Raw genomic sequence first — 57,671 nt, 5'->3', positions numbered from 1 at the left:
TCTCGGCGGCGAGGGCGACGGTCAGCTCGTCGAGGGCGGTGGACTCCTGGCCGAGGTAGGCGAGGAGCCGGGCCGCCCGCTCGGGGTGGCGGACCAGGTCGTGGCCGAGGAGCTCGACGGTGCCGGAGTCGGGGCGCATGAGTCCGGTGAGCTGGCGGACGAGGCTGGACTTGCCGGCTCCGTTGGGCCCGAGCAGGCCGAAGATCTCGCCGCCGCGCACGTCGAGGCTGACCCCGTCGGTGGCCCGCACCTCGGGTGTCGCCGGCGCACCGCGCCTACCGCGCGTGGCGGGGTACGTCTTGACCAGGTCCCGCACCACGCACACCGTACTCACGGGGGAAGAGCCTACGGGGTCGCCGGGCCCGGTCCGGGCGCGGGGGCGTGTTCGGCGGCGGCGCGGACGTCGATCTCGCGCCAGAACCCGGCTCGGATGGCGTACCGGTCGTGCTCGTCGATCTGGTCGTCCTTGTGGGCGAGCAGACCGAAGCGGGCGGCGTAGCGGAGGAGTTCGCCGTCGATACGGTGCGGGATGCGGGGGTAGAGGGTGGACAGCTTCTGGACGTGGCTCTGCTCGGGGAGCCGTTCCATCCAGCGACGGGCGAACACCTGGCCGACCTCGAACGGGTCGCCGCCGACGGTGGTGATGTCCTCCTCGCGGTCGGCCCAGCGCTGCTCGGCGCTGGTCAGCGCGGCGAGGGTGGGCAGGGAGGCGGTCTCGGCGGGCTCGCCGAGGGAGGGCGCGGGGCGCTCGACCCAGCCCCGGTCGGAGGACCAGCGGAGCGCGCTGGTGCCCTGCGGCACGGTGGCGACGGACGCGCCGGGCGGCGCCGGGGTGCCGGGGCCGCGCAGGCCGGCCAGGTCCTTGGGGGTGGGGACGCCCTTGCCCGTGGCGGGGGCGGGGAGCGCCGTTCCGTTCAGGTGACCGCCGCCCAGGTGGCCGTCGTCCCGCAGGTGACCGTCCTCGCGGAGGTGGGCGTCGTCCCGCAGGTGGCCGTTGTCGGGGAGGTGGCCGTTGGCGTGGACGCGGTCGCCGTCGCGGACGTGGCCGTTGCGGTGGACGAGGCCGTCGGTGCCGTGGCCGCGGTCGGCGGGGACGGCGGCGTCCCCCGCCGGGGCGGGGCCGCCGGTGCGCGCGGCCGCGGCCTCCGCCGCCCGTTCGGCCGAGGCGGCGAGGGCGGCCTCGGGCAGCGGCGCGGAGAGGATCGCCGCGATCTCGGGGCGCGGGGCGGGCGGGGGCGCGCAGAGGCCGCTGAGGTCCTTGGCGCGGACGGCGCGGGTGATCCAGGTCCGGTCGAGGACGCGCCGTTCGTCGGCCTCGGCCACGAGGTCCTCGGACTGGTTGTAGTCGCCGTCGGCGGCCTGGACGGCCCAGAGGTGGACGGCGACGCCGTGCTCCTTGGCCGACATGAGGCCCGGCAGCAGGTCGCCGTCGCCGGTGACGAGCACGATGTCGGAGCAGGCCCGGTTCCTGGCGAGCTCGGTCAGCTCGGTGTGCATGGCCGCGTCGACGCCCTTCTGCGCCCAGCGCCCCTCGCTCCTGGTCAGGGCGCCGAGCCGGACGGTGACGCGGGGCATCACGCGCAGTCTGCGGTGCTCGGGCTGGGGCACCCGGTCGGGTGCGCCGTCGAACCAGTAGATCCGCAGCAGGGGCAGGGCGGTCTCGGCCTCGGCCCGCTCGCGCAGCTGCCGGATGAGGCCGGCGTGGTCGACGGTGATCCGGGAGCGGGCCGGTTCCCCGGCGAGAAGACTGGCGGCGGCGCCCAGGAGGTAGCCGGCGTCCACCAGGACGACGCAGCGGTCCACGTGTTCCACCCTCTTTCGGGAGCCTCGGATTCGAAAGGGTGCTTCGGGTTTCCTTCGAGTCTGCCCGACCGCCGGGGGCTTGACGGCCGGAACTGGATCATCGGCGTGGCGAGTATCACGTCAGCCCACCCCTCACGCTCCGTAATGATCCAACATGCGGCGGTTCATACCGTATGTGAGTCTGACAGCGGCCCTGGCCCCTAGGTCCCTTTGAGGAGGCATTCCCATGGCCAAGAACCGCAACCAGAACCGCGGTCAGAAGCAGCAGTCCCCGGCCGAGCGCGGCGCGCAGCAGGCGCAGCAGTCCGCCCTCGAATCCCAGGCCGAACAGCGCGCCGCCCAGGTGACACCGGGCGACATGGCGCGGAAGGGTCGTCAGAAGCGCTTCGGCCACAACTGACGCCTCCACGGCAAAGGGGCGCGCCCGTGACAACGGGCGCGCCCCTTGCGCGTGCGCGGAGGCCGAAGCGGCGGCCGAGACGGTCTGTACGGAGACCGAAGCGGCGGCCGCAGCCGGTGTGTGCGCGGCGGCCGAAGCGGCGGCCGCAGCCGGTGCGTGCGGGGGTCAGCCCGCCAGGCAGGACGGGCCGAGCAGCACCTTCAGGTCGCCGAAGAGGGCCGGGTCGGCCTGCACCCGGTGCCGGTCGAGCCGGAGCACGGTCGTGGTCCGGGGGCCCTGGAGCTTGATCCGCACCTCGGTGTTGCCCTTGTGGTGCTTGAGGATCTCGCCGAGCCGGGTGACCATCGGCGGGGTCACCTTCACCGTCGGGATGGTGAGGATCACCGGCGCGTTGGTCCCGGCGTTCGACAGGTCGGGGACCATCAGCTCCATGGCGACGAGGCGGGGGATGTCCTCGCGCTTGTCGAGCCGCCCCTTGACGAAGACGACCGTGTCCTCGACGAGCTGGGTGGAGACCAGCTGGTAGGTGGCCGGGAAGAACATGCACTCGATGGAGCCGGCGAGGTCCTCGACGGTGGCGATGGCCCAGGCGTTGCCCTGCTTGGTCATCTTGCGCTGGAGGCCGGAGATGATGCCGCCGATGGTGACGACCGCGCCGTCGCCGTGCTCGCCGCCGGTGAGCTGGGAGATCGCCGCGTCCGTCTTGTCGGACAGGACGTGCTCGATGCCGAACAGCGGGTGGTCGGAGACGTAGAGGCCGAGCATCTCGCGCTCCTGGGCGAGCAGGTACGACTTCTCCCACTCGACGTCGGAGAACTCGACGTCCAGGCCGAAGCCGGGCTCGTCGCTCGCCTCGTCACCCATCCCGCCGAAGAGGTCGAACTGTCCCTCGGCCTCCTTGCGCTTGACCGCCACCACGTTGTCGATCATGGGTTCGTGGTGGGCGACCAGGCCCTTGCGGGTGTGGCCCATCTCGTCGAACGCGCCGGCCTTGATCAGCGACTCGACCGTCCGCTTGTTGCAGACGACGGCCTCGACCTTGTCGAGGAAGTCCGGGAAGGAGGAGTACTTCCCCTTCGCCTTGCGCGACTTGATGATCGACTCGACGACGTTGGTACCGACGTTGCGGACGGCGGAGAGGCCGAAGAGGATCACGTCGTCGCCCTGGGCGGCGAAGTTCGACTCGGACTCGTTCACGTTCGGCGGGAGCACCTTGATGCCCATGCGGCGGCACTCGTTCAGGTAGACCGCGGACTTGTCCTTGTCGTCCTTGACCGAGGTCAGCAGACCGGCCATGTACTCGGCCGGGTGGTTGGCCTTGAGGTAGGCGGTCCAGTAGGAGACCAGGCCGTACGCGGCCGAGTGCGCCTTGTTGAAGGCGTAGCCGGCGAAGGGGACCAGGACGTCCCAGAGGGCCTGGATGGCCTCGTCGCTGTAGCCGTTCTTCTTGGCGCCGGCCTGGAAGATGGTGAAGTTCTTCGCCAGCTCCTCGGGCTTCTTCTTGCCCATCACGCGGCGGAGGATGTCGGCCTCGCCGAGCGAGTACCCGGCGATGATCTGGGCGGCCTTCTGCACCTGCTCCTGGTACACGATCAGGCCGTAGGTGACCGCGAGCACCTCTTCGAGCGGCTTCTCCAGCTCGGGGTGGATCGGGGTGATCTCCTGCTGGCCGTTCTTGCGCAGCGCGTAGTTCGTGTGCGAGTTCATGCCCATCGGGCCCGGCCGGTACAGGGCGGACACGGCGGAGATGTCTTCGAAGTTGTCGGGCTTCATCAGCCGCAGCAGGGACCGCATGGGGCCGCCGTCGAACTGGAAGACGCCGAGGGTGTCACCGCGCTGGAGCAGTTCGAAGGTCTTGGGGTCGTCCAGCGGCAGGGCCAGGAGATCGATGTCGATCCCCTTGTTGGACTTCACCATCTTGACGGCGTCGTCCATGATCGTGAGGTTGCGCAGGCCGAGGAAGTCCATCTTCAGCAGGCCGAGCGACTCGCACTGCGGGTAGTCCCACTGCGTGATGGTGACGCCGTCGGTGTGCCGCACCCAGATCGGGGCGTGGTCGACGATCGGCTCGCTGGACATGATGACGCCGGCGGCGTGGACGCCCATCTGGCGGACCAGGCCCTCGACGCCGCGGGCGGTGTCGATGACCTTCTTCACGTCCGGCTCGTTCTCGTACATCGACCGGATCTCGCCCGCCTCGCTGTAGCGCGGGTGCGAGGGGTCGGTGATGCCGTTGAGGTCGATGCCCTTGCCGAGGACGTCGGCGGGCATGGCCTTGGTGAGCCGGTCACCCATGGCGTACGGGTAGCCGAGGACGCGCGCGGAGTCCTTGATGGCGTTCTTGGCCTTGATCTTGCCGTAGGTGCCGATCATGGCGACCTTGTCCGAGCCGTACTTCTCGGTGACGTACCGGATGACCTCGACGCGCCTGCGCTCGTCGAAGTCGATGTCGACGTCGGGCATCGAGATGCGCTCGGGGTTGAGGAAGCGCTCGAAGATCAGACCGTGCGGGATGGGGTCGAGGTCGGTGATGCCCATGGCGTACGCGACGATCGAGCCGGCCGCGGAGCCCCGGCCGGGGCCGACGGCGATGCCCTGCTTCTTCGCCCACATGATGAAGTCGGCGACGACGAGGAAGTAGCCCGGGAAGCCCATCGAGATGATGGTGTCCATCTCGTACTCGACCTGCTTCATGCGGTCGTCCGGGATGCCTCCGGGGAAGCGGCGGTGCATGCCGCGCATGGTCTCCTCGCGGAACCAGCTGACCTCGGTGTAGCCCTCCGGGATGTCGAACCTGGGCATCAGGTTCTTCTCGACGAACATGCCCTCGGTGCTGACCTGCTCCGCGACCAGGAGGGTGTTGCGGCAGCCCTCCTGCCAGGCGTCCGAGGAGTCCACGGCGTACATCTCGTCCGTGGACTTCAGGTAGTAGCCGGTGCCGTCGAACTTGAAGCGGTCCGGGTCGGAGAGGTTCTTGCCGGTCTGGATGCACAGCAGGGCGTCGTGGGCGCCGGCCTCGTGCGCGTACGTGTAGTGCGAGTCGTTGGTGACCAGCGGCGGGATGCCGAGCTTCTTGCCGATCTCCAGGAGCCCGTCGCGGACCCGGCGCTCGATCTCGATGCCGTGGTCCATCAGCTCCAGGAAGTACCGCTCCTTGCCGAAGATGTCCTGGTACTCGGAGGCCGACTTCAGGGCCTCGTCGAACTGGCCGAGGCGGAGCCGGGTCTGGAGCTCGCCGGAGGGGCAGCCGGTGGAGGCGATGAGCCCCTCCGACCACTGGGAGATCGTCTCCTTGTCCATCCGGGGCCACTTCTGCAGCCAGCCCTCGGCGTACGCGTCGGAGGAGAGCTTGAAGAGGTTGTGGAGTCCGGTGGCGTTCGCCGCCCAGATCGTCTTGTGGGTGTAACCGCCGGAACCGGAGACGTCGTCGCGCTTCTGGTGCGGCTGTCCCCACTGGATCTTCCGCTTGTTGCGCCGGGACTCGGGGGCCACGTACGCCTCGATGCCGATGATCGGCGTGACCCCCGCCTTCTTCGCCGAGTGGAAGAAGTCGTACGCCCCGTGCAGGTTGCCGTGGTCGGACATGGCGATGTGCGTCATGCCCATCTCGTTGCACGCGTTGAACATGTCCTTCAGCCGCGCGGCACCGTCCAGCAGCGAGTACTGGGTGTGGACGTGGAGGTGCGTGAAGGGCGGCTTGGTCACGGGGGGAGGCCTCCGACTGAATTTCTGGGGGGACAGCGTGGAAGTCTACGTCGGCCGACTGACAGAACGCGGGCACTCGCCGGTACCGTCGGGCGTTGGGAGAGCGGGAACACCTGTCCCATTTGTCATGAACAGCCTTGCAGCACGTCCGGTACCAGGAGGCACCTCGATGTCGGTCCCCCAGCCCACCGCGGCGGAGCGCGGTGAGCACATCCTCGCCGTCTTCGACACCGCCTTCGGCGAGCTCCTCGCCGCCGACCCCGCGGCCTTCCGCGTCAAGTTCCGGAAGATGGCCGGTTCCGCCTTCGCCTTCTACCGGGGCACGGCCTGCCTCTTCTACGCGGACCTGGAGCGGGAGGCCCACGGCGGCCCGTACCTGGACGAGCGCACCGGCCGGGTGTGGATCCACGGCGACCTGCACGCCGAGAACTTCGGCACGTACATGGACGCCAACGGCCGGCTGATCTTCAACGTCAACGACTTCGACGAGGCGTACGTCGGCCCCTTCACCTGGGACCTGAAGCGGCTCGCCGGCTCGCTCGCCCTGATCGGCTACGCCAAGGCGCTCAGCGACGGGCAGATCACCGAGCTGGTCCGGATCTACGCGGCCGGGTACCGGGAGCGCATCCACGCCCTCGCGACCGGTGCCAAGGGCGACGAGGTCCCCTCCTTCACCCTGGAGACCGCCGAGGGGGCGCTGCTCGGCTCGCTGCGCGAGGCGCGGGCGCTGACCCGCTTCGGGCTGCTCGACTCGATGACCGAGATCCGCGAGTACGAGCGCCGCTTCACGGCGGGCAGCGGCACGATCGAGCTGGACGCGGCCACCCGCTACAAGGTCCTCGCGGCCTTCGACGGCTATCTGGAGACCCTGCCGGAGTCCAGCCTGGCCCGTCCCGACTCGTACCGGGTCAAGGACGTCGTCGGGCGGCGCGGGATCGGCATCGGCTCGGCCGGCCTCCCCTCGTACAACGTCCTGCTGGAGGGCAACAGCGACGCCCTGGAGAACGACGTCGTGATCTACCTCAAGCAGGCGCAGACCCCGGCGGTCTCGCGGCACGTCACGGACGCGGCCGTGCGGGAGTACTTCCGGCACGAGGGCCACCGCACGGTGATCTCGCAGCGGGCGCTGCAGGCACACGCCGACCCGTGGCTGGGCTGGACGGAGCTGGACGGTGCCGGGCAGCTCGTCGCCGAGGTCTCGCCGTACGCGGTGGACCTGGACTGGTCGGACATCGACGACTGGGAGGAGATCGCGGCGACCGTCGCGGACCTGGGCCGGGCGACGGCGACCATGCACGCGGCGGCGGACGACTCCAGCGGCCACTCGCTGGTGCCGTTCTCGACGGAGCGGGCCATCGACGCGGCCATCGCGGCCGACGAGGAGGGCTTCGCCGAGCTCCTGGTGGACTTCGCGCACTCCTACGGCGCGCGGGCGCGGGCCGACCACCAGATCTTCGTGGACCTCTTCCGCAACGGCCGGATCCCCGGCCTGTAGGGATCCCGGCGGGCCGTCCACAGGAAGTCCTTAGGGACCTCTTACGGGCCCCCGTGACAGACTCGTCGACGATGGACATGGCAGGGACGCAGCTGAGGACGCTGCGGGCGGCGTTCTTCACGGCCCTGGTCGTGACGCTGTCCGTGGCGTCCCACGTGTTGCTCTCGGGCGTTCCGCTGCCGCTGGGGACCGTGGTCCCCGTGGCCGTCGCCGTCTTCGCCGTGGCGTACGCGCTGGCCGGCCGCGAGCGCGGCCTCGGCCCGATCGCCGGGCTCCTCGTCCCGCTGGAACTGGCGGCCGACACCCTCTTCACCAGCGGTCAGGCGGTCTGTTACGGCCCCGCCGGCGGCCCGGTCGCCGGTTCGCTGCGCGCGGTGGGGGTGGAGGTGTTCTGCGGCGGCGCCGTGGGGGCCCCGCTGCCCGGCGTGGTGACCCCCGGAGGTGGAAGCGCGGCGGCCCTGGTCGCCTCCCCGGATCCGGCGCTGCCCTGGCTGCTGCTCCTGGCGCACGTGGGCGTCGGGTTCGCGGCGGCGTGCTGGCTGCGCGGCGGGGAGCGTGCGCTGGCCCGGCTGGTCGGCGCGGTGGCGGCCTGCGCGTTCCGTCCGCTGCTGCTGGTGGCGGCCTTCTTCCGTGCGGGCGGTCCGGCGCCCCGGCGTGCCGGGCGGCCCGCGGGGCGGCAGGTGTCCTCCCGTACCCGGTTCCTCGTGCACTCCGTGGGGCGGCGGGGGCCGCCGAACCCGGGTCTCGCCCTCGTCTGAGCGCGTCCCGCGGTTCCCCCTGCCTTCCCCCTTTCACGGAGATCATCATGAGTGCACGCAACAGCCAGTCCAACAAGGCCGCCGCCCGCGAGCGGCTGCGCGTCGAGCGCGAGCGCCAGGCGAAGAAGGACCGGGCCCGCCGGCAGCTCGTCGTCGGCGTCTCGGCCCTGGCCGTCCTGGCCGCGGCCGGCGGCATCGGCTACGCGGTGGTGCAGTCCGGCAAGCCGTCCCACTGGGAGGCCGCGGCGGACGCGAAGAACGTCACGGCCCCGAAGAACACCTCGGGCACGAACGGCACGACGGTCGTCATCGGCAAGTCGTCCGCGAAGAAGACGCTGGAGCTGTACGAGGACTCGCGCTGCCCGGTCTGCGCGACCTTCGAGCAGTCGGTGGGCTCCACGGTCGAGAAGGACGTCGCGGCCGGCAAGTACAAGATCAAGTACGTCGGTGCCACCTTCATCGACGACGGCATCCCGGGCGAGGGCTCCAAGAACGCCCTCTCCGCGCTCGGCGCGGCCCTGGACGTCAGCCCCGAGGCCTTCCTGAAGTACAAGTCCGCGCTCTACTCGACGGACTTCCACCCGGAGGAGAAGGACGACAAGTTCGCCAAGGACTCCTACCTCCTGGAGGTGGCGGACTCCGTGCCGGCGCTCAAGGGCAACGCCGCCTTCAAGAAGAACGTGGAGGAGGGCACCTTCGACGCCTGGGCGATGAAGATGTCCGCGGCCTTCGACGCGAGCGGGGTGTCGGGCACCCCGACCCTGAAGATGGACGGCAAGCCGGTGACGGTGGCGGGCAGCGACAACCCGCCGATGACGCCGGCCGAGTTCGACACGGCGATCGCGGCGGCCCTCAAGGCCTGACGCCCCCTCACACCCCGCCTTCGCCCCCGCCCCTGCCTCCCCGGCCGGGGGCGGGGGCGGGGGCGTCTCCGGGGCGACGAGTCGGCGAACTTCCGGATTTCGCCTGCCCAACGGGCATACTCGTCAGTAATCTGACTGGCCGTGACCAGTCGTTTCATATCTCCTGCCCCCACCCGCCGCACGGTCGTCAAGGCCGCTGCCGTCACCGCCGTCGCGGCACCCGCCCTCCTCGGGGCGGCCTCCCCCGCCCTCGCGGCCCCCGGGGCACCCGCCTTCCTGCACGGCGTCGCCTCCGGCGACCCGCTGCCCGACGGCGTCCTGCTCTGGACGCGCGTCACCCCCTCCCCCGAGGCCGTGCCCGGATCGGGCCTCGGCCCGGACCTCCGGGTCGGCTGGGAACTCGCCGAGGACCGCGGCTTCGCCCGGGTCGTCGCCTCCGGTACGGCCACGGCGAGCGCCTCCTCCGACCACACCGTCAAGGCGGACGTCCGCGGCCTGCGCCCGGCCACCGCCTACTGGTTCCGCTTCACCGCGGGCGACGCCGTCTCGCCCGCCGCCCGCACCCGCACGGCACCGGCCGCCGACGCCGCCGCACCGGGCGTCCGCTTCGGCGTGGTCTCCTGCGCGAACTGGGAGGCCGGCCACTTCTCCGCCTACCGCCACCTCGCCGGCCGCGCCGACCTGGACGCGGTCCTCCATCTCGGCGACTACGTCTACGAGTACGCCAGCGGCGCCTACCCGGAGGCGAAGTACGTCGTCCGGCAGCACGAGCCGCGCCACGAGATCGTCTCGCTCGCCGACTACCGGACCCGGCACGGGAAGTACAAGACGGACCCCGACCTCCAGGCGCTGCACGCGGCCCACCCGGTGGTCGCCATCTGGGACGACCACGAGTTCGCCAACGACGCCTGGGCGGGCGGGGCCGAGAACCACACCCCCGGCGCCGAGGGCGAGTGGGCGGCCCGGGTGGCCGCCGCCAAGCAGGCGTACTTCGAGTGGATGCCGGTCCGCACCTCCACGGAGGGAACGGTCTTCCGGCGGCTGCGCTTCGGCAAGCTGGCCGATCTGCACCTGCTCGACCTGCGCTCGTTCCGCTCCGCGGCGGCGAAGACGGGCAGCGGCACGGTCGACGACCCGGAGCGGAGCATCACCGGCCGCGCCCAGCTGGACTGGCTGAAAGCCGGCCTGGCCGGTTCGGACGCGACCTGGCAGCTGGTCGGCACCTCGGTGATGATCTCGCCGGTCGCCTTCGGCGCCCTGCCCGCGTACCTCCTGGAGCCGCTGGCCGAGCTGATGGGCCTGCCCAAGGAGGGGCTCGCGGTCAACGTCGACCAGTGGGACGGCTACACCGACGACCGGAAGGAGCTGCTCGCGCACCTGACCTCACGAGGGATCCGCAACACGGTCTTCCTCACCGGCGACATCCACATGGCATGGGCCAACGACGTGCCGGTGAAGGCCGCGACGTACCCGGTGTCGGCCTCCGCCGCGACCGAGTTCGTGGTCACCTCGGTCACCTCGGACAACCTGGACGACCTGCTGCACGTGGCCCCGGGGACGCTCTCGGTGGTGGCCGCCGGCGCGGTCAAGGCCGCCAACCGCCATGTGAAGTGGGTGGACATGGACCACCACGGCTACGGGGTGCTGGACGTGACCGCCGAGCGCTCGCAGATGGACTACTACACGGTCTCCGACAAGACGGATCCGGCCGCCACGACGGCCTGGGCGCGGTCGTACCGGACGCTCACCGGAACGCAACGTGTCGAGCGGGTGTACCAGCCGGTTCGCTAGGCGACACCTCAACGGCGATTTTCAGCCATGATCTCTTGTGTTAACGGGAGATCACATCGCTACGGCGGGTGGCGAGTTTCGGAGATCGAATCCGGACACACCACCCGCCTCCGTCACCCCGCTCGTTACGTCGAGGTCTCAAACTCCGGAACGGGCAGAAGAATTTCTTCCCGATGACCCGAATTGCCCCTCGAATGATTGGGCTTGATCGCTCCTCTTCGGTGGCTGACATGGACGCGTAATCTCCCCGGCGTGGCGAGGAAGTACCTCCCCCACCACCCCCCCACGAGGAGTCACCGTGCGTGCTCTTGTCCGCATATCCCCGCGTATGACGCGTCGGATGCTCGGCACCGCCGTCATGGCCGGAACCCTGGCCCTGGCCCCGCTGTCCGCCCCGGTCGCCACCGGCGCCGCCACCACCCTGGCCGGCGCGTCCGCCGAGGAGTGCGAGGACGGCACGGCGACCCTGTCCGGCGCCCGCAAGGAGCGCGGCGCCGACAGCCACGCCGCCGAGCCGAACGAGGTCACGGCGTCCAAGGCCAAGGCCATGGACGACGACCTGAAGAAGAAGCTGGCCGCGGCCCGCTCCGAGGGCCGCCTCGGTGCCGCCGCCGACGCGGCCGCCGTGGTGAACATCCCCGTCTACTTCCACGTGATCCACTCGGGCACGACGGGCAAGCTTTCCGCCACCCAGATCCAGAACCAGCTGAACGTCCTGAACGCCGCCTACGCGGGCCAGGGCACCGGCAACGTGAACACCAACTTCCAGTTCACGCTGGCCGCGACCGACTACACGGACAACGCCACCTGGTACAACCTGACCTCCGGCTCCACCGCCGAGAAGCAGATGAAGCAGACCCTCCGCAAGGGCGGCGCCGGCGCGCTGAACTTCTACACCGCCAAGCTCGGCGGCGGCCTCCTGGGCTGGGCGACCTTCCCGTCCTCGTACAACTCCAACCCGTCCATGGACGGCGTCGTCGTCCTCGACTCCTCGCTCCCGGGCGGTTCGGCCGCGAACTACAACGAGGGCGACACCGCCACCCACGAGGTCGGCCACTGGATGGGGCTCTACCACACCTTCCAGGGCGGCTGCAACGGCAACGGCGACTACGTCGCCGACACCCCGGCCGAGAAGAGCCCGGCGTACGAGTGCCCGACCGGCCGTGACTCCTGCGCCTCCAAGGCGGGTGTGGACCCGATCCACAACTTCATGGACTACACCTACGACGCCTGCATGTACCAGTTCACCGCGGGCCAGGTGACCCGGATGACCGACGCCTGGACCGCGTACCGCGCGAGCTGACGCACCGTCCGGACACAGGTGTGGCCCCCGGGGATCCTCCCCGGGGGCCACACCCCTTTGCCCACGCCCTACAGGCTCTTCAGGAAGTCCAGCGCCACCGACCACGTCCGGTCGGCCGCCTCCTCGTCCCAGTCGGGCAGCTCCGGGTCCGTGTACACGTGCCCCGCGCCCCGGTAGCGGTAGATCTCCACGTCCGCCCCGGCCTTGCGCATCTGCAGGTACCACGAGGACAGCCAGTCGTCCGTCTCGAACGGGTCGGGCTCGGCCACGTGCAGCTGTACGGGCAGCTCGTCCACCGACGCCGACTCCGCGAGGTCCGAGGTGCCGTGGAACAGCAGCAGCCCGCGCGCCTTCTCGTCCCCGAGCGCCAGCGTCTGGGCGATCGAGGCCCCGAGGGAGAGGCCCATGTAGACCAGGCCCCGCTCGGAGTAGGGCGCGGCGGCCAGGACCGCCCGCTTCAACAGCTCGTCCTTGCCGATCTCGTCCCGGAGCGCCACGCCCTCCTCGACGGTCCCCACCGTCCGGCCGTCGTAGAGGTCGGGCGTCCAGACCTGGTGGCCGGCGGCCCGCAGCCGCTCGGCGGCCGCCTCGACGGAGGGGGTCAGCCCGTAGGCCGAGTGGAAGAGCATGATGTCCATGCGCCCCATCCTGCCACCCGGCCCACGGGCCACCGCTCAGCGCATGCTGCGCACGTCGAGCTGCCGCAGCACCCGGTCCACCACCTCGGGATCGGCACCGGGCTCGCTGCGCGCCGAGAGGACCTCGTGCCGGGCGGCCGACATCAGCTCCCGCTGGATCCGCTGCACCGCCTTGAGCCGGTCCACGCGCGCCGCGTAGGCGGCCCGCCGCTCCTCGTCGACCATGTCCGGACTGATCCGGGCCCCGATGTCGTACGCCCCGCGCAGCAACCGCTCCTGGACCTCCTCCGGCAGCTCCTCGACCTCCTCGATCTCCTTCAGCCGGCGCCTGGCCGCCTTCGCGGCCCGGATCGCGAGGTCGCGTTCGAGGGCCCGCTCGGCGTCCGTGTCGGCCCGCACGCCGAGCCACCTGACCAGCGAGGGCAGGGTCAGTCCCTGGAAGACGAGGGTGGCGATGATCACACAGAAGGCGATGAAGACGATCTCGTCCCGGCCGGGGAAGGGCTCGCCGTCGTGGGTGCGCAGCGGGATGGCGAGGGCCAGGGCCACCGACGCCACCCCGCGCATCCCCGCCCACCACATGACGACGGTCTCCCGCCAGCTCATCGGGATCTCCTCGTCGATGTCCCTGCGGGTGTGCAGCTTCTTCGCCAGCCAGGTGGCGGGCAGCAGCCAGAGGAGCCGGACCCCGACGACCACGCCGACCACGGCGGCGCCCCAGCCGAGCATCTCCGAGCCGCGGCCCTCGGCCACCCCGAAGACGTGGATGAGTTCCAGGCCGATGAGGCCGAACGCGATGCCGGTGACCAGCGTGTCGACGATCTGCCAGAAGGTCTGCCCGGCGAGCCGGCCCATGACGTCGTCGGCGTCGGCCGCGTGCTCGGCCAGGAAGAGCGCGGTGAGCAGCACGGCCAGCACACCGGAGCCGTGCAGCTCCTCGGCGAGGACGTAGCTCACGAAGGGGACGAGGAGGGTGAGGCCGGTCTGCAGCGTGACGTCGCCGAGGAGGCCGATCAGCTTGTTGCAGAGCCAGCCGAGGGCCAGGCCGACGACCACGGCGACCACGGCGGACAGCACGAACTCGGCGAGCGCCTCGGGCCAGGAGAAGGAGCCGCTGACGACCGCGGCGATGGCCACGTGGTACAGCACGATCGCGGTGACGTCGTTGAAGAGCCCCTCGCCCTCCAGGATCGACACCAGTCGGCGGGGCAGCCCGAGCGAGCCGGCTACGGCGGTCGCGGCGACCGGGTCGGGTGGGGCGACGAGGGCGCCGAGCGCGATGGCGGCGGCCAGCGGCAGACCGGGCACGAGCACGTGCGCGACCGCGCCGACGGCGGCCGTGGTGACGAAGACGAGGGCGACCGCGAGCAGGAAGATCGGGCGCCTGTTGGCCGCGAACTGCCGCCAGGAGGTCCGCTGCACGGAGGCGTAGAGGAGCGGTGGCAGCACCAGCGGGAGGATGAACTCCGGCGGGACCTCGACGTTCGGCACGAACGGCAGGAGGGCCAGCGCGATCCCGACGAGCGTCATCAGCACCGGCGCCGGCAGACCGAGCCGGTCGCCGAGGGGCACGGTCAGCAGGGCGCCGAGCAGCAGCATGAACAGCAGGGCCAATTGATCCACGGGCCCACCCTGCCACGTACGTCCGTTTTGGCAGCGAATGCCCCCTGTGTGCCGCCCGGCGCCCGGGAGGGGGCAGGCGTCGCACAGGGGGAGAAGCGCCTGGGCCGCCCTGCCCTGCGGGCAGACGGCGCTATTCTCCGGACAGGACCTGGAGGGCCTTGCGCATGGCCCGGTGCGGCATGCCCGCGTCCGGGAACTCGGGGCCGTACGCCGTGTAGCCGAGCCGCTCGTAGAAGCCCAGCGCCTGGGTCTGCGCGTGCAGGTCGACGGCGGTCAGACCCCGCTCGCGGGCCACGTCCTCGACGGCCCGCACGAGCGCCGCGCCGACCCCGAGGCCGCGGGCCGCCTTCGCGACCGCGAGCCGGCCGAGGGAGCCCACCGAGGCGTCCCCGCCGGTCCTGCCGACGGCGTCGGCCCCGTGCAGCAGCCGCCCGGTGCCCAGCGGCATCCCGTCCGCGCGCACGGCCAGGACGTGCACCGCGGTGGCGTCGTACGTGTCGTACTCCAGCTCCTGCGGTACGCCCTGCTCCTCGACGAACACCTCGCGGCGGACCGCGAAGCACGCCTCGCGGTCGCCCGGCTCCGCCGCCTCGCGGACCGCGTACGCAGCCGTCACTGGCTCTCCGCCGCGATCCGGTCCAGCGCCCGCTGCAGGTCCTCGGGGTACGTGCTGGCGAACTCGACCCACGAGCCGTCCCCCGGGTGCTCGAAACCGAGCCGGACCGCGTGCAGCCACTGCCGGGTCAGGCCGAGGCGCTTGGCCAGCGTCGGGTCGGCGCCGTAGGTGAGGTCGCCGACGCAGGGGTGGCGGTGGGCGGACATGTGCACCCGGATCTGGTGGGTGCGGCCCGTCTCCAGCTTGATGTCGAGCAGCGAGGCCGAGCGGTACGCCTCGATGAGGTCGTAGTGCGTGACGGAGGGCTTGCCCTCGGCGGTGACCGCCCACTTGTAGTCGTGGTTCGGGTGCCGGCCGATCGGGGCGTCGATGGTGCCGCTCATCGGGTCGGGGTGGCCCTGGACCAGCGCGTTGTAGCGCTTGTCGACCGTGCGCTCCTTGAACTGGCGCTTGAGCGAGGTGTACGCGTACTCCGACTTCGCGACCACCATCAGGCCGGAGGTGCCGACGTCCAGGCGGTGCACGATGCCCTGGCGCTCGGCGGCGCCGGAGGTGGAGATGCGGTACCCGGCGGCGGCGAGGCCGCCGATGACCGTGGTGCCGGTCCAGCCGGGGCTGGGGTGCGCGGCGACCCCGACCGGCTTCATGATCACGACGATGTCGTCGTCGTCGTGGACGATCTCCATGCCCTCGACGGGCTCCGCCACGATCTGCACGGGCGCGGCCGTGCCGGGCATCTCGACCTCGAGCCACGCGCCACCGCTGACCCGCTCGGACTTGCCGACGACGGAGCCGTCGACCTGGACCTTCCCTGCGGCGGCCAGCTCGGCCGCCTTCGTACGGGAGAACCCGAACATACGGGCGATGGCGGCGTCGACGCGCTCGCCCTCCAGGCCATCGGGAACGGGCAGCGTGCGGATCTCGGGACTCGTACTCACCCGTCGAGTATGCCTTGTGCGGAAGACACTCCGTCTTCCGCACCGGACAGGGCCCCGGCTCTCAGTCCTTGTGGACCGTGCCGTCGGGGTCCAGGCCCCGGAACGACAGCAGGACGATGAGGATGCCGCCGCAGACGATCGCCGAGTCGGCGAGGTTGAAGACGGCGAAGTGCGCCGGGGCGATGAAGTCGACGACCGCGCCCTCGAAGACGCCCGGCGAGCGGAAGATCCGGTCCGTGAGGTTGCCGAGCGCGCCGCCGAGCAGCAGGCCGAGCGCGATCGCCCACGGCAGGCTGTAGAGCTTCCTGGCCAGCCGGATGATCACGACGATCACGGCGACCGCGATGCAGGTGAAGATGATCGTGAAGGCCTCGCCCATGCCGAACGCGGCACCCGGGTTCCGGATGGCGTCGAGCCGCAGCAGGTCCCCGATCAGGTCGATCGGCTCGTGACCCTCCAGCTTGGCGACCACCAGCATCTTGCTGCCGAGGTCCAGGAGGTAGGCCAGCAGGGCCACCACGAACAGCGCGACGATCCGGCGCCTGCCCCGCGGCCGCTCCTCGGGAGCGGCCGTCCCGTCGGAGGCCGCCGTCCCCTCGGAGGCGGCCTTGTCGTCGGAGGCGGCCGTCTCGTCGGCCCCTGCTGAATCCGGCGTACCGATGATGCGCTCCGCCTCTGCCACGTGAGTGAGTCCCTCGACCTCGATGCCTGACCGTGCACCGAGGGTACGGCACAGGCGTGCGAGACCGTCAGCCGAGATCGTCAGCCGCGCCGCTCCTGCCGCTGCTTGTCCTCGACGCAGAGCGTGGCCCGCGGGAAGGCCTGCATCCTCGCCTTGCCGATGGGCTTGCCGCACACCTCGCAGAGGCCGTACGTGCCCGCGTCGAGCCGCTCCAGGGCGTGCTCGGTCTGCTCCAGCATCTCCCGCGCGTTGGCCGCCAGGGCGAGCTCGTGCTCCCGGGTGATGTTCTTGGTGCCCGTGTCGGCCTGGTCGTCCCCGGCGCCGTCGCCCGAGTCCCGCATGAGCCCGGTGAGCTCCTCCTGGGAGTGGACGAGCTCGCTGCGGAGCCGCAGCACCTCGGCCTGGAGCGAGCTGCGGGCCTCGTCGACCTCCTCCGGCGTCCAGGGGTCCTCGCCGGGACGCACCGCGAGTTCCCCGGTGCGGGCCGGGGGCACCGCGGCCTCACTGCCGGCGGTCGTGGCGCCGCCCGCGGTCTTCTTCGCTGCCACCGTCCTGGCTCCTGTCTGCTGCTTCGCGGCGGGCGCCTTCCTGGCCGCCGCCTTCTTCGCCACGGCCTTCCCGGCGGGCGTCTTCCCCGCGGGGGCCTCGCCGTCCGGGGCCGCGGTCTCGCGGGCGGGGGCCGCCGCGTCCGTCCCGTCGACGGCCGTCTTCCCGGTGGCCGCCTTCCTCGTGACCGCCTTCTTCGTGACGGCCTTCCCGGCAGCCGTCCTCGTCGCGACCGTCGACTTCTTGCCGGTCACGTCCTTGGCGACCTCGGCCGAACCGTCGGAACCGGCGGTCGAGGTCCTCTTCGCGGCGGTCTTCTTCGCCACCATGTCGCGGCCCCTTCACATTTTGTGATCTTGCTCGCGAATCGTGCTGGGACGATAAATCGGCCCAAGGCCCGCGGCAACGGGGCACGCCGCCGTTCCCACCCGCCCCCGCTCCCCGCAGGGCGGGCCTGCCTCCGTTGTGCCCAGCTCCCCGCCGGGTTATCCGTCCCGCCCTCCCCCACATGGCCGCACGCCAAGTCCGGGCCGCCCCGTATGGCCATTCGGGTCACGCGGAAACGGGTCTGCCGCCCCGCCGCGGGGCCCGTACACTGGGCCCAGCGAAAGGCTTGGATGGGGACGAGTAGCGTCGCAAGCAGCCATGAGCGACCCGGGGACGGTGAGAGCCCGGGGGCGAGCCCGATGTGAAGCATCACCCCGGAGCCGTCGGAAGAAAGCCGCGGGACAGCGCGGTGACTAGACCCGGCGTCGCGACCCAATGAGAGGGCTCAGGGCGTCCGCCCGGGGCCAAGGAGGGTGGTACCGCGGGAGCCGGGCTCTCGTCCCTCCGACGGAACGACGACTTTCCGCCGGAGGAACTCGATGACACCGCCGCAGTACCGCCAGGTGCCCGCCCAGGTCGACCTGCCCGCCCTCGAGCACGACGTGCTCGACTTCTGGCAGGACAACAAGGTCTTCGCCAAGACCCTGGAGCAGTCCGAGGGACGCCCCGAATGGGTGTTCTACGAAGGCCCGCCGACCGCCAACGGCATGCCCGGCGCCCACCACATCGAGGCCCGCGTCTTCAAGGACGTCTTCCCCCGCTTCCGCACCATGCGCGGCTACCACGTGGCCCGCAAGGCCGGCTGGGACTGCCACGGCCTGCCGGTCGAGCTCGCCGTCGAGAAGGAGCTCGGCTTCTCCGGCAAGAAGGACATCGAGGAATACGGCATCGCGGAGTTCAACGCGAAGTGCCGCGAGTCGGTGACCCGCCACACCGACGCGTTCGCCGACCTCACCACCCGCATGGGCTACTGGGTCGACCTGGACGACGCGTACCGGACCATGGACCCCTCGTACATCGAGTCGGTCTGGTGGTCGCTGAAGCAGATCTTCGACAAGGACCTCCTCGTCCAGGACCACCGGGTCGCCCCCTGGTGCCCGCGCTGCGGCACCGGCCTCTCCGACCACGAGCTGGCCCAGGGCTACGAGACGGTCGTCGACCCCTCCGTCTACGTCCGCTTCCCGCTGACCTCCGGCCCCCTGGCCGGCAAGGCGGCGCTCCTCGTCTGGACGACGACCCCCTGGACCCTGGTGTCCAACACGGCCGTCGCCGCCCACCCCGAGGTCACCTACATCGTCGCCACCGACGGCGACGAGCGGGTCGTCGTCGCCCAGCCGCTGGTCGAGAAGGCCCTCGGCGAGGGCTGGGTCACCACCGGCGAGTCCTTCACCGGCGCCGAGATGGAGCGCTGGACCTACCAGCGCCCCTTCGAGCTGGTCGACTTCCCGGCCGAGGCGCACTACGTCGTCAACGCCGAGTACGTCACCACCGAGGACGGCACCGGCCTCGTCCACCAGTCCCCCGCCTTCGGTGAGGACGACCTCAAGGTCTGCAAGGCGTACGGCCTGCCGGTCGTGAACCCGGTCCGCCCCGACGGCACCTTCGAGGAGGACGTCCCGCTGGTCGGCGGCGTCTTCTTCAAGAAGGCCGACGAGGCCCTCACCGCCGACCTGGACGCGCGCGGCCTGCTCTTCCGCCACATCCCGTACGAGCACAGCTACCCGCACTGCTGGCGCTGCCACACGGCCCTGCTCTACTACGCGCAGCCGTCCTGGTACATCCGTACGACCGCGGTCAAGGACCGCATGCTCCAGGAGAACGAGAAGACCAACTGGTTCCCGGACTCGGTCAAGCACGGCCGCTTCGGCGACTGGCTGACCAACAACGTCGACTGGGCGCTCTCCCGGAACCGCTACTGGGGCACCCCGCTGCCGATCTGGCGCTGCGAGGAGGGCCACCTCACCTGCGTCGGCTCCCGCGCCGAGCTGACCGAGCTGACCGGCACCGACCAGTCCGAGCTCGACCCGCACCGCCCGTACATCGACGCGGTGACCTTCACCTGCCCGGCCGACGGCTGCGCACGGGAGGCCACCCGCGTTCCGGAGGTCATCGACGCCTGGTACGACTCGGGCTCGATGCCGTTCGCGCAGTACGGATACCCGTACCGGAACAAGGAGCTGTTCGAGAGCCGCTACCCGGCGCAGTTCATCTCCGAGGCCATCGACCAGACCCGCGGCTGGTTCTACACGCTGATGGCCGTCGGCACGCTCGTCTTCGACAAGTCCTCGTACGAGAACGTGGTCTGCCTCGGCCACATCCTCGCCGAGGACGGCCGCAAGATGTCCAAGCACCTGGGCAACATCCTGCAGCCGATCCCCCTCATGGACCAGCACGGCGCCGACGCGGTCCGCTGGTTCATGGCGGCCGGCGGCTCGCCCTGGGCGGCCCGCCGCGTCGGCCACGGCACCATCCAGGAAGTCGTCCGCAAAACCCTCCTGACGTACTGGAACACCGTCGCCTTCCAGGCGCTGTACGCCCGCACCTCCGGCTGGGCGCCGTCCGCCGCGGACCCGGCCCCCGCCGACCGCTCCGTCCTCGACAAGTGGCTCCTCTCCGAGCTCCACACCCTGGTCGTCGAGGCCACCGAGGCGATGGAGTCGTACGACACCCAGCGGACCGGCAAGCTCCTCTCCGCCTTCGTCGACGACCTCTCCAACTGGTACGTGCGCCGCTCCCGCCGCCGCTTCTGGCAGGGCGACGCGGCCGCGCTCCGCACCCTCCACGACGTCATCGAGACGGTCACCCGCCTCATGGCCCCGCTGACCCCGTTCATCACGGAGCGGGTCTGGCAGGACCTGGTGGTCCCGGTGACCGCCGACGCGCCCGAGTCCGTCCACCTCGCCACCTGGCCCGAGGCCGACACCGGCCTGATCGACCCGACCCTGTCCGAGCAGATGCTGCTCGTCCGCCGGCTGGTCGAGCTCGGCCGGGCGACGCGCGCCGAATCGGGCGTCAAGACCCGCCAGCCGCTCTCCCGCGCACTGGTGGCGGCAACGGGCTTCGCGGCCCTCTCGCCGGCGCTCCAGGCCCAGATCACGGAGGAGCTGAACGTCTCCTCCCTCGCCTCCCTCTCCGAGGTCGGCGGCTCCCTCGTCGACACCACCGCCAAGGCGAACTTCCGCGCCCTCGGCAAGCGCTTCGGCAAGGGCGTCCAGGACGTGGCCAAGGCCGTGGCGGCCGCGGACGCGGCGGCGCTCTCCCTGGCCCTCCGCTCCGGCGAGGCGACCCTCTCGGTGAACGGCGAGGACATCACCGTCACCCCCGAGGAGATCATCATCACGGAGACCCCCCGCGAAGGCTGGTCGGTCGCCTCCGACGCCGGCGCGACGGTCGCCCTCGACCTGGAGATCACCCCGGAGCTGCGCCAGGCGGGCCTCGCCCGTGACGCGATCCGCCTCATCCAGGAGGCCCGCAAGAACAGCGGCCTCGACGTCGCCGACCGCATCGCCCTCCGGTGGACCTCCGCCTCCCCCGAGACCGTCGAGGCGCTCACCACCCACGCCGGGCTCATCGCGGACGAGGTCCTCGCCACGGACCACGCGCAGGGCGAGGCCGACGACTCCTACGGGGCCCCCTTCGAGGACGACTCCCTCGCCCTCGTCTTCCGCCTCCGCAAGTCCTGACCCACCCCCTCCCCAAAGGGCCCGGCCTCCCCAAGGCCGGGCCCTTCGCACTCCCCCGCCCGAGCAGGCGCCAGAAGGCCGACCCCACCCCCGTTACGGCCAACCCTCCCACCGGAGCGGCCCCCACCCCCGCTCCCGCCACCCTCGTTGCGGGCCCCCGTCCACTGGGGCGGTACCCGCCCGCCCCGGCCCACCCCCGGGGCCGGGGCCTGGCCCACTCCGTTGTGGGCAATGGTTCCGCCGGGGCCGCGCCCACACGAAGGTGGGCCAGGGTGGGCGCGTGCCCACGCGGCGGGTGGACCGGGCTGGCGCGCGGGCCCACACGGGGGTGGGCCGGCACGGAGAGCGGTCCGGCGCGGCGGGCGGGTGGCCCGGCACAGGGCGGCCCCAGCCCCTGCAGGGGGCCTCGGGCTCGGGCACGGGCGGCCCGGCACCCGCGGCGTACGTCAAGGGGCCGAGCACGGCGGAGGAAGGCCTCGGGCGCGGGCTCGGGCTCGGGTGGCCCAGCACCCGGCGTACGTCAAGGGTGCCGACGTACGGCAAGGGCCCGGCGTACGCCAAGGGGCCGGGTACGCCAAGGGCCCGGCGCATGGCGAGGGGACCGGGTACGGCGAAGGGCCGGTTCCTGGGGGGAAACCCGGGAACCGGCCCTTGCAGCCTGCCGACGGCTACGCGCTCGTCGCGCGACCCCGCGCCGTCAGTTGTCGTCCTCGTCGATGAGGAAGCCGCGCATCGGCGCCGGCGCCTGCTGCATCGGCTGCGGTGCCTGCGGACGGACCGGAGCCATCGGCTGGGTCATCGCCGGGGACATCTGCTGCTGACCGCCGTAGGAGGGGGCGCCGCCCATGGACGGAGCACCACCCATCCCGCCGTTGCCGCCGTAGGACGGGGCTCCCGCGCCCGCCGAGGCCATGGACGGGGCCGGCGGCAGGGAGGCCGTCGCCGGGGTGCGCGGCGGGGCCAGCGAGTCGTCGGCCTGGGTCTCCAGCTGACGCAGCTGCGACTCCAGGTACGACTTCAGGCGCGTACGGTACTCACGCTCGAAGCCGCGCAGGTCCTCGACCTTGCGCTCCAGCGTGGCGCGCGCGGACTCCAGGGAGCCCATGGCCACGCGGTGCTTCTCCTGGGCGTCCCGCTCGAGGGCGTCCGCCTTGGCGCGGGCGTCCCGCTCCAGGCCCTCGGCGCGGGAGCGCGCCTCGCCGACGATCTTGTTGGCCTCGGAGCGGGCCTCGGCGATCGCCTGGTCGGCGGTCTGCTGGGCCAGCGAGAGGACGCGCGCGGCGCTGTCGCCACCGGGGCCCTGCTGCGGCTGCTGCTGCATCTGCGGCTGCATCTGCTGCTGCGGGTGACCCATCGGGCCGCCCTGCATCGGGCCGGGGCCCATGGGGCCGCCCTGCATGGGGCCACCCTGCATCGGGCCGCCCTGCATGGGGCCACCCTGCATCGGGCCGCCCTGCATGGGGCCACCCTGCATCGGGCCAGGGGGAAGCGCCGGGGCACCGGAGGGCAGCTGCGGCGGGCCCATCTGGGGCGGCTGCTGCTGGACCGGCGGACCGGATATGGCCGCGGGCACGGGCGCGCCGGGACGATCCTGCGGCTCCGGCGGCTTGCGCATGCCCTGCTGCTGCTGGTTCTGCGCGGCGGCACGCGTCGCGGCGGCCAGCTTGGCGCGCAGGTCCTCGTTCTCGCGGAGCAGGCGGGTCAGTTCGGCTTCGACCTCGTCGAGGAAGGCATCGACCTCGTCCTCGTCATAGCCTTCTCGAAGGCGGACGGTCGTGAACTGCTTGTTCCGCACGTCCTCGGGGGTCAGCGGCATCTCTTCTTCACCTCTACGTAGTCGTCGGCAGTCGGCAAGACCGTATCGTCCACACTCACCTCGCGAAGCTGCTCACGATGGAGATCAGGATGTAGACGATGATCATCAGAACGAAGAAGGACAGGTCGAGTGCCACGCCCCCGAGACGCAGCGGCGGGATGAGTCGCCGCAGAAGCTTGAGCGGTGGATCGGTGACAGTGTAGGTGGCCTCGAGAACGACCACCATCGCCTTACCGGGTTGCCATGAACGGGCGAACTGGAAGACGTAGTCCATGACCAGCCGGACGATCAGGAGGACGAGGAAGCACATCAGCACGATGTAGACCACTTGTAGTGCGACGCCCATCCCGCGTTTCCCTCTCCCCTGGCTTGCGTGCTCTCGCTCGGCCGACCGCGCTTCGCGACCGGTCCGTCCGGTTCTGTTGTTCTCAGCTCTGGTTGAAGAATCCGCCCTCTGCGATCCGGGCCTTGTCCTCCGCCGTGACATCGACGTTAGCAGGCGACAACAGGAACACCTTCTGCGTCACGCGCTCAATGCTGCCATGGAGCCCGAAGACGAGTCCGGCGGCAAAGTCGACAAGTCGCTTCGCGTCCGTGTCGTCCATCTCCGTGAGGTTCATGATCACGGGGGTGCCCTCGCGGAAGTGTTCCCCGATGGTACGGGCCTCGTTGTACGTCCGGGGGTGCAGCGTGGTGATGCGGTAGGGCTCCCGCTCGGACACGACCTTGGGCATGATCACCGGTGCGTTCTTCTCCAGGCTCGGACGTTCGGGTGTGATGGATGCCACGGGGGCAATTCGGGCCGGACGTCCACTTTCGGCGAGTACCGGGACGGAATGGGCGACCGGCTCCCGCTGCGCGGGGGGCGCCACGACACGCACCGGCTCCTCGCGCTCCACCTGACGCGGGGGGGTGTGGCGCCGGTCGCGCTCGGGCTCCGGCTCCAGCTCGGGTTCGAAGTCGTCGTCGGGGTCGAAACCCCGGCCGTCGTACCCATCGTCCTCCACGAGGCCGAGGTAGACCGCCATCTTGCGCATCGCGCCGGCCATTCTCTGAGTCCTCCGCTCTGTGGTGGATCGGCCTTGTCACCAAGTGCCGGCGATCCACGGGGCACCCCGCCATTCTGCGGAATGACCATATTTTCTGCTGTGGTCCGACTTGCTTCGCGACGTTACCCGAGCTTCGGGCGGACGCCGAGCACCGCCGTACCGACGCGTACGTGTGTCGCCCCGGCCGCGACGGCCTCCTCGAGGTCCGCGCTCATCCCTGCCGACACCATGTTCGCAGCCGGACGGGTCGCGCGCAGGGCAGTCGACAAATCCATGAGGCGGTCGAAAGCGGCGCGTCGCCGTCCCGCGTACGGGCCGGCGAGCGGGGCGACGGTCATCAGCCCGCCGAGCCGCAGCCCGGGCGCGGCGTCCACCGCGGCCGCCAACTCCTCGATCCCGTCGGGCGAGACGCCGCCGCGGTCGCCCCGCTCACCGGACTCGGCGTCGAGCGCGACCTGGAGCAGGCAGCCGAGCTCGCGCCCCTCCTTCTCCGCGGCCGCGGAGAGGGCGGAAACGAGCTTCAAGCGGTCGACGGACTGCACCACATCGGCATAACCCACCACGGATCTGACCTTATTGGTCTGCAACTGGCCCACGAAGTGCCAGGTCAGGTCGAGGTCGGCACACGCGGCCGCCTTCGGGGCGGCGTCCTGGTCCCGGTTCTCGGCGACGTTCCGCACGCCGAGGCCGTGGAGGATCCTCACGTCGCTCGCGGGATAGGTCTTGGTGACCACGACGAGGGTCACCTCCTCCCGCGCGCGCCCGGCGGCGGCGCAGGCGGCGGCGATCCGCGCCTCCACCCGGGCCAGGTTCTCGGCGAGTTCCGACGTGCGGTCCGTCATCAGTTCTTTCCTGCCGGGGATCCGGGGGTCGTCCCGGGGGTGGATACGGCGTCCAACCAGACATATCCCGCGAGTCGCCCCGTGGTGCGGTCACGGCGGTACGAGTAGTGGTCACCGGATTCCCGGGTGCAGACCGGGCTGGCCTGCCGGTCGGTGACGCCGAGCCGTTCGAGCTGGGCGTGGACCCCGGCGACGACGTCGACGGCCGGGGTTCCCCAGCTCGTCTCGGCCCAGGCCGCGGGTTCGGTCTCCGCCACCTCGGCCCGCATGGCCTCCGGGACCTCGTAGCAGCGCCCGCAGACGGCGGGACCGGTGCGGGCGACGATACGGGCCGCATCGGCGCCCAGAACGATCATGGCGGCGACCGCGGCCGGGACGACTCCCGCCACCATCCCGGGACGCCCGGCGTGGGCGGCGGCCGCGACTCCCGCGACCGGGTCGGCGAGGAGGACGGGCACGCAGTCCGCGGTGAGGACGGCGAGCCCGAGTCCCGGCCGGGAGGTGACGAGCGCGTCGACCGCCGGGACGTCGGCGGTGCCCCACGGCCCGTCGACCCGGGCGACGTCCGCGCCGTGCACCTGGTTCATCCAGACCACCCGCGCCGGGTCGAGCCCGAGGGCGCCGGCGGCGAGCGCCCGGTTGGTCCGTACCGCTTCGGGGTCGTCCCCCACCGCTCCGCCGAGGTTGAGCTCCTCGTACGGAACGGCGCTCACCCCGCCCCACCGGTCGGTGAAGGCGAAGTGCGCGCCGTTCGCGTCGGAGCGATGCCCTATCACTTCAGGAAGTCCGGGACGTCCAGCTCCTCGGCCTGGCTGTCCGCGTAGGGACGGGCCGGCGGGACGACCGGCTGGGCCGGCGTCAGCGGGACCTCGTTGACGACCGGGGCGGGCTCGACCGGGGCGGCGACGGGCTCCTCGCGGGGGGCCACGGTGCCGAGGCCGCCGAGCGGACGGGAGGTCTCGACGTGGCGGGGGGCCGGGGCCGGCTCCTCGCGCTTGGCCGAGACCGAGCCGATGATGTTGTCCCGGCGGGCCGGCGGCTGGCCGCCGTCGAAGCCGGCCGCGATGACGGTGACGCGGACCTCGTCGCCCAGGGCGTCGTCGATGACGGCGCCGAAGATGATGTTGGCCTCGGGGTGGGCCGCCTCGCTGACCAGCTGCGCGGCCTCGTTGATCTCGAAGAGACCGAGGTCGCTGCCGCCGGAGATGGAGAGCAGCACGCCGCGGGCGCCGTCGATGGAGGCCTCCAGGAGCGGCGAGGAGATCGCCATCTCCGCGGCGGCCACCGCGCGGTCGTCGCCACGGGCGGAGCCGATGCCCATGAGGGCCGAACCGGCCTCGGACATGACCGACTTGACGTCGGCGAAGTCGAGGTTGATGAGACCCGGGGTGGTGATGAGGTCGGTGATGCCCTGGACACCGCTCAGCAGCACCTGGTCGGCCGACTTGAACGCGTCGAGCACGGAGACCTGGCGGTCCGAGATCGAGAGCAGTCGGTCGTTCGGGATGACGATGAGGGTGTCGACCTCTTCGCGGAGCTCGGCGATGCCGTCCTCCGCCTGGTTGGCGCGACGGCGGCCCTCGAAGGTGAACGGCCTGGTGACCACGCCGATCGTCAGGGCGCCGAGCGAGCGTGCGATGTTGGCGACGACGGGCGCGCCGCCGGTGCCGGTGCCGCCGCCTTCGCCGGCGGTGACGAAGACCATGTCGGCCCCCTTGAGGACCTCCTCGATCTCCTCACGGTGGTCCTCTGCCGCCTTGCGACCGACGGCCGGGTTGGCCCCGGCCCCCAGGCCGCGGGTGAGTTCACGGCCGACGTCGAGCTTGACGTCGGCGTCGCTCATCAACAGCGCTTGCGCGTCGGTGTTGATCGCGATGAACTCGACGCCCTTGAGACCGACCTCGATCATTCGGTTGATGGCATTGACACCACCGCCGCCGACACCGATGACCTTGATGACTGCGAGGTAGTTCTGCGGTGCTGCCACGTCGAAGGCCTCTCGCCTCGAGTTACGTGTCGTCGCCGCGCGTTGGTCGCGCCGCTCCGACGGATGCCGATTGGGACGGTCCGAAACGCCGACCCGAACCCTAACGTTGAAGTTTAGGGTTACTAGTGTCGCTGTTCGCTGGACTCCTCCGAACAGGACACTAAGTCGACAAGTGGCGCACGTTCAACGAACACGCCGAACCTCCCGTTTTTCTTTTCACCCTATGTGATCACCCGTAGCGCTGGCCAACCAGGGTGCTGGCCAGCGGTGATGGGCGTCAACTTCCGGACGAGGCGGGCGCCGTGGGGGCACTTACGTCGAAGTGCCCCGCTTTGGGTGCCGCCTTCATCAGAGCGGTCAGCACCCGGGCCTTCACCGGACCGTGTTCGGCGCTGCCCCAGAACACCGTGCGCCCCCTGGTCAGCTCCAGAGTGACGGAATCGTACGAAGTGACGCGCACGACACGAGCCTCCCGGGCGATTTCCGCCGGGAGTTCACCCCGGACGCGGACCGCCTCGCGGAGCAGCCGGTCCGCGCCGAAGCGGCGCAGGCTCGGGGAGGCGGCGCTGTCCAGGACGAGCCGGGGGACGCCGCGCGGGGCGGTGTCGACGGTGGCGAACCGCATGCCGGTCCTGTCCACTTCGATGAACTTTCCGCCCTTTTCGATCAGCAGGACAGGCTGCCGTTCCGTCACTTTCAGCCCGATTCCGTGCGGCCAGGACCGGACGACGTCGATCGACTCGATCCGGGGGAAAGCGGCCCCGAGTCGGGCCTCGATCGCGTCGGTGTCGACGGTGGCGAGCGGGGCTCCGAGGGGTACGGCGGCGGCGGTCTCGACCTCGCTCGCGGTCAGGACCCGGGTGCCGGAAGTCTTCACACGTTCCACACGGAACCAGCTTGATCCGTAGAGCGCCCAGACCCCGCCGACGACGAGCGCGACCACGCCGAGCGCGACGAGCAGCAACCGGGGGGCGGGTACCCGGAACCGAGGGTTCCGGGTACCCGTGCCGGACGACCGCTCCGACGACCCCTTCGACTTGCTGGCGCCGCTCTTCTCCGCGGTCGTCGGTCCGGCTGCCACCTGGCGCTCCTGCCTCTCGCCGCCGCGCTACGCCTGTCGGCGGGCGGCGATCGCCTCGTACACCATGCCGACGAGCAGGTCGTCGGCGTCCCGGCGGCCGAACTCGGCGGCGGCACGGGACATTTCGTACAACCGGTGCGGATCGGCCAGTACGGGCAGGACGTTGCCCTGCACCCACTGCGGCGTCAGCTCCGCGTCGTCGACGAGGAGCCCACCGCCCGCCTTGACCACCGGCTGGGCGTTGAGCCGCTGCTCGCCGTTGCCGATGGGCAGCGGGACGTACGCGGCGGGCAGCCCGACGGCGGAGAGCTCGGCGACGGTCATCGCGCCCGCGCGGCAGAGCATCATGTCGGCCGCGGCGTACGCGAGATCCATCCGGTCCACGTACGGTACCGGCACGTACGGCGGCATACCGGGCATGTTGTCGACGCGCGGCATCTCGTTCTTCGGGCCGACCGCGTGCAGGATCTGGATGCCGGAGCGCTGGAGCACCGGGGCGATCTGCTGGATGACCTCGTTGAGCCGCCGCGCGCCCTGCGAGCCGCCGGAGACCAGCAGCGTCGGCAGGTTGGGGTCGAGGCCGAAGGCGGCGCGCGCCTCGGGCCGCACCCGCGCCCGGTCGAGCGTCGCGATGGTGTACCGCAGCGGGATGCCGATGTAGCGGGCGTTCCGGAGCTTGCTGTCCGGGGTGGCGACGGCGACCCCGGCCGCGTACCGCGAACCGATCTTGTTGGCCAGGCCGGGCCGGGCGTTGGCCTCGTGGACCACGATCGGCACCCCGAGCCGCTTGGCCGCGAGATAGCCGGGCAGGGCCACGTAGCCGCCGAAGCCGACCACGCAGTCCGCCTTGGTGCGCTCCAGGACCTGCTCGGCGGCCTTGATCGTGCCGCGCAGCCGCCCGGGGACGGTGATCAGCTCGGGGGTGGGCTTGCGGGGCAGCGGTACGGCGGGAATGAGCGCCAACTCGTAGCCCCGCTCGGGCACGAGCCGGGTCTCCAGACCCTTCTCCGTGCCGAGCGCCGTGATCCCCACGCTGGGGTCCTGCCTGCGCAGGGCGTCCGCGAGGGCGAGCGCGGGCTCGATGTGGCCGGCGGTCCCCCCGCCGGCGAGTACGACATGCACCGAAATTCACCGCTCTCCGGACGGGCGCTTCTTGACGCGCCGTCGCATCGACTTCCATCTCACCCCGGCCCGCTTGCCCCAACCGGGGCGGCGCATGGCCAGGGCCGCTTTCGCGGCGGGCTCCTGTCGCGCGAAGGCGATCAGCAGTCCGACGGCGAACATGGTCGGCAGCAGGGCCGACCCTCCGTAGGAGAACAGCGGGAGGGGGACACCGGCGATCGGCAACAGGCCGAGCACCGCACCGATGTTGATCACGGCCTGCGCCGTGATCCAGGTGGTCACGCCTCCCGCGGCGAACCTCACGAAGGGGTCCTCCGTGCCTCCGGCCACGCGGATACCCGCATAGCCTAGAGCCGCGAACAGGGCGAGTACCGACAGCGTCCCCGCGAGGCCCAGTTCCTCACCGGTGACCGCGAAGATGAAGTCGGTGTGCGCCTCGGGCAGTTGGCCCCATTTCTCCACACTCGCACCGAGTCCGGATCCGAACCATCCGCCCGAGGCCAGAGCATAGATTCCGTGCGCGGCCTGGAGGCAGGGGGCTCCCTCGCCACCGGGGTCGGTCGCTCCGATGCAGTCGAAGCGCTTCATCCGGTTCGAGCTCGTCTTGATCAGCAGCACGCCGATCGCGCCGGCCACCGTGAGCACCCCGACGAACAGGCGGGTCGGCGCCCCGGCCGTCCACAGCAGGCCGAAGAGGATCGCGGCGAGGATGATCGAGGTGCCCATGTCGCCGCCGAGCATGATCAGTCCGAGCAGCATGAAGGCGCCGGGGACCAGCGGGACCAGCATGTGCTTCCACTGGGTCAGCAGCCGCATGTCGTGCTTGCGGGCGAGCAGGTCGGCCCCCCACAGGATCAGGGCCAGCTTGCCGAACTCGCTGGGCTGGAGCTGGAAGGGGCCGCCGAGGGAGATCCAGTTCTGGTTGCCGTTGACCGCGTGCCCTATCCCGGGGATCTGCACGAGCACCATCAGGAAGACCGCGCCGACCAGGATCGGGTAGGCGAGCGCCCGGTGCAGCTTCACCGGCATCCGCGAGGCGGCCAGGAGCAGTCCGGTGCCCAGGAGCGCGGCGAAGAACTGCTTCCGGAAGAAGTAGGAGGGCACCAGCTCGTAGCGGAGCGCCGTGATCATCGAGGCGGAGTAGACCATCACGAGGCCGAGCGTGGTGATGAGCATCCCGGCGCCGATGATCACGTAGTAGGCCGTCAGCGGCCGGTCCCAGGCCTTCTGCGCCCGCCGGTAGAGCTGCCCCACGCCTCCCCGGCGGGGTCGCCGCGGGGTCGCGGGGGCCCGCCCCCCGCCGCGTACGGCGGAAGGCCGGCGTGTCCCGGCGATCTTGCTCGGCATGGTCGCTGCCCCCTCCAGTCGTGCCCGGTCCGGCCGGACCCTCCCGCTGGTCAGGTCAGGCGTCCCCGGTGGCGGCGAGGGCGCGGACGGCGTCCGCGAAGGCCTCGCCCCGCTTGTTGTAGTTGGTGAACATGTCCATCGAGGCGCAGGCCGGGGCGAGGAGGACCGTGTCCCCCGGGCGGGCGAGCCGGGCCGCCTCGCGGACCGCCTCGGACATCGCCTCAGTGTCGGTCCGGTCGAGGTCCACCACCGGGACCTCCGGGGCGTGTCGCGCCAGGGCTTCGCGGATCAGCGCGCGGTCGGCGCCGATCAGGACGGCGCCGCGCAAGCGCTTCGCCGACTTCCGGACGAGCTCGTCGAAGGTGGCTCCCTTGGCGAGGCCGCCGGCGATCCAGACGATCGGGTCGTAGGCCGCCAACGAGGCTTCCGCGGCGTGGGTGTTGGTGGCCTTGGAGTCGTCGACGTACGTGACTCCCTGGACCTCCTCGACCAGTTCGATGCGGTGCGGGTCGGGGCGGAAGGCCTTGAGCCCGTCCCGTACGGCCTTGGCCTCGACGCCGAAGGCGCGGGCGAGGGCGGCCGCGGCGAGCGCGTTGGCGATGTTGTGCGGGGCCGGCGGCTGGACGTCGGCGACCTCGGCGAGTTCCTGGGCGTTCTTCTGCCGGTTCTCGACGAAGGCGCGGTCCACGAGGATGCCCTCGACGACGCCCAGTTGGGAGGGGCCTGGGGTTCCGAGGGTGAAGCCGATGGCGCGGCAGCCCTCCTCGACGTCCGCCTCGCGGACCAGGTCCTCGGTGACCTGGTCGGCGACGTTGTACACGCAGGCGACCTGGTTGCCCTCGTAGATGCGGCCCTTGTCGGCGGCGTACGCCTCCATGGTGCCGTGCCAGTCGAGGTGGTCGGGCGCCAGGTTGAGCACGGCGGCCGAGTGGGCGCGGACCGAGGGCGCCCAGTGGAGCTGGTAGCTGGAGAGCTCCACGGCGAGGACGTCGTACGTCTCCTCGCCGAGGACGGCGTCGAGGAGCGAGACCCCGATGTTGCCGACGGCGGCGGTCCGCAGACCGGCCGCCTCCAGGATCGAGGCGAGCATCCGGACCGTCGTGGTCTTGCCGTTGGTGCCGGTGACCGCGAGCCAGGGGGCCGCGTCGGGCCCCCGCAGCCGCCACGCCAGCTCGACGTCGCCCCAGACCTCGACGCCCGCCTCGGCGGCGGCCGCGAAGAGCGGCTTGTCGGGCCGCCAGCCGGGGGTGGTGACGATCAGCTCGGTGCCGGACGGCAGGGTGGCCCCGTCGCCGAGGCGGACGGTGATGCCCTCCGCCTCCAGGTCGGCGGCCTGGGCCCGGGAGCGCTCGTCGTCGCCGTCGTTGACGACGGTCACGAGCGCCCCGCGGGCGTGCAGGACGCGGGCGGCCGGGATGCCGGACACCCCTAGCCCCGCGACGGTGACCTTCTTGCCGTTCCAGTCGAGCTGTTCCGTCACTTCTCTGCTGCCCATCCCGCGTAGAAGAGGCCCAGGCCCACGATCACGCACATGCCCTGGATGATCCAGAACCGGACGACGACCAGGACCTCGGACCACCCCTTGAGTTCGAAGTGGTGCTGGAGGGGGGCCATCCGGAAGACGCGCTTGCCGGTCATCTTGAACGAGCCGACCTGGATGACCACGGACATCGTGATCAGCACGAACAGGCCGCCGAGCAGGGCCAGCAGGAGCTCCGTACGGGAGCAGATGGCGAGACCGGCGAGGGCGCCGCCGAGCGCCAGCGAGCCGGTGTCACCCATGAAGATCTTGGCCGGCGAGGTGTTCCACCAGAGGAAGCCGAAGCAGGAGCCCATCAGCGCGGAGGCGACGACGGCGAGGTCGAGCGGGTCGCGGACCTCGAAGCAGGCGTTGGGGTTGGTCAGGGTCATGGCGTTCGCACACGACTCCTGGAACTGCCAGAGCCCGATGAAGGTGTACGCGCCGAAGACCATCACCGAGGCGCCGGTGGCCAGGCCGTCCAGACCGTCCGTGAGGTTCACGCCGTTGGACATGGCCAGGATCATGAAGAGCGCCCAGACCACGAAGAGCACCGGGCCGATGGACCAGCCGAAGTCCGTGATGAAGGAGAGCCTCTCGGAGGCCGGGGTGTTGCCGCGCAGGTCCGCGAACTGCAGCGCGAGCACCGCGAAGGCGATGCCGACGATCAGCTGGCCGGCCATCTTCGCCTTGGCCCGCAGACCCAGCGACCGCTGCTTGACGATCTTGATGTAGTCGTCCAGGAAGCCGACCAGGCCCATGCCGGCCATCAGGAACAGCACCAGGACGCCCGAGTACGTCGGGTCCTCGCCGGTGATGACCTTGGCCAGGGCGTACGCGATCAGCGTGGCCAGGATGAAGGAGATGCCGCCCATGGTGGGCGTGCCCTTCTTCCCGGCGTGGCCGCGCGGGCCGTCGTCCCGGATGAACTGCCCGTACCCCTTGCGGGCAAGGAGCTTGATCAGCAGCGGCGTACCGATCAGGGTCAGGAAGAGCCCGATGGCCCCCGCGAAGAGGATCTGCCTCATCGGCCGGTGACCTCGCCCTCGGTGTCGAGCAGTGCCAGGGCGACCTGTTCGAGACCGACCGACCTGGAAGCCTTCACAAGGACGACGTCCCCCGGGCGCAGCTCACTGCGCAACAGGTCGACCGCCGCCTGCGCGTCGGACACGTGCACCGACTCCTCACCCCACGAACCCTCGTTATATGCGCCCAGTTGCAGCCAGGACGCTTCCCTGTCCCCGACCGCGACGAGCTTGCTGACGTTGAGCCGGACGGCGAGCCGTCCGACCGCGTCGTGCTCGACGAGCGATGCGTCACCGAGCTCGGCCATCTTGCCGAGCACCGCCCACGTGCGAGCCCCTCGGGCCTGTGCGGCCCGGCCCATGGCCGCGAGCGCGCGCAGGGCGGCTCGCATGGACTCGGGGTTCGCGTTGTAGGCGTCGTTGACGACCGTCACGCCGTCCGGACGCTCGGTGACCTCCATGCGCCAGCGCGACAGGGTTCCCGCTTCGGAGAGCGCGGTGGCGATCTCTTCGACGGGCATGCCCAGCTCGTGCGCGACGGCGGCCGCTGCGAGCGCGTTCGACACGTGGTGCTCACCGTACAGGCGCAAGGTCACGTCGCTGCACCCGGTGGGTGTGTGAAGACGGAAAGAAGGCTGTCCGGACTCTGTGAGGTGGACGTTCTCGGCACGTACGGCCGCTTCGTCCGCTTCGCCGAAGAGGGTCACGCGGGCCTTGGTGCGGCTCGCCATCGCGCGGACGAGGGGGTCGTCGGCGTTGAGGACGGCGACACCGCCCTCCTCGGCGGACGGCAGGGCCTCGACGAGCTCGCCCTTGGCCTCGGCGATCTGCTCCCGGCCGCCGAACTCGCCGATGTGGGCGGTGCCGACGTTGAGGACGAGGCCGATGCGGGGCGGGGTGAGGCCGGTGAGGTACCGGATGTGCCCGATGCCGCGGGCGCCCATCTCCAGGACGAGGTGCCGGGTCTCGTCGGTCGCGCGGAGCGCCGTGAGCGGCAGGCCGATCTCGTTGTTGAGTGAGCCGGGCGTCCAGACGGTGGGCGCGTGGCGGTCGAGGACCTGGGCGATCAGGTCCTTGGTGGACGTCTTGCCGGCCGAGCCGGTGAGGGCGACGACATCGGCGCCGAGGCGTTCCACGACCGTGCGGGCGAGGGTTCCCAGCGCGGCCTGGACGTCGTCGACGACGATGGCGGGGACGCCGACGGGCCGGGCGGCGAGCACGGCCGCCGCACCCGCCTCGACGGCGCGCTCGGCGTAGTCGTGGCCGTCGACGTGCTCGCCGGCGAACGCCACGAAGAGGCTGCCGGCCCGCACTTCACGGGAGTCGATGACGACGGGACCGGTGATCCGGGCGTCCGGATCCGGTATGTCGTGCGCCTGCCCGCCGACGATTGCGGCGACCTCGGCGAGGGAGAGGGCGATCACTGCTTCATCCCTGACTGTTCTGGTGGCTGGCTTCGTCGCCGTCGTCCGCCGGGGCGGCCTTGGCGTTCTGTTCGAGGATCGCCGCCCGCAGGACCTCGCGGTCGTCGAAGGGGCGGACCACCCCGGCGGTCTCCTGGCCCTGCTCGTGGCCCTTGCCGGCGACCAGGACGGTGTCGCCCGGCCGTGCGCGGGCGACGGCCGCGGCGATGGCGGCGGCGCGGTCGGCGAGGACGAGCACCTCGCCGCGTTCCTCCGCGGGCACCTCCGCGGCGCCCGCGAGCATGGCGGCGAGGATCCGGAGCGGGTCCTCGGAGCGGGGGTTGTCGGAGGTCAGGACGGCGGTGTCGGCGAGCCGGGCGGCCGCGGCGCCCATCGGGCCGCGTTTGGTGGTGTCCCGGTCGCCGCCGCAGCCGATGACCACGTGCAGCGTGCCCTCGGTGACCTCGCGCAGCGAGCGCAGGACGGATTCGACGGCGTCCGTCTTGTGCGCGTAGTCGACGACGGCGAGGTACGGCTGGCCGGCGTCGACGCGCTCCAGGCGGCCCGGTACGCCGGGGACGGCGGCGATGCCGTCGGCGGCGTCCTTCGGGTCGAGGCCCGCGGCGGCGAGGGTGGCGATCGCGGCGAGGGTGTTCGCGACGTTGAACGGGCCGGGCAGCGGGGCGGTGGCGGGGATCCGCCGGCCGTCCGGGCCGACGGCGGTGAACGTCGAGTCGTGGGAGCCGAGGACCAGGTCCTCGGCGCGCCAGTCGGCGTCGGCGAGGCCGTCGGCGGAGAAGGTGACGACCGGGACGGTGGCCTCCTTGGCCAGCCTGCGGCCGTACTCGTCGTCGAGGTTGACCACGCCGAGGCGGCTCCGCTCGGGCGTGAAGAGCCCGGCCTTCGCCTGGAAGTAGTCCTCCATGTCGGAGTGGAACTCCATGTGCTCCGGGCTGAGGTTGTTGAAGACGGCGACGTCGAAGACGCAGCCGTCGACCCGGCCGAGCACGAGGGCGTGGCTGGAGACCTCCATGGCGACGGCCTCGACGCCCCGCTCGCGCATGACGGCGAAGAGCGCCTGGAGGTCGGTGGCCTCGGGGGTGGTCCGCTCCGACTTGATGCGCTCGTCGCCGATGCGCATCTCGACGGTGCCGACGAGGCCGGTCCTGCGGCCGGCGCCCCGCAGGCCGCCTTCGACGAGGTAGGCGGTGGTGGTCTTGCCGGAGGTGCCGGTGATGCCGATCTGGAGGAGGGCGGCGCCGGGCCGCCCGTAGATCTCGGCGGCGAGTTCGCCCATCCGGCCGCGCGGGTCCTCGACGACCAGGACCGGGAGGCCGGTCGCGGCGGCGCGTTCGGCACCGGCCGGGTCGGTGAGGATCGCGGCGGCGCCGAGTCCGGCGGCCTGGGCGACGAAGTCGGCGCCGTGCAGCCGGGCGCCGGGCAGGGCCGCGTACACGTCGCCGGGGCGCACCGCCCGCGAGTCGTGGGTGATGCCCGAGATCTCGGCGGCCCCGGGGGCGTCGACCCCCAGGTGTGCGGCCAGGTCGCCCAGGGGTGTCGGGCGGGCCTGCTCCGGACGGGGCGGGGCGTTTCGGTACTGATCAGCGTGTGGCACGGCGGTGAGCGTACCGGGCGCACCCTGTACGGGGCCAAAAGAGCCCGGGGCGTCGCCGGAGTTCGATTTCCGGTTCCCGGAATGGGGGGTGATGGTTGTCACTGGTGCTCCCGGAGTGTCACGGGGTGGGGACGTAGTCGACCGGCAGTCGGGCGGGGGCGCTGCCCGTGGGGGCGACGTGGAGGGTCTTGAGGGCGAACTCCATGACCTTCTTGTAGATGGGTCCGCAGATCTGGCCGCCGAAGTAGTTCCCCTTGGTCGGGTTCTGGATGGCGCAGTAGACGGTGACCTGCGGGTCGTCGGCCGGGGCGAAGCCGGCGAAGGAGGCGGTGTACCCCTTGTAGCGGCCGAGTTCGGGGTCGACGCGGTTGGCGGTGCCGGTCTTGCCCGCGACCCGGTAGCCGGGGATCGCGGCCTTGGTGCCGGTGCCCTCCCGGTCGTCGACGACGGACTCCAGCATCTTGGCGAGGGTGTCGGCGGTCTTCTCGCTGACGACCCGGGTCTCCTCGGGCGCGGGGGCCGGGGTGAAGCGCCCGTCGGGGCCCTTGGTGCCGCGGACGAGGCTCGGCTCGACGCGTACGCCCTTGTTGGCGATGGTCGAGTACACGGAGGCGGCCTGCATGGCGTTCACGGAGAGGCCCTGGCCGAAGGGGATCGTGTACTGCTGCGAGGTGGACCAGTCCTCGGGCTTGGCGAGGATGCCGGCGGTCTCGCCCGGGTAGTCGAGGCCGGTGGGGCCGCCGATGCCGAACTTGCGCAGGTACGAGTGGAGGACCCGGTTGGACTCGGGCTGGGTGGCGCCGAGCTGGCCGGTGGCGAGGATGGTGCCGATGTTGCTGGACTTGGCGAGGACGCCGTTGAGGGTCAGGTACCAGGTCTTGTGGTCGACGTCGTCCTTGAAGAGCCGGTCGCCGCGGTGGAGCCGGTTGGGGACGATGACGTGGGTGCCGGGGGCCGCCTTGCCCTCCTCCAGGACTGCGGCCATGGACATGACCTTGCTGGTGGAGCCGGGCTCGTAGGCGTCCTGGAGGGCGGCGTTGCCCATGGAGGCCGAGTTGGCGGCGGAGAGGTCGTTGGGGTCGAAGCCGGGGGCGTTGGCCATCGCGAGGACCTCGCCGGTCCTGGTGTTCTGCACGATGACGTAGCCGCGGTCGGCCTTGGACTTCTTCACCTGGTCGGTGATGGCCTTCTGGGCGGCCCACTGGATGTCCCGGTCGATGGTGAGCTCGATGTCGGAGCCGGGGACGGCGGGGGTGCCCTGGGAGCCGGCGGTCGGCACCTGGCGGCCGCCGGACTGGGTGAAGCGGATCGTGCCGTCCTTGCCGGCCAGCTCGGGGTCGAGCATCGACTCGATGCCGCCGGCGCCCCGGCCCTCGGCGTTGACGAAGCCCAGTATCCCGGCGGCGAGTTCGCCGTTCGGGTACACGCGCTTGGTGCTGGGCTCGCTGAGGACGCCGCCGAGGAGGTTGACGCCGTTGCCGCCTGCGGAGCGCTGCGCCTTCTGCCCGTAGACCCGCTTGAGGTCCTTGATCTGGTTCCAGACCTGCGGGGTCTGCTTGCGGGCGAGCAGGGTGTAGCGGGACTTGGGGGTGCGGAGCTTCTTGACGAGTTCGGCGGGCTCCTTGCCCAGGAGGGGCGCCAGGAGGGCGGCGGCCTGCTCGGGGGCGTCGGTGACCTTGGACTCCTCGGGGGTGAAGAGCTTGGGGTCCGCGGTGATGTCGTACGCGTCGACGCTGGCGGCGAGCGCGATGCCGTTGCGGTCGGTGATCTCGCCCCGCTCGGCGGAGAGCGTGTACTCCTGGAAGCGGTACTTGTCGGCCTTGGCCGCGTACGCGCTGGCGTCGACCGCCTGGACCTGGAGCAGCCGCACCACGAAGGCGATCATGACGAGGGTCAGGCCGAGGGAGACCAGGCGCAGCCGGGGCTTCGGGCTGCCGAGCCTGATGGTGCGGGGCTGCCGGGCCGGCGGCCGGGGCGCGGTGCGCTTCGCGGCCGGGCGCGGGGCGGGGCGGGGGGGCCGGGCTCCGGCGGAGGCGGGCCGGGGGCGGGCGGGCCGTGCAGGTCCGGGGACGCGCCGGCGCGGGGGCTCCTTGGGGGGCACTGCTCGGTCACCTGCCGGAGGTCGTCGGGGTGGGGTCCTGAAGCTCTGGTGCCTGTGTCGTCCGTGCCCGCCCGTTCCCGGCGGGGCCCGCACCGGTGGGGCTTCCGCCGGTGGATTCGGTGCCGGTCGGAGTCACGCCGGTGTCCGCCCGCGCGGTTCCCGCGTTCGCCCGGTCGGTTGCGGTGCCCTCGGGGGCTCCGGAGGTACGGGGGCCGGTGGTGGCGCCGGTACGGGTGGCGGCCGTGTTGGCCGGGGCGACCGAGTTCGTGGGGGTGACCGTGCTCGTGGGGACGGCCGTGTTCGGCGGCGGCTTCGGGGTGCCGGTCGGCTTCGGCGTGGGTTTCGGGGTGGGGCTGGGCTTCGGGGAGACGGCGACGGAGGGCTCGCCGAGGACCTTGCCGTCGGGGCCGAGGAAGGCGGGGCTGCCGCCCGGGACCATGCCGAGCTCGCGGGCCCGGCGCTCCAGCGCGTCGGGGGCCGCGTAGTCGTCCACGTCCCGCTGGAGGGCCTGCTGCTCGTCGGTCAGCTCGGTGGTCTTGTTCTTGAGCTCGTTCAGCTGGAAGGAGCCCTGGTTGAGGGCCGAGTTCAGCAGGAGCAGGGAGATGAGTCCGCCGCCGAGCAGGACGACGACGAGCAGGACGAAGGGGGTGCGGGCGGCCGAGCTCGGCCCCGACGGCATGAGCCGTCCGAGCCGCGCGGCCCGCCCTTTGAGCGGCCCCTTCGCCGTGCTCACAGCACGTCCTCCCGGATGCGCTCGACACCCCGGAGCCGGGCCGGGGCGGCGCGCCGGTTCTCGGCGACCTCCTCCTCGGTGGGCAGCTCGGCGCCCCGGGTGAGCAGCTTCAGGCGGGGCTGGTACTTCTCCGGGACGATCGGCAGGCCGGGCGGGGCGGTGGTCGCCGCGCCGGCCGCGAAGACGCCCTTGACGATCCGGTCCTCCAGGGACTGGTACGAGAGGACGGCGACCCGGCCGCCGACGGCGAGGGCCTTCACGGCCGCCGGGATCGCGTTCTCGACGGCCTCGAGTTCGCGGTTGACCTCGATGCGCAGAGCCTGGAAGGTCCGCTTGGCCGGGTTGCCGCCGGTGCGCTTCGCCGCCTGGGGCAGGGAGTCGCGGATGAGCTCGACGAGCCGGGCGCTGTTGGTGAAGGGCTCCTTCTCGCGCTCGCGCACGATGGCGGAGACGATCCGCTTGGCCTGCTTCTCCTCGCCGTACGCGCGCAGGATGCGGACCAGCTCGCCGGCCGGGTAGGTGTTGAGGACCTCGGCCGCGCTGATGCCGGTCGTCTGGTCCATGCGCATGTCGAGCGGCGCGTCCTGGGCGTAGGCGAAGCCGCGGTCGGCCTCGTCCAGCTGCATGGAGGAGACGCCGAGGTCGAAGAGGACGCCGTCGACCTTCGGGATGCCGAGCCGGTCGAGGACCTCGGGCAGTTCGTCGTACACGGCGTGGACCAGGGTGGCCCGCTCGCCGTACGGGGCGAGCCGCTCGCCGGAGAGCCGCAGGGCCTCCTTGTCGCGGTCGAGGGCGACGAGTCGCACCTCGGGGAACCGCTTGAGCAGGGCCTCGCTGTGGCCGCCGAGGCCCAGGGTGCAGTCGACGACGACCGCGCCGGGGCGCTCCAGTGCGGGGGCCAACATGTCCAGGCACCGCTGGAGCATCACCGGGACGTGTCGGTCGTTGCTCAATGCGCCCTCTCAGAACCGGCGCGGAGGCACGTACCGCGGGAGGAGGCCGAGCCGTAGGTACCGCCGCGCACACGGGGGAGAAACCGCGGGAACCGCTCGATGTCTCCGTTAACTCCGCGTCACTTTAGTCCACCGGACGCGCCGGTCAATCAACCGGCTGGCGCGTCGCACGACACCGGCGGGTCGGCCGGACATTCCGGACGCCTCACTCGTCCGGGTCCATGATCCCGGCCCTGTGGATTAGCTCACAACAAGACTCGATGGCGTTCTTTGTCCCCTCTCACAGCAGGCTCGGACGGCCTGTGCCCTTTAACGTCGGAACCATGTCGACCTCCACGCACCCCTCTGCCGACGCCATACGCACCGGCGCCTCGGTCACCGACCGTCTCGTCGAGGCCAACGGGAACTACGCCGCCGGCTTCACCGACCCCGGCATGGACGCGCGCCCCGTGCTCCGCGTCGCCGTCGTCGCCTGCATGGACGCCCGTCTCGACCTGCACGCGGCCCTCGGACTCCAGCTCGGCGACTGCCACACCATCCGCAACGCGGGCGGAGTGGTCACCGACGACGTGATCCGGTCCCTCACCATCAGCCAGCGCGCCCTCGGCACCCGCAGCGTGATGCTGGTGCACCACACGGGCTGCGGCCTCGAGTCGCTCACCGAGGACTTCCGGCACGAGCTGGAGGACGAGGTCGGCCAGCGCCCCGCGTGGGCGGTCGAGGCCTTCCGCGACGTGGACCAGGACGTCCGCCAGTCGATGCAGCGGGTGCGGACCTCCCCCTTCCTGCTGCACTCCGACGACGTCAGGGGCTTCGTCTTCGACGTGACGACGGGCCTGCTGCGCGAGATCGACCCGGCGTAAACGCCCAAAACCCGGCATTCCCCCCGCACTTGTCCGCGGGCAAGTGACACGACCCGGCCACGCCAACAAGAATGCCCGGGTGGACACCCCCCGAACATCCCGCGGGGGCAGGTGTCCGTGTTCCGGAAGGCCGAGGAGGGCCGGGTGACGACCTATGACGATCGAGCGAGCCTCACTGATCTGACCACCACCGCGGAGCGAGTCCGCAGGTCGGTGGAGAGCGTGATCGAGGGCAAGCCCGAGGTCGTACGGCTTTCGCTGACCGTGCTGCTCGCCGAGGGACATCTCCTCATCGAAGATGTCCCCGGCGTCGGCAAGACCATGCTGGCCAAGACGCTGGCCCGGTCCATCGACTGCTCGGTGCGCCGCATCCAGTTCACCCCCGACCTGCTGCCCTCGGACGTCACGGGCGTGTCGATCTTCGACCAGCAGCGCCGGGAGTTCGAGTTCAAGCCCGGCGCGATCTTCGCCCAGATCGTGATCGGCGACGAGATCAACCGCGCCTCGCCGAAGACCCAGTCCGCGCTCCTCGAGTCCATGGAGGAGCGCCAGGTCACCGTCGACGGCCAGACCTACGAGCTGCCCAGCCCGTTCATGGTCGTCGCCACCCAGAACCCGGTCGAGATGGAGGGCACCTACCCGCTGCCCGAGGCCCAGCGCGACCGCTTCATGGCCAAGGTCTCCATCGGCTACCCGAGCGCCGAGGCCGAGCTCCAGATGCTCGACGTGCACGGCGCGGTCTCCCCGCTGGACGACCTCCAACCGGTCGCCCACGCCCACGACGTGATGAAGCTGATCGAGGCGGTCCGCGCGGTCCACGTCGCCGACGCCGTACGCCGGTACGCGGTCGACCTCGTCGCCGCCACCCGCACCCACCCCGACCTGCGGCTCGGCGCCTCCCCCCGGGCCACGCTCCACCTGCTGCGGGCCGCCAAGGCCTCCGCCGCGCTCAGCGGCCGCGAGTACGTCCTGCCCGACGACCTCCAGGCCCTCGCCGCGCCCGTCCTCGCCCACCGGCTGCTGCCCACGGCGCAGGCCCAGCTGAACCGGCGCACCGCCGAGCAGGTCGTCCAGGACATCCTCCAGCGCACCCCCGTCCCGGCCGCGGCCCCGCCCGCCGGACCGCTCTACGGCCAGCAGCAGCCCGGCGCCCGGCGGCTGTGATGACGACCGCTGCCGGACCGGACGGACAGCGGGAGGACGACGACCGGGGCGGCCTGCGGGCCGCCCTGGGCGGTCTCACCACCCGCGGCCGCTCCTTCCTCGCCGCCGGCGTGGCCGCCGCCGTCTGCGCGTACGTCCTCGGCCAGGCCGACCTGCTGCGCGTCGGACTGCTGCTCGCCACCCTGCCGCTGATCTGCGTCCTCGTACTGCACCGCACCCGCTACCGGGTCGCGGCCTCCCGCCGCCTCGACCCCCAGCGGGTCGAGGCGGGCACCGAGGCCCGCGTCCAGCTGCGCGTGGAGAACGTCTCCAAGCTCCCCACCGGGCTGCTCATGCTCCAGGACCACGTGCCGTACATGCTGGGCCCCCGCCCCCGCTTCGTCCTCGACCGCGTCGAGGCCGGCGGACGGCGCGAGGTGTCCTACCGGGTCCGCTCCGACCTGCGCGGCCGCTTCCCGCTCGGCCCGCTCCAGCTGCGGCTCAACGACCCCTTCGGCATGTGCGAGCTGACCCGCTCCTTCAGCGCCTACGACACCCTCACCGTCGTCCCGCGGACCGTGCCCCTGCCGCCGGTGAAGCTCACCGGCGAGGCCGCGGGACACGGCGACGGACAGCAGCGCTCCCTCGCGCTCGCCGGCGACGACGACGTCATCCCCCGCGCCTACCGGCACGGCGACGACCTGCGCCGCGTGCACTGGCGCTCCACCGCCCGCTACGGCGAACTGATGGTCCGCCGCGAGGAACAGCCGCAGCGGGCCCGCTGCACCGTCCTCCTCGACACCCGCCGGATCGCCTACCAGGGCTCGGGCCCCGACTCCGCCTTCGAATGGGCCGTCTCCGGCGCCGCCTCCGCCCTCGTCCACATGCTGGCGCGCGGCTACGCCGTCCGGCTGCTCACCGACACCGGCAGCGCCGTGCCCGGCGAGGGCTCCGAGGGCTTCGCCGGCACCGCACAGGACTCGGCCGACTCCGCCGGACTCCTGATGGACACCCTCGCCGTCGTCGACCACTCCGAGGGCGGCGGGCTCTCCCGCGCCTCCGACGTGCTGCGCGGCGGGAACGAAGGGCTGCTCATCGCCTTCGTCGGCGACCTCGACGAGGAACAGGCCGCCCTCACCGCCCGGATGCGCGGGCGCAGCGGCGGCGCCGTCGCCTTCGTCCTCGACTCCGGCACCTGGCTCACCGGCGGCGCCGTCTCCGGCGCGGTCGAGGACCGGGTGCAGCAGTTGAGGGACGCGGGCTGGACGGCACTCGCCGTACCGGCCGGGGCCCGGCTCGCCGATCTGTGGCAGCAGGCTGCCGGAGCACGCGCGGAATCCGCCGCGGACACCTACGGAGGCTGGTCATGAGCGGCCGCGCACGGCTGACCCTCGCCGCCTGGGGCGCCACCCTGATGGCGTCCGGGGCGCTGCTCCCCCTGGTGAAGCCGGCGACCTGGATCTTCACCGCCGCCTTCCTCCTCGCGCTGGTCAGCGGGGTCGGCACACTGGCCCGGCGGGTACCGCTGGCCCGGTCGCTGACCCTCCTCGCCCAGATCGCCGTCACGCTCCTCGCGCTGACCGTGATCTTCGCGCGGGAGCAGGCGGTCCTCTGGCTGATCCCCGGCCCGCGGGCCCTCGCGCACGCCGCCGAGCTGTTCCGGGCGGGCGCCGAGGACGTCGGTCGGTACGCGATCCCCGCACCGGACACCGAGGGCATCAGGCTCATGCTGGTCGGCGGCGTCGTCGCGATCGGACTCCTGGTGGACTGCCTCGCCGTCACCTACCGCAAGGCGGCCCCGGCCGGCCTGCCGCTGCTCGCCCTCTACTCGGTGGCCGCCGGACTCTCCGGCGGCGGCGCGGGCTGGCTGTGGTTCCTCCTCGCCGCCTCCGGATACCTCCTGCTGCTCCTCGCCGAGGGCCGCGACCGGCTCTCCCAGTGGGGACGGGTCTTCGGCGGAGCCCAGCGCTCCGGCCGCCCCGGCTCCACCGTCGCCGGCGGCCCCGCCATCGCCCCGGCCCGCACCGGACGCCGGATCGGCGCCGTCGCCATGGGCATCGCGCTCGTGGTGCCGCTCGCACTGCCCGGCTTCAGCGGCGGGCTGTTCGGCAGCGGCGACGGCGAGGGCGGCGCGGGCACCGGCCAGGGCGGCACGATCTCGGCCGTGAACCCGCTGGTCTCCCTCCAGGACAACCTGCGCCAGCCCGAGGACCGGGAGGTCCTGCGCTACCGCACCAACTCCCGCAACACCAGTGACCTGTACCTGCGGCTCGTCGCCCTCGACCAGTTCGACGGCACCTCGTGGAAGTCCTCGGTCCGCCCGATCGAAGCCGTGCCCAAGCAGCTGCCCTGGCCGCAGGGACTCTCCCAGAGAGTCCAGATCACCGAGGTGACCAGCAACTTCGTCGCCTCCGACGCGTACCAGCAGAAGTGGCTGCCGATGCCGTACCCGGCCGGCCGGGTCGACATCGACGGACGCTGGCGGTACGAACCGGCCGGGCGGATGCTCATCGGCGACGACAAGCAGACCACCGCGGGCGCCCGCTACCAGGTCGCCAGCCTCGACATCCGGCCGACGGCCGCCCAGCTGTCCACCGCGGGACCCGCGCCCGAGAAGCTCCGCCGCGAGTACACCAAGGTGCCCGACTCGCTCCCCGCCGACGTGCGGGCGACGGCCCTGACGGTCACCAAGGGCGCCGGCAACGACTACGAGCGCGCCGTACGGCTCCAGGACTGGTTCGCCCGCGACGGCGGCTTCCGCTACGACGTCGACGTCGAGTCCGGCACCGGCGTCCAGGCGATCTCCCGCTTCCTGAAGGACAAGCAGGGCTTCTGCGTCCACTTCTCCTTCTCGATGGCGGCGATGGCCCGCTCGCTCGGCATCCCCGCCCGGGTCGCCGTCGGCTTCACCCCCGGCACCACCCAGACCGACGGCTCCGTCTCCGTCGGCATCCGGGACGCGCACGCCTGGCCCGAGCTGTACTTCGAGGGCGCGGGCTGGACCCGGTTCGAGCCGACGCCCGCGCGCGGCTCCACCCCCACCTACACCCGGGAGACCACGCCCTCCGGCACGGCCACCGGACCCGCGCAGCCCCAGCAGAGCGCCTCGGCCCAGCCGTCCGCCGCGCCCAGCGCCTCGGAGAACTGCACCCCGCAGCTGCGCCGGCTCGGCGACTGCGGTCCCGACGCGGCCGCCGGCGGTGCCTCCTCCGACGGTTCGGGACCGGCGCCGATGACCGTCGTCCTCGTCTCCCTCGCGGTACTCGCCGCCCTCGTCCTGCCGCTCGTCCCCCTGCTCTGGCGGACCCGGATGCGGGCCCGCCGCCTCGGATCCGACGGCGGCCGCGGCCCCGCGGAGACGGCCGCGCGCACGCTCGCCGTCTGGCAGGAGATCAACGACACCGCCTGGGACTACGGGGTCGAGCCCGACGAATCCCGGACGCCGCGGAACACGGCGGCCCGGCTCGTCCGCCTCGGCGAGCTGCACGGCGAGTCCGCGGAGGCGGTGCACCGGGTCGCCCACGCCGTCGAAGAGGTCCTCTACTCCCCTCGTCCGACGCCGGCCTCCGGTCTCGCGGAGGACGCGGGGCTCGTCCGTGCGGGGTTCCACGCCGCGGCGGACCGGTCGGCTCGGCTCCGGGCGCTGCTCGCGCCGCGCTCCGCGGTACGGCTCCGCCGCGCCCTCGCGGCCCGCTGGACCTCCACCGTCACCTCCCTCACCCCCCGCCTCCCCACCCGCAACCCCACCTGACCCCCGGGCGCGCCCCGGACCCACTCACCCCCCGGGCGCGGCCCGCCTCGTGCAGGCCGCGCCCACCGCCGTACGGGCACGCCCTCTGGCCTGGCCACCGCCGTGTGGGCCCGCGCACCGGCCGCCGGCCCACCGCCGTGTGGGCCGCGCCCGCCGCCCTGGCCCACCTCCGTGTGGCCACGCACCCGCGCGCCCACCCCGTCACTGCCTCCGTGTGGGCCCGCACGCCACCCTGGCCCACCCTCCGTGTGGGCGATCGTCCCGCTGGTGCGTGGGGGTCCCCCCGGACGGAGTCCGGGGGAGGGTGGGCACACGGGACGGCGCCCTCGGCAGCGCTCCGCCCCCCTGTGCTCTGAACCCGCACCGGTAGTGAGCCGTGCACCGGGTGCGGGTTCGGGCGCGAAAACCTAGGCCCGGCAACGGGCGCCGTCCGTTGTGCCCACCCGTTCCGCCCCAGCGGAACGATTGCCCACAACGGGGTGGGCCAGGCCGGGCGGGGTGGGCCCGCCCCTGGCGGACGGTTGCCCACAACGCGGGTGGGTCAGGCCCAGCCCGGCCTGGCGGGGTGGGCGCCGCACCGGCGGAACGAATGACCACAACGAGGTGGACCGGGCCAAGCCGGGCCGGGCGGGGGGGCCCGCCCCGGCGGAACGATTGCCCCCAACGGGGTGGGCCCGGCCGGGCGGGGTGGGGGCCGCTCCGGCGGAACGGATGCCCGCAGCTAGGGGGAACGCACTGAGCCCCGCGGGGTGCGCGTGGGCGCGGGCCGCGGGGCTCGGTGGCGTTGGGGTGCGGGGCTTCCGCTCAGGGGGCCGTCAGTGGCCGCCGCCCTGCTGTTCGTCGCGGCGGCGCTGCCACCGCTCTTCGATGCGGTTCATCATGGAGCGTCGCTGCCGGGTCTGACGGCCTCCGGCCGCCGTCCCTCCTCTGGCCTGCTGCTCACCCGGCTTGGGCGCCTTGCGCCATCCGGTGACCGCCAGGACCGCGCAGCCCAGCATGACGAGGAATCCCACCACGCTGATCCAGATCTGCTGTGCGACCATTCCGGCCATGAGGAGCGCGATACCCACCAGGAAGCCGGCGACTGCTTGGTAGACCCGTCGTCGGGTGTACGTACGCAGTCCGCTTCCCTCGAGCGCTGTCGCGAACTTGGGATCTTCGGCGTACAGCGCTCGCTCCATCTGCTCGAGCATTCGCTGCTCGTGCTCCGAGAGCGGCACGGAGTCCTCCTAGTCGTCGGTCGCGGGGGCGACCGGTTTGCGGCCCTTTCAGGATAGGCAGGGAATCGCCCCCGTGAAACCCGCCCTCAATGCCGAATAGCCAATCCGGGCCGCCATGCGGATCGGTTGCTGAGGCGTTGATTCCCCGGCCCCTTGTCCGTCATGCCGGATGGTGTCCCCCGATCATACGGGGCGGAACCCCTTGACGGGCGGGCTGTGGCGTACTCCATGGAGTCCCGTGGCCCGCACCGCCGAACGGGTGGCGGTCCCGATCAGGCGCGCTTCTCGCCCAGGAGGTGCAGTTGGGTGGCGATGGCCTGGAAGGAGGGCAGCTCGGCGGCGGCGGCCTCCAGCTTGAGGAGGGCCTCGGCGGCGCCGGGCTCGGTGTCGACGAGGGCGCCGGGGACGAGGTCGGCGAAGACCCGGACGCCGTGCACGGCGCCGACTTCGAGTCCGGCCCCGTCGGACAGCTCGGTGAGCTGTTCGGCGGTGAAGCGCCGGGGTACGGGGTCGCCGGTGCCCCAGCGGCCGGCGGGGTCGGAGAGCGCGTGCCGGGCCTCGGTGAAGTGGCCGGCGAGGGCGCGGGCCAGGACGGCTCCGCCGAGTCCGGCGGCGAGCAGGCTGAGGCTGCCGGCGGGCCGGAGCGCGGCGACCGCGTTCCGTACGCCTTCGGCGGGGTCGTCGACGTACTCCAGGACGCCGTGGCAGAGCACGGCGTCGAAGCTTTCGCGGCCGACCACGTCGAAGAGGCCCCGGATGTCTCCCTGGACGCCGGTGACGAGGTCGGCGACGCCGGCTTCGGCGGCCCGGCGCTCCAGCGCGAAGAGCGCGTTGGGGCTGGGGTCGACGACGGTGACCCGGTGGCCGAGGCGGGCCACGGGCACCGCGAAGTTCCCGGAGCCGCCGCCTGTGTCGAGGACGTCGAGGCTGTCCTTCCCGGTGGCCTCGATCCGGCGGTCGAGGGCGTCTTTCAGGACGTCCCAGACGACGGCGGTGCGCAGGGAGGCGCGCGACGGTCGCGACGACGCCTCTCGGCCGAAGACAGGGGAAGGGTCCGGCACGGCTGTTGACTCCTCGGTGACGGGTACGGACGCTCCCCACCCTATGGCCTCGGTAACGCCTTTCGGATCATCCTCCGGACTCGTCGGTTCCCGTCTGCCGCGGCAGCACGGGCCGGAGGGCGAGGAGTCGCTCGACCAGGCGCAGGAAGTGTGCGGCGTCCCTGAGCAGGTCGTCGGCCTCGCGCCGGGTGGCGGCGCTGGTGATGCCCGCCTCGGCGCGGGCCCGGCGCGGCGCGCCCGAGGCGAAGAGGGCGCTCCACTCGGTGAGCTCGGGTGCCAGTTCGGCGAGGAGTTCCCAGGCGCTCCGTATCCGCTGCCGCTTGCGGGGGCCGGTCTCGGGTCGGGCGCGTGCGGCGAGCACGGCGGCGGCGGTGCGCAGGGCGGCCAGGTGGGCGGCGGCGTACCGCTCGTGGGGGCGGTCGAGGGCGGCGGCCTCGACGAGGCCGGCGTGGGCCTTGGCGAGGAGGTCGAGGGCGGCGGGCGGGGCGGCGGCGCGGCGCGGGACGGGGTGGATGTCGGACGCGGGTCCGGACTGCGAGGGTGCGGGACGGCCTCCGGGGCGGCGCCGGGGCGCGGCGGCTGCGGAAGGGCTGGCCATGACGAACCTCCTGTCGTCGCGTGACGGCGCTGTGGCCGTATGTGTTCATCCTGCCCGCACCCACTGACAATCACGCTGACCTGGGGTTTTGCCTCAGATCCAACTCGGGGGTAACTTTTGAACTGACTGGTCAGTTCAAAAAGGGGAATGGGGGGTGAGTCCGTGGGCACGGAAGCCGAGGAGCAGCCGCACGGCGCCGCCGTCGTCGCGGACGGCTTCGGACTGAAGGGCCCGCGCGGCTGGGCCTTCAGCGAGGTGTCCTTCCGGGCCGGGCCCGGATCACTGGTGGCGATCGAGGGACCGTCCGGTTCGGGCCGCACCTGTCTGCTGCTCGCGCTCACCGGGCGGATGAAGACCCAGGCGGGTCGCGCCGAGGTCGGCGGTCTCCCGCTGCCCCGGAAGATGGCCGCCGTGCGCCGGATCACCGCGTTGGGGCAGGTCCCCGGCGTCAGCGAGCTCGACCCGGCCTTCACGGTCGCCGAGCACCTGCGCGAGCGGGCCCTGCTCCAGCGCCGTTACGACGGTTCGGTACGGGCGCTCCTGCGGCGCCCCGCCGAGCGGGCGGCGACGTCCCGGGCCCGGATCGAGGAGGCCGTGGCGGCCGCGGGTCTCGACCTCGACGCCCTGCCGAAGGGCGAGCGGACCTCCGTACGGGACCTGGAGCGGCTGGAGGCCCTGCGGCTCTCGATCGCCCTCGCCCTGATCGGCCGGCCCCTGCTGCTCGCCGTCGACGACACCGACCTGAAGCTCTCGGCCGCCGACCGGACCGAGGCCTGGGCGCTGCTGCGCTCCGTGGCCGCGTCCGGGACCACCGTCCTCGCCGTCTGCAGCGAGGCCCCCGCCGACGCCCTGCGCCTCTCCACGCGCGCGGGTGCGCAGACGCCCGCGGAGGACACCGCCGAGGCGGCCGGGAACGGCGCCACCGACACCACGGACCCCGCCGAGAACAGCGCCGCCGGCACCGCCGGCCCGGGCGCCGCCGACCCCGCCGAGAACAGCGCGACCGACACCGCGGACCCGGCCGACACCAGCACAGATGCACCCGCATCCACGACCGAGGAGGGGGCGGCCGATGCGCTCGCCGAAACTGGCCGCGCTTGAGCTGAAGCGCTTCGGCAGGGGGAAGCTGCCGCGCGCCGCGCTCGTCGCGATCCTGCTGCTGCCGCTGCTCTACGGCGCCCTGTACCTGTACTCGTTCTGGGACCCGTACAGCAGGCTCGACAAGATCCCCGTCGCCCTGGTGAACGAGGACCGGGGAGCCACCGCCGGCGACAAGAGGATCAACGCCGGCGACGACATCACCGAGGGGCTCCTGGAGAGCAACACCTTCGCGTGGCACCGGGTGAGCGACGCCGAGGCGCGCGAGGGCGTCGAGAACGGGACGTACTACCTGTCCCTGACCATGCCGGGCGACTTCAGCTCGCGCATCGCCTCCAGCTCCGGCGACTCCCCCGAGACCGGGGCGCTGCGGGTGCGGACGAACGACGCCAACAACTACATCGTCGGGCAGATCTCCCGGACGGTGTTCTCCGAGGTCCGCACCGCGGCCTCCACCAAGTCCTCGCGGACCTTCCTCGACAGGATCTTCATCTCCTTCTCCGACATCCACGACGCCACCGCGAAGGCGGCCAAGGGCGCCGGCGACCTCAAGGAGGGCGTGGACAAGGCGAAGAAGGGCTCCAAGGACCTGGCCGACGGGCTGAAGACCGCCAAGACCGGCAGCGGCGACCTGGCCGCGGGCCTGAAGAAGCTCGACAAGGGCGCCAAGGACCTGGAGAGCGGCTCGCGGAAGGTCGCGAACGGTACGCAGACCCTCGCCGACAAGGTGAACGGCACCGCCGACCAGGTCCGCCCGTACCTGGCGAACAACGGCAAGTCGATCCGTGACACCGCCCGGCTCGTCTCCGACTCCACCACGGCCGCCCAGAACAACCTGGCCGACCTGGTGAGGCGTGCCCCCCTGGTCCGCTCCGCGGCCCACACGGCCGACGACGGCCTCGCCGCGCTGCACCGCGAGGCGTGCGTGGAGAACCCCGCTCCCGACGCCAAGACGTGCGAACTGCTCAAGAAGGCCTCGGTCAGCGCCGACGACGTGGCCACGATCGCCGACGACGTGCACGAGCTCACCAAGGAGGACGCCGCCGACCTGAAGACCCTGGACGCGCGCCTGACCAAGCTCAAGAAGCAGGCCGACGAGCTCGCCGTCCGCGCCCCGCACCTGGACGAGGACGTCGAGGACGCCATCAGGAAGATCAACGAGCTGAACGCGGGCGCCAAGCAGGTCGCGGCGGGCGCGGACCGGCTGCACACCGGCGTCACCCAGGCCAGGACCGGTTCCGTCAGCCTCGACTCCGGCGTCGGCAAGCTCACGAAGGGCGCGGGCGACCTGGACGGCGGCCTGTTCAAGCTGGCCGACGGCTCGGGCACCCTCGCGACGGGCCTGAAGGACGGCGTCGCGCAGATCCCGGACTACGACAAGCAGGACCGCGACCGCCGCACGGAGGTCATGGCCGACCCGGTGCGGCTCGCCTCGCAGTCGCTCCACAAGGCGGCGAACTACGGCACCGGCTTCGCCCCGTACTTCATCCCGCTCTCCCTCTGGGTCGGCGCGATGGTGGCGTACATGATCATCCAGCCGCTGAACCGCCGCGCCCTCGCCGCCGGCGGCTCCGCCTGGCGGATCGCGCTGGCGGGCTGGCTGCCGGTGGCGGCGATCGGCGTCCTCCAGGTCGCCGCCCTGATGTCGGTCCTGCACTGGGGCCTCGGTCTCCAGATGGCCAGGGCCTCCGGCACGGTCGGCTTCCTCGCCCTGGTCACCTGCTGCTTCGCCGCGATCATCCAGTGGCTCAACGCCCGCTTCGGCGCGGCGGGCCGGATCCTGGTCCTCGCGGTGCTGATGCTCCAGCTGACCTCGGCGGGCGGCACCTACCCTGTCCAGACCAGCCCGGCGTTCTTCAACGCCGTGCACCCCTTCCTGCCGATGAGCTACGTGGTCGAGGCGCTGCGCCGGCTGATCACGGGCGGCGGGATCGGCCCGGTCTGGCAGGCCTGCGCGGTCCTGACCGCGTTCACCCTGGGCGCCCTGGCCCTGACCGCCGTCTCGGCCCGCAAGCGGCAGGTCTGGTCGCTCGACCGGCTCCACCCCGAACTGACCCTGTGAGACGGGGCCGGCGACCCCCGCGACACCTGTGAGAATCGACCCCATGGACAGCAGCAGCACCCGACGCCAGGCCACGCGCGCGAAGCTCTACGAGGCGGCCGTCACCCTCATTGCGGAGCAGGGCTTCTCCGCGACGACGGTGGACGAGATCGCCGAGCGGGCCGGCGTGGCCAAGGGCACGGTCTACTACAACTTCAAGAGCAAGACCGAGCTCTTCGAGGAGCTGCTGCGCCACGGGGTGTCGCTGCTCACCGCCTCCCTGCGGACGGCGGCCGAGGAGACCGCCGAGCGCGGCGGCAGCCGCGTCGACGCGCTCGACGCGATGATCCGGGCGGGCCTCGTCTTCATCGACCGCTACCCGGCCTTCACCCAGCTGTACGTGGCCGAGCTCTGGCGCACCAACCGGGCCTGGAACTCGACCCTCCTGGTGGTCCGCCAGGAAGCCGTGGCGGTGGTCGAGGGCGTGTTGCGGGAGGGGGTCGCCGCCGGTGAGCTCAGCGACGAGATCGACGTCCAGCTGACGGCCGCGGCGCTGGTCGGGATGGTCCTCGTGGCCGCGCTCGACTGGCAGGCCTTCCAGAGCGAGCGTTCCCTCGACGACGTCCACGCGGCCCTCTCCCGGCTGCTGCACGGCCGCGTCGGCGGCCGGTGACGCCGGGCGGCGCCCCGCGCGCGGAGGGGCGGAAAGCCGCTCGGCGGGGACCCACGCGCGCGTAGGGCCGGAGGACGCGCGACGCGGAGCACGCGCGCGTAGGGCCGGAAACGCTCGACGCGGAGCACGCGCGCGCGTGGGGCCGGAAACGCTCGACTCGCGGCACGCGCGCGTAGCGGCCGGAAGTGGCGGAGAAACGGAAACGCCGGTGCGGCGAGGCTCGATCCCCCCGAGCCTCGCCGCACCGGCTTCTTTCGCACCCCGTGCCGGGTGGGTACGCGGCCCCGTTCCGCAGCCCCGTGCCGGCGGTACCGGAGCCGCGCCCCTTCCGTGGACACCACTCTTCCTTCCGGAGGCGCCGGAACCCATCCGTGCACCTACTCATCTCGCGGTCTAGGTACGGGTACTCAGTCCTGGTTACGATCGCGGGCGTGTCCGTACTCCCCCTCGTGTTCACCAGCGGCTGGGCGAGCGGGATCAACGCGTACGCGGTGGTCCTGCTGTTCGGCGTCTTCGGCGCGACCGGGCTGACCGACGAGGTGCCCGAGTCCCTCCAGCGCACCGACGTCCTGGTCGTCGCGGGCGTGCTGTTCCTCTGCGAGGCGGTGGCGGACAAGATCCCGTACGTCGACTCGATATGGGACTCCGTCCACACCGTGATCCGGCCGGTCGCCGGTGCCGTCGTGGGCGCCCTGCTCGCCGGGCAGAACGGTTCGCTGCCCGAGCTGGCGGCGGGTGCGGTCGGCGGCTCGACGGCGCTGCTGAGCCACTTCGTCAAGGCGGGGACGAGGATGGCGGTCAACACCTCGCCCGAGCCGTTCTCGAACGTCGCGCTGAGCCTGGCGGAGGACCTCGCGGTGGCGGGCATCGTCACCTTCGCGCTCTTCCACCCGGTGACGGCTGCGGTCGTCGCGGGCGTGCTGCTCCTGCTCGGGCTGGCGATACTCGTCTTCCTGGCCCAGCGCATCCGCCGCTTCCTGCGCCGCAGGTCCCAGCGCCGCGAGGAGAAGCGGCTCGCCGGGGCGGGGGCCCGCTCCCGGTTCCGTCCACCGCCCGACGACGACGGGTCGGCGCACTTCTGACGGCCTCCGGCCCGGACGGCGACCGGGCCTCCGCCGGTGTCCGAGGCGCCGGATAGGCTCGCCGACATGGCACGGATTGTGGTGATCGGCGCGGGACTCGGCGCCATGGCGGCGGCGGCCCGACTGGCCGTGGCGGGCCACCGGGTGACGGTGTACGAGCGGGGGGGGACGTACGGCGGCGCGGTCGGCCGGTACGAGCGCGAGGGGTTCGCGTTCGACACGGGCCCGGGACTGCTGCACCTGCCCGCCGTGTACCGGGACCTGTTCGTGAAGACGGGCAAGGAGCCCCTGGAGGAGTGCGTCACCCTGACGCAGGTCGATCCGGCGGGCCGTCACGTCTTCGCCGACGGCACCCGCGTCGACCTGCCGAACGCCTCCCGGGCCGGCACGGTCGCCGCCCTGGACGCGGCGCTCGGCGCCGGCGCGGGCGAGCGGTGGGGCGACTTCCTGACCCGGGCCCGCGAGGCCTGGGACCGGACCCGGCGCCCGCTCCTGGAGGAGCCCCAGCCGGCCGATCCGGCGCCGCTGGCCCGCGAGCCGTACCCGGCGCTCAAGGCGGGCCTGCTGCGCCGCCCGACGACGACGCTCGCCCAGGTCGGCGCGCGGGAGCTGCGCGACCCGCGGCTCGCCGCCCTCCTCGACGCGTACGCGTGGTCGTACGGCTTCGACCCGGCCACCGCCCCGGCCTCGGCCGCCGTCCTGCCGTACATGGAGCAGACCTTCGGCAGCTGGTACGTGGCCGGCGGGCTGCGGGCGCTCGCCGACGCGGTGTACGAGCGCTGCCGGAAGCGGCGGGTGGAGTTCGTCTTCGAGGCGCCCGTCGAGGAGGTCCTGGAGAAGGACGGTCGGGCGGCCGGCGTCGGGCTCGCCGGAGGCGAGACGGTCGAGGCCGACCACGTGGTCTCCGGCGCGCCGGTCCCGGTGCTCTACAGCGACCAGGTCGTCGGCTGGGAGCGACAGGACGACTGGCCCCGCCACCAGGAGATCGGGACGAGCCGGGTGACGGTGTGTCTGGCCCTGCGCGGCCCCCGGGAGGCGACGGCGGTCCACCGCACGGTCGTGCACGCGGCCGGCGAGCGGCCGACCGTGACGGTCCTCCGGCCGGACGACCCGGCGCTGCGGCCGGACGCGGACCACGAGTCGGTGACGGTGACGGCGACCGTCGCCACGTCCGCCGGGGAGGACGGGGGGTCCTTCGCCGACCGGATGGTGGCGGCCGCAGGGCAGGCGGTCCCGGGGCTCGCGGAGCGGCTGCTGTGGCGGCACGTGCGCACGCCGGAGGACGTACGCCGGGACACGGGGGCCGCCGAGGTGCCCGGCCCGGCGCTCGCCGGGGCCCGCGGCCTGCTGCTCCCGGCCGCCAACCGCTCGCCGCTGCCGGGACTCTGGTTCGCCGGCGGCTGGTCGCACCCGGGCGGCGGGCTCGCCCACGCCGGCATGTCGGGCGCGCTGGTGGCGGGGCTGATCGTGGAGGGCGACGGCTTCCGCGGCTCCCAGTAGGGCGCCGTCGGGCGGGGGCGGTTCTCGGACCGCCCGCCGCCGGATCCTCAGTACCGGTACTGCTGCCGGTCGTCCGGGTGCTGCTCGTAGCCGTACGGGCCGGGGGCCTGCGGCTGCTGCTGGTTCGGGTCCGGCTCGGTGTCGCGCTGCTGCGGGACCCACACCCCGCCGGGCGGGGTGTCGTAGGTGTACGAGGGGGCGTAGGGGTCGGCGTAGTACGGGGCGTACTGCTGGCCGTCCGCGCCGGGGCCGATGTACGGGTCGGAGTAGGTGGCGTACTGCTGCTGCCCGGCGCCGCCGTAGTCGTAGGCCGGCTGCTGCTCGTAGGAGGTCTGCTCGTACGCGGGCTGCTCGTAGCCGGACTGGCCGTGCGCGGGCTGCTCGTAGCCGGGCGCGTAGGCGTCGTACCCGGTCCCGTAGCCGGCGCCGTGACCGCCGTCGTAGACCCCGTACTGGCCGGTGTCCTCGGGCATCGGCTCGGGCTCGTAGACCGCGTTGGCCCCGTCGTCGGCCGGGCGGTGCGCGGGGGCGCCGGCCGGGTCGGCCGTGCCGTACCCGGTGTCCTCGCCGTCGTAGGAGAGCTCGGTGACCTCAAGGGTGGGCCCGGCCTGGACCCGCGCCCCGGACCTGCGGCGGCGGCTCGCCCCCGGGTTCCCGCCGATCGCCCAGCCGGTGGAGAAGCCGCGGCGGAACGAGAGCGTCACATAGGTCTGGCCGACGGCGAAGGCGACGGCCCCGACGATGATGACCGCGACCGAGGGCATCAGCACGCCCAGGACCACGCCGAGGAAGCCGCAGAAGGCGAGGACACGCCAGCGCAGCCGCGCCTTGTACTGGAGGAGCACCTCCCCCAGCAGCCACAGCGCGACCACGCCGAACGCGATGTAGAGGACCGTCCACCCCATGCCCCGCCGCCCCTCTCCGCGGTCACCGCCGCGGGTCGGGGCGGGTACGACCGGTCACGACTGCTGGTGCAGTCCGAGATTCTCGTAGATCTCGAGCGTCGCGGTGGAGTTGTTCAGCGTGATGAAGTGCAGTCCGGGGACACCCTCGGAGAGCAGACGCGCGCAGAACTCCGTCGCGAACTCGATACCGATGGAGCGTACAGCGGCGGGATCGTCCTTGACGGCGAGGATGCGGTCTTTCACATCCGCGGGGAAGGCGGCGTTGCTCAGCTGGGGCAGCCGGTCGAGCGTCCGCACGTTCACGACGGGCATGACCTCGGGGATGATCGGGGTCTCGCAGCCCGCCTTCACGACGCTGTCGCGCAGCCGCAGGTAGTTCTCCGGGTCGAAGAACATCTGGGTGATGGCGTAGTCGGCGCCGGCGCGGCACTTGTCCACGAAGTGCCGGACGTCCGTGTCCCAGTCGGTGGAGCGCGGGTGCATCTCGGGGAAGGCCGCGACGCCGACGCAGAAGTCGCCCGACTCCTTGATCAGCCGGACGAGGTCGGCGGCGTACCGGACGCCCTCGGGGTGCTCGACCCACTCCCCCAGCGGGTCGCCCGGCGGGTCGCCGCGGACGGCGAGCATGTTCCGGATGCCGGCGTCGGCGTACTGGCCGAGGATGTTGCGCAACTCGGCGACGGAGTGGTCGACGGCCGTGAGGTGCGCGACGGGGGTGAGCGTGCTGTCGGAGGCGATCTTCTGGGTGGCCTTGACGGTGCCGCCGCGGGTGGAGCCGCCGGCGCCGTAGGTCACGGAGACGAAGCTGGGGCCGACCGCCTCGACCCGGCGCATGGTGTTCCAGAGCGCCTGCTCGCCCTTCTCGGTCCGGGGCGCGAAGAACTCGAAGGAGTACGACGCGTCGCCGGAGGCGAGGATCTCGCGCACGGTGCGCGCGCGGTCCGATCGGACGGAAGCGGTACCTAGGGCCATACGGGCAGGTTAGACGGGGTCCAGGGAGGCGTGACAACCGTGTCCGAGGGGTGGACATGATTTTGGACAGCGTCCGGGCGCCCACCGGGCCGGAGCGGGGCGCCCGCCGGGCCTCCACCGGAGCCCCGGGGAGCGTGCCCGCCGGGCCGGAGCGGGGCGCCCGTCCTGCGCGGTCTCAAGCCCGGCGCGACCCCGGGCCCCGGCTCGGCCTCAGGCCTCGGCGCGTTCGCGGACGCGCTTGGCGAGGGAGGCGGTCGCGGCGGCCGGGTCGTCGGCCTCGGTGATCGCCCGGACGACGACGATGCGGCGGGCGCCCGCGTCCAGGACCTCGTCGAGGTTGCCCTCGTCGATGCCGCCGATGGCGAACCAGGGCCGGTCCTGGGCGAGGCCCGCCGCGTACCGCACGAGGTCGAGCCCCGGGGCGTACCGTCCGGGCTTGGTGGGGGTGGGCCAGCAGGGCCCGGTGCAGAAGTAGTCGACGCCCGGCTCGACGGCGGCCGCGGCGGCCTCGCTCTCGGCGTGGCAGGAGCGGCCGATCAGGACCTGGTCGCCGAGGATCGCACGGGCGGCGGGCACGGGCAGGTCGCCCTGGCCGAGGTGCAGCACGTCGGAGCCGATGGCGTGGGCGACGTCGGCCCGGTCGTTCACCGCGACCAGCTTGCCGTGCCGGCGGGCGGCCTCGGCGAAGACGGCGAGGTGCTCGAGCTCCTCACCGGCCTCCATCCCCTTGTCGCGGAGCTGCACGATGTCCACGCCGGAGGAGAGCACGGCGTCGAGGAAGGCCGGCAGGTCGCCCTGGCGCTTCCGGGCGTCGGTGCACAGGTAGAGCCGGGCGTCGGCGAGCCGCTCACGAGGCGTGGGCATGGGTGGGTTCCCCCCGTCGGATGTCGCCGGTGGCCCCGGGGGGGGGGGCGGGGGGGGGGGCCCCCCCCCCCCCCCCCCCGGGGGGGCCGGGGGGGGCCCCCCCCCCCCGGGCGCCGGGGCCCCCCCCCCCCCCCCC

General features: G+C 72.3%; 47 protein-coding genes (1 of these 47 cut by a window edge). 16 read left to right on the top strand and 31 right to left on the bottom strand.

Translation table 11 applies throughout. From position 1 onward, the window contains the following. Positions 1–325, bottom strand: partial view of an ABC transporter ATP-binding protein gene (locus tag ACIQFX_RS13785; RefSeq protein ID WP_402462842.1) — the 5' end (the start) only. It extends 647 nt beyond the left edge of the window; only the first 325 of its 972 coding nucleotides appear in the window; its start codon is at positions 323–325; its stop codon lies beyond the left edge, outside the window. Between the two features lie 20 nt (positions 326–345). Further along, positions 346–1,812: an NYN domain-containing protein gene (locus ACIQFX_RS13780; protein ID WP_402462116.1), complete on the bottom strand. Its 1,467-nt coding sequence runs from the start codon at positions 1,810–1,812 to the stop codon at positions 346–348. 217 nt (positions 1,813–2,029) lie between these two features. Between ACIQFX_RS13780 and ACIQFX_RS13775 the strand changes: the two genes are divergently transcribed. Beyond that, the gene (locus ACIQFX_RS13775; protein ID WP_017238775.1) at positions 2,030–2,203 is read left to right on the top strand and encodes a hypothetical protein; all 174 of its coding nucleotides are present in this window, start codon (positions 2,030–2,032) and stop codon (positions 2,201–2,203) included. A gap of 165 nt (positions 2,204–2,368) precedes the next feature. Here the strand turns inward: ACIQFX_RS13775 and dnaE are convergent, their stop codons facing one another. Next, a complete protein-coding gene (dnaE, locus tag ACIQFX_RS13770; RefSeq protein ID WP_402462112.1) occupies positions 2,369–5,908 on the bottom strand; it encodes a DNA polymerase III subunit alpha in 3,540 nt (1,179 codons plus the stop codon). Positions 5,909–6,077: 169 nt separating this feature from the next. Between dnaE and ACIQFX_RS13765 the strand changes: the two genes are divergently transcribed. From ACIQFX_RS13765 to ACIQFX_RS13745, 5 genes are all read left to right on the top strand, one after another. Next, a complete protein-coding gene (locus ACIQFX_RS13765) occupies positions 6,078–7,403 on the top strand; it encodes a DUF2252 domain-containing protein (protein WP_402462109.1) in 1,326 nt (441 codons plus the stop codon). Between the two features lie 71 nt (positions 7,404–7,474). Then, a complete protein-coding gene (locus ACIQFX_RS13760; RefSeq protein ID WP_402462106.1) occupies positions 7,475–8,161 on the top strand; it encodes a hypothetical protein in 687 nt (228 codons plus the stop codon). Between the two features lie 47 nt (positions 8,162–8,208). Continuing rightward, positions 8,209–9,024 (top strand): DsbA family protein, encoded by an 816-nt coding sequence (locus tag ACIQFX_RS13755; RefSeq protein ID WP_402462103.1) that lies wholly within the window; start codon positions 8,209–8,211, stop codon positions 9,022–9,024. A gap of 141 nt (positions 9,025–9,165) precedes the next feature. Next, on the top strand, positions 9,166–10,815 hold the full coding sequence (locus tag ACIQFX_RS13750; RefSeq protein WP_402462100.1) for an alkaline phosphatase D family protein: 1,650 nt from the start codon (positions 9,166–9,168) through the stop codon (positions 10,813–10,815). A gap of 328 nt (positions 10,816–11,143) precedes the next feature. Continuing rightward, positions 11,144–12,118 carry a zinc metalloprotease gene (locus tag ACIQFX_RS13745; protein WP_402462097.1) on the top strand — a complete coding sequence of 325 codons (975 nt, stop codon included), beginning with the start codon at positions 11,144–11,146 and terminating at the stop codon, positions 12,116–12,118. 68 nt (positions 12,119–12,186) lie between these two features. Here ACIQFX_RS13745 and ACIQFX_RS13740 read toward each other — a convergent pair whose 3' ends face one another. From ACIQFX_RS13740 to ACIQFX_RS13715, 6 genes are all read right to left on the bottom strand, one after another. Continuing rightward, positions 12,187–12,756, bottom strand: a complete 570-nt coding sequence (locus ACIQFX_RS13740) for a dienelactone hydrolase family protein (protein ID WP_362556593.1) — start codon at positions 12,754–12,756, stop codon at positions 12,187–12,189. 36 nt (positions 12,757–12,792) lie between these two features. Beyond that, complete coding sequence (locus ACIQFX_RS13735) at positions 12,793–14,379, bottom strand: Na+/H+ antiporter (protein WP_402462092.1); 1,587 nt, start codon at positions 14,377–14,379, stop codon at positions 12,793–12,795. A 130-nt stretch (positions 14,380–14,509) separates the two neighbouring features. Continuing rightward, positions 14,510–14,995, bottom strand: a complete 486-nt coding sequence (locus ACIQFX_RS13730) for a GNAT family N-acetyltransferase (protein WP_402462090.1) — start codon at positions 14,993–14,995, stop codon at positions 14,510–14,512. Further along, positions 14,992–15,933, bottom strand: a complete 942-nt coding sequence (locus ACIQFX_RS13725) for an RluA family pseudouridine synthase (RefSeq protein ID WP_402462087.1) — start codon at positions 15,931–15,933, stop codon at positions 14,992–14,994. The genes ACIQFX_RS13730 and ACIQFX_RS13725 overlap by 4 nt, the downstream gene beginning before the upstream one ends. A 61-nt stretch (positions 15,934–15,994) precedes the next feature. Continuing rightward, positions 15,995–16,615: a signal peptidase II gene (lspA, locus tag ACIQFX_RS13720; RefSeq protein ID WP_402462084.1), complete on the bottom strand. Its 621-nt coding sequence runs from the start codon at positions 16,613–16,615 to the stop codon at positions 15,995–15,997. 80 nt (positions 16,616–16,695) lie between these two features. After that, the gene (locus ACIQFX_RS13715; RefSeq protein WP_402462081.1) at positions 16,696–17,490 is read right to left on the bottom strand and encodes a TraR/DksA family transcriptional regulator; all 795 of its coding nucleotides are present in this window, start codon (positions 17,488–17,490) and stop codon (positions 16,696–16,698) included. 537 nt (positions 17,491–18,027) lie between these two features. Here ACIQFX_RS13715 and ileS point away from each other — a divergent pair. After that, positions 18,028–21,171 (top strand): isoleucine--tRNA ligase, encoded by a 3,144-nt coding sequence (gene ileS / locus ACIQFX_RS13710; protein WP_402462078.1) that lies wholly within the window; start codon positions 18,028–18,030, stop codon positions 21,169–21,171. Between the two features lie 697 nt (positions 21,172–21,868). On the opposite strand, the gene ACIQFX_RS13705 is transcribed toward ileS, so the two are convergent. The 16 genes from ACIQFX_RS13705 to rsmH form a co-directional block, all read right to left on the bottom strand. Next, positions 21,869–22,987 carry a DivIVA domain-containing protein gene (locus ACIQFX_RS13705; protein ID WP_402462076.1) on the bottom strand — a complete coding sequence of 373 codons (1,119 nt, stop codon included), beginning with the start codon at positions 22,985–22,987 and terminating at the stop codon, positions 21,869–21,871. 55 nt (positions 22,988–23,042) lie between these two features. Beyond that, positions 23,043–23,333, bottom strand: coding sequence for a YggT family protein (locus ACIQFX_RS13700; protein WP_017238790.1), 291 nt, complete (start codon positions 23,331–23,333; stop codon positions 23,043–23,045). Positions 23,334–23,415: 82 nt separating this feature from the next. Further along, entirely contained in the window at positions 23,416–24,036 is a 621-nt protein-coding gene (locus tag ACIQFX_RS13695) for a cell division protein SepF (RefSeq protein ID WP_017238791.1), read from the bottom strand. A 122-nt stretch (positions 24,037–24,158) separates the two neighbouring features. Continuing rightward, positions 24,159–24,878, bottom strand: a complete 720-nt coding sequence (locus ACIQFX_RS13690) for a YggS family pyridoxal phosphate-dependent enzyme (RefSeq protein ID WP_402462073.1) — start codon at positions 24,876–24,878, stop codon at positions 24,159–24,161. Further along, the gene (gene pgeF / locus ACIQFX_RS13685) at positions 24,878–25,654 is read right to left on the bottom strand and encodes a peptidoglycan editing factor PgeF (RefSeq protein WP_402462071.1); all 777 of its coding nucleotides are present in this window, start codon (positions 25,652–25,654) and stop codon (positions 24,878–24,880) included. Before pgeF ends, ACIQFX_RS13690 begins: the two co-directional genes overlap by 1 nt. Then, positions 25,651–26,865 (bottom strand): cell division protein FtsZ, encoded by a 1,215-nt coding sequence (gene ftsZ, locus ACIQFX_RS13680; RefSeq protein ID WP_402462069.1) that lies wholly within the window; start codon positions 26,863–26,865, stop codon positions 25,651–25,653. Before ftsZ ends, pgeF begins: the two co-directional genes overlap by 4 nt. Before the next feature lie 277 nt (positions 26,866–27,142). Further along, complete coding sequence (locus tag ACIQFX_RS13675; protein WP_402462066.1) at positions 27,143–27,946, bottom strand: cell division protein FtsQ/DivIB; 804 nt, start codon at positions 27,944–27,946, stop codon at positions 27,143–27,145. A 27-nt stretch (positions 27,947–27,973) separates the two neighbouring features. After that, entirely contained in the window at positions 27,974–29,068 is a 1,095-nt protein-coding gene (murG, locus tag ACIQFX_RS13670) for an undecaprenyldiphospho-muramoylpentapeptide beta-N-acetylglucosaminyltransferase (RefSeq protein ID WP_366039522.1), read from the bottom strand. A 6-nt stretch (positions 29,069–29,074) separates the two neighbouring features. Then, complete coding sequence (gene ftsW, locus ACIQFX_RS13665) at positions 29,075–30,415, bottom strand: putative lipid II flippase FtsW (protein ID WP_402462062.1); 1,341 nt, start codon at positions 30,413–30,415, stop codon at positions 29,075–29,077. 55 nt (positions 30,416–30,470) lie between these two features. Then, positions 30,471–31,910 carry a UDP-N-acetylmuramoyl-L-alanine--D-glutamate ligase gene (gene murD, locus ACIQFX_RS13660; protein WP_402462060.1) on the bottom strand — a complete coding sequence of 480 codons (1,440 nt, stop codon included), beginning with the start codon at positions 31,908–31,910 and terminating at the stop codon, positions 30,471–30,473. Next, positions 31,892–32,962, bottom strand: coding sequence for a phospho-N-acetylmuramoyl-pentapeptide-transferase (mraY, locus tag ACIQFX_RS13655; protein ID WP_402462057.1), 1,071 nt, complete (start codon positions 32,960–32,962; stop codon positions 31,892–31,894). The genes murD and mraY overlap by 19 nt, the downstream gene beginning before the upstream one ends. Then, positions 32,959–34,383 (bottom strand): UDP-N-acetylmuramoyl-tripeptide--D-alanyl-D-alanine ligase, encoded by a 1,425-nt coding sequence (gene murF, locus ACIQFX_RS13650; protein WP_402462054.1) that lies wholly within the window; start codon positions 34,381–34,383, stop codon positions 32,959–32,961. Before murF ends, mraY begins: the two co-directional genes overlap by 4 nt. 4 nt (positions 34,384–34,387) lie before the next feature. After that, on the bottom strand, positions 34,388–36,079 hold the full coding sequence (locus ACIQFX_RS13645; protein ID WP_402462051.1) for a UDP-N-acetylmuramoyl-L-alanyl-D-glutamate--2,6-diaminopimelate ligase: 1,692 nt from the start codon (positions 36,077–36,079) through the stop codon (positions 34,388–34,390). Positions 36,080–36,095: 16 nt separating this feature from the next. Beyond that, positions 36,096–38,078, bottom strand: a complete 1,983-nt coding sequence (locus ACIQFX_RS13640) for a peptidoglycan D,D-transpeptidase FtsI family protein (RefSeq protein WP_402462048.1) — start codon at positions 38,076–38,078, stop codon at positions 36,096–36,098. Between the two features lie 7 nt (positions 38,079–38,085). Then, positions 38,086–38,811, bottom strand: coding sequence for a septum formation initiator family protein (locus ACIQFX_RS13635; RefSeq protein ID WP_402462046.1), 726 nt, complete (start codon positions 38,809–38,811; stop codon positions 38,086–38,088). Next, positions 38,808–39,764: a 16S rRNA (cytosine(1402)-N(4))-methyltransferase RsmH gene (gene rsmH, locus ACIQFX_RS13630; RefSeq protein ID WP_402462043.1), complete on the bottom strand. Its 957-nt coding sequence runs from the start codon at positions 39,762–39,764 to the stop codon at positions 38,808–38,810. Before rsmH ends, ACIQFX_RS13635 begins: the two co-directional genes overlap by 4 nt. A gap of 323 nt (positions 39,765–40,087) precedes the next feature. On the opposite strand from rsmH, the gene ACIQFX_RS13625 reads away from it, so the two are divergent. The 4 genes from ACIQFX_RS13625 to ACIQFX_RS13610 all read left to right on the top strand — a co-directional run bounded on the left by ACIQFX_RS13625 (position 40,088) and on the right by ACIQFX_RS13610 (position 45,521). Next, complete coding sequence (locus tag ACIQFX_RS13625; protein ID WP_402462040.1) at positions 40,088–40,627, top strand: beta-class carbonic anhydrase; 540 nt, start codon at positions 40,088–40,090, stop codon at positions 40,625–40,627. 144 nt (positions 40,628–40,771) lie between these two features. Continuing rightward, on the top strand, positions 40,772–41,791 hold the full coding sequence (locus ACIQFX_RS13620; protein WP_376481591.1) for an AAA family ATPase: 1,020 nt from the start codon (positions 40,772–40,774) through the stop codon (positions 41,789–41,791). After that, complete coding sequence (locus ACIQFX_RS13615) at positions 41,791–43,140, top strand: DUF58 domain-containing protein (RefSeq protein WP_402462037.1); 1,350 nt, start codon at positions 41,791–41,793, stop codon at positions 43,138–43,140. The genes ACIQFX_RS13620 and ACIQFX_RS13615 overlap by 1 nt, the downstream gene beginning before the upstream one ends. Further along, a complete protein-coding gene (locus ACIQFX_RS13610) occupies positions 43,137–45,521 on the top strand; it encodes a DUF3488 and DUF4129 domain-containing transglutaminase family protein (protein ID WP_402462035.1) in 2,385 nt (794 codons plus the stop codon). The genes ACIQFX_RS13615 and ACIQFX_RS13610 overlap by 4 nt, the downstream gene beginning before the upstream one ends. A gap of 815 nt (positions 45,522–46,336) precedes the next feature. Here ACIQFX_RS13610 and ACIQFX_RS13605 read toward each other — a convergent pair. From ACIQFX_RS13605 to ACIQFX_RS13595, 3 genes are all read right to left on the bottom strand, one after another. Then, positions 46,337–46,741 (bottom strand): DUF3040 domain-containing protein, encoded by a 405-nt coding sequence (locus ACIQFX_RS13605; protein ID WP_376481585.1) that lies wholly within the window; start codon positions 46,739–46,741, stop codon positions 46,337–46,339. Between the two features lie 272 nt (positions 46,742–47,013). Next, complete coding sequence (locus ACIQFX_RS13600) at positions 47,014–47,802, bottom strand: class I SAM-dependent methyltransferase (protein WP_402462033.1); 789 nt, start codon at positions 47,800–47,802, stop codon at positions 47,014–47,016. 67 nt (positions 47,803–47,869) lie between these two features. Continuing rightward, a complete protein-coding gene (locus ACIQFX_RS13595) occupies positions 47,870–48,400 on the bottom strand; it encodes an SAV_6107 family HEPN domain-containing protein (RefSeq protein WP_402462029.1) in 531 nt (176 codons plus the stop codon). A gap of 162 nt (positions 48,401–48,562) precedes the next feature. Between ACIQFX_RS13595 and ACIQFX_RS13590 the strand changes: the two genes are divergently transcribed. The 5 genes from ACIQFX_RS13590 to ACIQFX_RS13570 all read left to right on the top strand — a co-directional run bounded on the left by ACIQFX_RS13590 (position 48,563) and on the right by ACIQFX_RS13570 (position 54,794). Beyond that, positions 48,563–49,501: an ATP-binding cassette domain-containing protein gene (locus ACIQFX_RS13590; RefSeq protein ID WP_402462026.1), complete on the top strand. Its 939-nt coding sequence runs from the start codon at positions 48,563–48,565 to the stop codon at positions 49,499–49,501. Next, positions 49,473–51,560, top strand: a complete 2,088-nt coding sequence (locus ACIQFX_RS13585; protein ID WP_402462023.1) for a YhgE/Pip family protein — start codon at positions 49,473–49,475, stop codon at positions 51,558–51,560. Before ACIQFX_RS13590 ends, ACIQFX_RS13585 begins: the two co-directional genes overlap by 29 nt. Before the next feature lie 43 nt (positions 51,561–51,603). Beyond that, positions 51,604–52,212, top strand: coding sequence for a TetR/AcrR family transcriptional regulator (locus tag ACIQFX_RS13580; RefSeq protein ID WP_376481578.1), 609 nt, complete (start codon positions 51,604–51,606; stop codon positions 52,210–52,212). Between the two features lie 431 nt (positions 52,213–52,643). Continuing rightward, positions 52,644–53,294 (top strand): DUF4126 domain-containing protein, encoded by a 651-nt coding sequence (locus ACIQFX_RS13575; RefSeq protein WP_402462020.1) that lies wholly within the window; start codon positions 52,644–52,646, stop codon positions 53,292–53,294. 66 nt (positions 53,295–53,360) lie between these two features. Beyond that, positions 53,361–54,794 (top strand): phytoene desaturase family protein, encoded by a 1,434-nt coding sequence (locus ACIQFX_RS13570; RefSeq protein WP_402462016.1) that lies wholly within the window; start codon positions 53,361–53,363, stop codon positions 54,792–54,794. 47 nt (positions 54,795–54,841) lie between these two features. On the opposite strand, the gene ACIQFX_RS13565 is transcribed toward ACIQFX_RS13570, so the two are convergent. The 3 genes from ACIQFX_RS13565 to thiE all read right to left on the bottom strand — a co-directional run bounded on the left by ACIQFX_RS13565 (position 54,842) and on the right by thiE (position 57,535). Further along, positions 54,842–55,699: a hypothetical protein gene (locus ACIQFX_RS13565; protein ID WP_402462013.1), complete on the bottom strand. Its 858-nt coding sequence runs from the start codon at positions 55,697–55,699 to the stop codon at positions 54,842–54,844. 54 nt (positions 55,700–55,753) lie between these two features. Beyond that, positions 55,754–56,671, bottom strand: a complete 918-nt coding sequence (gene metF, locus ACIQFX_RS13560; RefSeq protein ID WP_376489117.1) for a methylenetetrahydrofolate reductase [NAD(P)H] — start codon at positions 56,669–56,671, stop codon at positions 55,754–55,756. A 210-nt stretch (positions 56,672–56,881) separates the two neighbouring features. Then, positions 56,882–57,535: a thiamine phosphate synthase gene (gene thiE, locus ACIQFX_RS13555; protein WP_402462009.1), complete on the bottom strand. Its 654-nt coding sequence runs from the start codon at positions 57,533–57,535 to the stop codon at positions 56,882–56,884. Between the last annotated feature and the right edge of the window lie 136 nt (positions 57,536–57,671).

Origin of the sequence: Streptomyces sp. NPDC093089, from assembly GCF_044754405.1 — a bacterium.
In the GTDB taxonomy this organism is placed as follows: domain Bacteria; phylum Actinomycetota; class Actinomycetes; order Streptomycetales; family Streptomycetaceae; genus Streptomyces.
Note: the sequence above shows the minus strand (reverse complement) of the source record. Positions and strands in the feature narration are given on the sequence as shown.

Excerpts from the sequence above, each read along its gene's own strand:
- ftsW (WP_402462062.1), bottom strand. The coding sequence starts at position 30,415 with ATGCCGAGCAAGATCGCCGGGACACGCCGGCCTTCCGCCGTACGCGGC.
- ACIQFX_RS13570 (WP_402462016.1), top strand. The coding sequence starts at position 53,361 with ATGGCACGGATTGTGGTGATCGGCGCGGGACTCGGCGCCATGGCGGCG.
- ileS (WP_402462078.1), top strand. The coding sequence starts at position 18,028 with ATGACACCGCCGCAGTACCGCCAGGTGCCCGCCCAGGTCGACCTGCCC.
- metF (WP_376489117.1), bottom strand. The coding sequence starts at position 56,671 with ATGGCCCTAGGTACCGCTTCCGTCCGATCGGACCGCGCGCGCACCGTG.
- ACIQFX_RS13615 (WP_402462037.1), top strand. The coding sequence starts at position 41,791 with ATGACGACCGCTGCCGGACCGGACGGACAGCGGGAGGACGACGACCGG.
- ACIQFX_RS13580 (WP_376481578.1), top strand. The coding sequence starts at position 51,604 with ATGGACAGCAGCAGCACCCGACGCCAGGCCACGCGCGCGAAGCTCTAC.
- ACIQFX_RS13610 (WP_402462035.1), top strand. The coding sequence starts at position 43,137 with ATGAGCGGCCGCGCACGGCTGACCCTCGCCGCCTGGGGCGCCACCCTG.
- ACIQFX_RS13765 (WP_402462109.1), top strand. The coding sequence starts at position 6,078 with ATGTCGGTCCCCCAGCCCACCGCGGCGGAGCGCGGTGAGCACATCCTC.
- ACIQFX_RS13775 (WP_017238775.1), top strand. The coding sequence starts at position 2,030 with ATGGCCAAGAACCGCAACCAGAACCGCGGTCAGAAGCAGCAGTCCCCG.
- ACIQFX_RS13625 (WP_402462040.1), top strand. The coding sequence starts at position 40,088 with ATGTCGACCTCCACGCACCCCTCTGCCGACGCCATACGCACCGGCGCC.
- ACIQFX_RS13705 (WP_402462076.1), bottom strand. The coding sequence starts at position 22,987 with ATGCCGCTGACCCCCGAGGACGTGCGGAACAAGCAGTTCACGACCGTC.
- ACIQFX_RS13755 (WP_402462103.1), top strand. The coding sequence starts at position 8,209 with ATGAGTGCACGCAACAGCCAGTCCAACAAGGCCGCCGCCCGCGAGCGG.
- murD (WP_402462060.1), bottom strand. The coding sequence starts at position 31,910 with ATGGGCAGCAGAGAAGTGACGGAACAGCTCGACTGGAACGGCAAGAAG.
- ACIQFX_RS13595 (WP_402462029.1), bottom strand. The coding sequence starts at position 48,400 with ATGGCCAGCCCTTCCGCAGCCGCCGCGCCCCGGCGCCGCCCCGGAGGC.
- ACIQFX_RS13715 (WP_402462081.1), bottom strand. The coding sequence starts at position 17,490 with ATGGTGGCGAAGAAGACCGCCGCGAAGAGGACCTCGACCGCCGGTTCC.
- ACIQFX_RS13700 (WP_017238790.1), bottom strand. The coding sequence starts at position 23,333 with ATGGGCGTCGCACTACAAGTGGTCTACATCGTGCTGATGTGCTTCCTC.
- thiE (WP_402462009.1), bottom strand. The coding sequence starts at position 57,535 with ATGCCCACGCCTCGTGAGCGGCTCGCCGACGCCCGGCTCTACCTGTGC.
- ACIQFX_RS13745 (WP_402462097.1), top strand. The coding sequence starts at position 11,144 with ATGACGCGTCGGATGCTCGGCACCGCCGTCATGGCCGGAACCCTGGCC.
- ACIQFX_RS13690 (WP_402462073.1), bottom strand. The coding sequence starts at position 24,878 with ATGACGGACCGCACGTCGGAACTCGCCGAGAACCTGGCCCGGGTGGAG.
- ACIQFX_RS13565 (WP_402462013.1), bottom strand. The coding sequence starts at position 55,699 with ATGGGGTGGACGGTCCTCTACATCGCGTTCGGCGTGGTCGCGCTGTGG.
- ACIQFX_RS13760 (WP_402462106.1), top strand. The coding sequence starts at position 7,475 with ATGGACATGGCAGGGACGCAGCTGAGGACGCTGCGGGCGGCGTTCTTC.
- ACIQFX_RS13740 (WP_362556593.1), bottom strand. The coding sequence starts at position 12,756 with ATGGACATCATGCTCTTCCACTCGGCCTACGGGCTGACCCCCTCCGTC.
- ACIQFX_RS13695 (WP_017238791.1), bottom strand. The coding sequence starts at position 24,036 with ATGGCCGGCGCGATGCGCAAGATGGCGGTCTACCTCGGCCTCGTGGAG.
- mraY (WP_402462057.1), bottom strand. The coding sequence starts at position 32,962 with ATGAGGCAGATCCTCTTCGCGGGGGCCATCGGGCTCTTCCTGACCCTG.
- ACIQFX_RS13585 (WP_402462023.1), top strand. The coding sequence starts at position 49,473 with ATGCGCTCGCCGAAACTGGCCGCGCTTGAGCTGAAGCGCTTCGGCAGG.